The following is a 45,056-nucleotide window of genomic DNA, read 5'->3' as shown; positions in this document are numbered from 1 at the left end:
GGGCACGCCGGCCATGCCCGCCAGCGACACGCTCGCGAAAACCGACACGAGCGGTGCCAGCGACGCGCAAGGCACCACCGAGGCCGAAGTCAAGCTGCCCCCGCCCCCGCCACCCGAACCGCCAATGACGCGCTATTGGCGCGCCTATGGCGTCTGCATGCAAGGGCGCGGCTACGTAGTGCAGTGATTGGGGTGCAACAGGGTCCGGCAGCGTAGAGAAGGCGCAGCGCTTGAGCCGCGCCATGTCATCACTCGCTGCTGGTCCATTCGACGTTAGCGCCGACCGAACGCAGGTTCTCGACGAAATGCGGGTGGGCGCGGCGAATCGGCAGCGCGTTCATGATTTCCGAGCGCCCCTCAATGCTGGCTGCGACCATCAACAGCGCAATCGCCACCCGGATGATGTACGGACTCTCCACCCGTGCAGGACTCAGCGGCAACCCACCGAATGTGATCAGCCGATGCGGGTCCGACAGGAACACGTGCGCGCCGAACTTGGAGAGCTCGCCTGTCCAACCCATCGCACCGTCATAGACCTTGTTCCAGAACATCGCGCTGCCTTCGGCCTTCACGCCGAGGGCGATAAAGATGGGTAACAGATCCACCGGCAGATAAGGCCACGGTGCCGCCTCGACCTTGGTGAGGATGTTCTGCGTAAACGGACGGCGCACCTTCAGCGCACCGTCGCGAACCGTATGCGACCAGCCATCCCGATGTACCACGCTCACGCCGAACTTGGCGAAGGTCCGGTCGATCAGTGGAAACTGCTCCGGGGCCGTATTTTTGACCGCGATGTCGCCACCGGTGATCGCCCCGAGCGCCAGAAAAGTAGCGATTTCGTGAAAATCTTCGCTAAAGCGGAATTCCCCGCCACCCAGCTTCTCGCCGCCGGCCACGCTCAGCCGTGAAGTACCGATGCCTTCAATCGTCACGCCGAGCATGGCGAGGAAACGACAAAACTCCTGGACGTGCGGCTCCGAAGCCGCATTGACCAGCGTCGACGTACCGTGGGCCGCAGCCGCGCACAGCACGAAGTTCTCGGTGGTCGTGACCGATGCGTAGTCCAGCCAGTGATCGTTTGGCGCCATCTGTTTGTCGGCGCGCACGATCAGCGAATCGGCGGTACGCGACACCCGTGCGCCGAAACGCTCGAACACCTCGACGTGCGGATCGATTTCACGCACGCCCAGCGTGCAGCCTTTGACGTCGTTTTCCAGCCGCGCCACACCGAAACGCGCCAGCAACGGCGGCACGAGCATGATCGACGAGCGCATCTCCTCCGGCAGCTTGTGCGTAACGGGATCGAACGCGGTGGCATGGTGATGCAGTTCGAGGATACCGGTGGTGAAATTCATCGACACTTCGCTGCCGAGCATCCGGAAGATGTCCAGAATCTTCTTGACGTCGGTGATCTCCGGCACGCCGATCAGACTCAAGGGTTGATTGGTCAGCAGCGTGGCGCAAAGAATGGGCAGAACAGCGTTTTTATTGGCGGATGGCGTAATCTCGCCGCGTAGCGGGAGGCCGCCATGTACGATCAGATTCGACATGTTGGGGCGGGCAGATGGATGAGGTCGTGAGGCCGTTATCATGCCATCGCCCGGCCGGTGGAAACGTGACGAGATGTGAAAACTTCGCAAAAACACGTGACGTCATGCGTATTTCTTCGATATTGGCCCCGACGGCGCTACGACAGTCAGCGAACGAGCCGCGCTTCGATTCGCGTCATCAGGCCCCCAGTCCAGCGGCGCAGCAGAGCATCTGACACCACTAGCGGTATCGATCCGGCAATCACCTGGTACACCTTGTTGCGTTGAACCTTGGAGACCTGCGCGGGATCGAGCCAATTGTCGTTGTGCACGAGCAATAGCAGCGTTTCGAGTCCGATCAGCACCGGCCACAAACAGGCCAGCCTCAGGCGAACCGAGAAAGCGGGGATCGCGAGCGTGTAGTCGACCGCTGCGCGGAAGTGCTCCAGCGTCATGCGCACGAGTTCGAACAGCAGCGGTTGGGCCCTCAACGAACTGGACGGCGCGAGCAGGTCCTGCGGCGTCAGGCCGAACCGATCGAGCATGACGCCCGGCAGATAACAGCGGCCAATGCGCAAATCCTTGCCACAATCGCGCAGCACGTTGGTCATTTGCAGCGCCTTGCCGAATCGAACGCCACGGGCCTGCATCGTTTCAGGCGTCTCTTTGAGCGTGCCCGGCATATGGGCGTAGGTCATGCTGGTCCAGAACTCGCCGACGCAACCGGCAACCAGGTACGTATAGCGATCCAGTTCAGCGAGTTCGCGAAGCGCAACGATCTGCCCGGACTGCTCGTCGGGGAAGGTGCGTAGGTCGAATTCCATGCCCTGCGTCAGCGTCGTCACAATTCCGCGCACGGCCTCGCGATCGGATTCATCCAACTGCGACAACACGCCAAGCGCAGGCCCAAGCGACTCCAGCAGCACTTTTTCATCCGAATGCGTTTGCTGCACCGCTACTTCACCCGCCATGCGCTGCAGGAACGCGCTTTGGTTGTCAGCGCCATTGACCTGGGCGCGCAGCGCCAGCAGCAACTCAAGGCGCTGCTCAGGCGGAATCAGCGGGGTATCGGCAATCGTATCCGCGGCCCGCGCCAGCAGATACGCGAGCCCGACAGGGTCGCGCATGCCGGGAGGCAGGATACGCAGCGTGAGGTAGAAGGAACGTGAGACGCCTTTTAGCAGCGGGCCAAGCAGGAAGGCCCGGTTCGGATTCGGCATGGATGGATCAGGTCGGTATGGGACAAATTAGGCGCTGCCGAATTGTATCCTGCAAAGTGCGACCGACCTGCCACCAGCGCCTTTGCTGCCATGACGCGACAAGCACCGCCGCACAGGCCTGAAGGCCCGGCACGGCGGCAACTCGCGCATTGAGCACCTGAACGCCTGAACCCCTACGCCTTGTCCGGCTTGGCCGCCGTTTTTTCCAGGTGACCGCCGAAATCGTGCCGCATCGCCGACATCACCCGGTTGGCGTAATCGTCGTTCCCGCGTGAGCTGAAGCGCTCGAAAAGTGCGGCGCTCAACACCGGTACGGGGACGCCCTCGTCGATTGCTGCTTCGACAGTCCAACGCCCTTCGCCCGAATCGGAGACGCGCCCCGTGTACTCCTTGAGGGTGGCATCGCCCGCCAGCGAAGACGCGATCAGATCAAGCAGCCATGAGCCGATCACGCTGCCGCGCCGCCACACTTCCGAGATCTCAGGCAAGTCCAGGTCGTACTGGTAAAACTCTGGGCTGCGCAACGGCGAGGTCTCAGCGTCGATCTCTTGCGTCAGTTTGCCGGCGTTCGCGTTATGAAGGACGTTCATGCCCTCTGCGTAGGCCGCCATGATCCCGTATTCGATGCCGTTGTGAACCATCTTGACGAAGTGTCCCGCGCCTTGCGGTCCACAATGCAAGTAACCGTGATCGGCCGTGCCCGCGCCCGCGCTACGCCCGGGGGTGGGGCTCTCCGCCCCAGGACCTGGCGCCAGCGTCGAAAAGATTGGTCCGAGTCGCTCGACCACCGCTTTCTCGCCGCCAATCATCAGGCAATAGCCACGTTCGCGGCCCGCGACGCCGCCGCTCGTGCCGACATCCACATAGTGAAGCTGCTTCGCGCCCAGTTCCTTGCCGCGCCGTATATCGTCCCGGTAAAACGAGTTGCCGCCGTCGATGACGATATCGCCCGGTTCGAGCAACGGCGTCAGTTGCGCGAGCGTCTTGTCGACTACCGCGGCAGGCACCATCAACCAGACCGCACGCGGCTTGGCCAGCTTCTTGACAAAATCTTCGAGCGTAGTAGCTCCGTCGACGCCGTCCTGCTTGAGTTTCTCCACTGCCGCGGCCTGCACGTCGTAGACCACGCACGTCTGACCACCGGCAGTCAGACGACGCACCATGTCGGCGCCCATGCGCCCCAATCCAATCATGCCTAGCTGCATCTTTCACTCCTTACGTGCGATACCGGGAACGAAACGGCTACCGGTCGTTCAAGCAGTTATGAAACGCCTGGTGGCGTGGCACATCACAGTTTGGGCTGCGATATGCGAAGTTGCAAACAAGCGCACCGGTCAGACAAGTGGATCGCGACGGTCGTTCATTCCTGGCGAGCCAAGGCAGGCTCTTATGCCCACAGCGACGGCAGCCGGTGGGAAAAATCAGACTACTTGCCTTGCGTCCACAACGTGCGTCCAAAGAAAGTCAACGCTCGATCCCAGGCCTGTTGAGCCCAGACCGGATCGAACTGCGTGCGGGAAATACGGCCCGGACCCATCGCCGTCTCGTTAGCGAACCCGTGGTGCGCGAGGTAATGGTGCGATTCCAGCGCGACACCGGCATCGCGCAGCTTCGCTTCGACCGCTGCAACGGAGTCGGGCGGGAAAAACTCATCTTGCGTAGCCCACTGCGCCAGCACCGGTACCTTGATGTTCGCCGCGTTGATGTAGTCGACCGGCGGGTGGCCGTACCACACGACGCCCGCGGCAATTTCCGGAATCTGGCCCAGCGCCAGCAACGTCAGCGCGCCGCCCATGCAGTAACCGGTCACCGCAACGCGTTCTGCGTGCTGCTTCAGATACGTGACCGCGCCGTGAATGTCCTGCGAGGCTGCGTCGCCGAAATCGAGCGCATCCATCAGATGGTGCGCCTCTTCCTCCTCGACGGTCGCTTTGCCGCGATACAGGTCGGGCACGAGCGCCAGATAGCCGCACCGCGCGAGGCGGTCCGCCACACCGCGGATCTGGTCGTTCAAGCCCCACCATTCCTGAATCACCACAATGGCGGGTGCGCCCTGCGTTTTTTCCGGTTTGGCGAGATAGCCTTGCACTTCCTGGCCGTCAGGGCGACGAAAGGTGATCATTGATCCTGGTGTCGTTTTCATAAGAAGGTCCTTGGGTAAGCGGAACGCATAGCATAGCGGTTGTCGTGGCATAGCGTTGTGATGCGGCGCGCCACGACCGCGCCTAGAGCTTGCGGTTGACGAACCGGCCCGTCGCCGTCATTTGATCGAGCGAAACCACGATGCCGTCGTTCTCGACAAACTCGAATGTGGCGCCGGGCGTATCCCCGACGCGGTAGGTCCGTTTGCGGCCGGGCATCAATTGGGCGTCGGGTTGGCCGGGCGCCTGCAACCACACTGTGCCCCCGGCACGTTGCACGATCTCGACCCGAAAACCCGTCAGGCCTTCATAAGTGCCGACGAGGCGGCTCATTTCAGATGCATTTAGCACATCCGGCTGGCGCAAAAAAACCACTTCGTTTTCGACGACCTTGGTCACGAAGCGATCAATGTCGCCCTCGTGGTTGGAGAGGAAATTGATCCGCCAGCGCGAGCCCGTCTCCTCATCGGTGCTGCGGGTATCGAAGCGATCATAGTGGTAATGGGTGAGGCGCAAATCGTCGTCACGGAATTGCAGACGCAGACCCTCGGCGCCCGTTGTAACGGTAAACGTGCCATAGGCTGGGTGTGCATAGCGTCCCGTGTAGTCCTCAAGCGCATGCGACGGTTGCGTGTTCTCGACCTTGTCCACATTGCGGCTTTTGCTCGCCGTCGACATCGCTTTCCTGCCGGCGCTCACCAGATCGCGAATCCGTTGGCTCCACGGCGTCAAATCCATACCCAGCAGACGCTCATAGATCTGGAAAGAGATCACGTCCCGCAAAGAACCGCAATGGTCGCCGATCACGAACACACTCGCGCCAATGCGCTCTCTTGGCATCAGTGAGACCAATGAATGGTAAGCGCGAATTCCGCCGCCGTGCCAGGCAAGCAAATGGCCGCGATAGACATTGGTATGCCGCCCGAGTCCGTATGTGCCGTTGAGCGACTCCCACCAGTCGTGCGCTTCCGCCATGTCATTGGGCAACGGTATCGCCGGTGCCATCGTTTCACGCAATACGCTCGACGGAACGACTTGAGCATCGCCGGCCTTGCCGCCATTCATCAGCACCGCGACCCAACGCGCCATGTCGTCAAGCGTCGATACCATGCCACCCGACGGGCGCGGCGGATCGTCTCTGAGTTCCCAGCCGAGCTTGCGCATTTGCTGAGTGTCGCTGCGCGCGGTAAAGGGCTTCGCGAGGTTATCGCGATCGAGCAGATCTGCGAGCCGGAAGGACGTATCGTGCATGCCGGCAGGTACGAGAATCCGTTCGCGCACGAAATCGGTCCACGTCTGTCCGCTCAACAATTCGATGATGTGGCCAACCGCGAAGTACATCACGTTGTTGTAGATGAACCGCTCGCGCAAGCCGGCCGCTGGTTTCATGAAACGCAGGCGATCGAAAATCTCTTTCAGGCTGATCTTGGCGTTCGACGTCATCATGTCGTGACGCGTGATACCCGTTCGATGCGCCAGCAGATCGCGCAACGTGACGCTGTTCGTGAGCGCGTCGTCATAGAGTTGCAGTGTCGGCACCATTTCGCGCAGCGGACCGTCATAAGTCAGTTTGCCCTCCTCGACCAACAGCCCCGCAGCGATCGCGACGAACAGTTTGGTATTCGACGCAATCGGAAAGAGCGTTTGCGAATCGAACGGCAAGCGGTTTTCCCAATCGCGGTAGCCATAGCCCTTGGCAAGAACCGGCACACCATCAACGACCACGCTCACGCCGAAACCTGGCGCATTCCATTCCCGCAAGAGTTGCGACATGGCTTCGTCGAAACCGTCTGGTGTGTCTAGCGTTAGCAAGTACTTCTCCCGGTTTGGTGACAAGTCCGAAAGCGCCTGGTGCGAACGTGAGAATAAATCGGGGAAGCAGAGAAAGAAAGGGCGGCTATTCAACTCGCATAACCGAGTACGGCACAGCCGTGCCGTCAGCGGGATGGCGGCTGCGGATTGTTCGCTGGGTTCGTGTCGTACCTGAACAGCTTTTCGATCCCATGGTTGCCAACGAGCGCCGACAAGTCCGCTTGCAGCAGATCGGCAATCGCTTTGCCATAGACTTCTTCACCCTTCACGTAGACCGAAAACGAGCGCAGATATTTGGCTTGTTTTTCCGGATTGGCGATGGTTTGGCGGGTCCATTCGTATAGCGGAAAATTCTCGGGACCAAGACGTTCGGCCTCGCTCACGTAGTCCGCAAACGCATCGAACTGACATTTCAAGGATGCCTCGCCGTTGCGCAAAACCTCATGAAGCGCGGGATACGAGTGCGCTAACGGATCGCTGCGTAATGCCGCAGCGAGTTCATCCGATACAGTTATCCTCAACTGGAACTGCAACATGACTTCCATCTTTACCTCAATGCTGACCCGTTGACAGGTACCTGGAAACGAACGTCAACGATCGACTTCCGCGAAGTTCAGTTCCACCCCGTTGCCCACCGGGTCCAGAAAGAATAGTTGCTGCTGCCCCGTCAGCGGGACATGGTCCAGCCGATAGCGCACGTTGAGCGCCTGCAGACGCGCTTCGAATGACGGCATATCCGCGCATACGAATGCGACATGATCGAATGTATTCGTGACGTGTGCGGGGCGCTCCTCGTTGGGCGAGGCTTCCGTGAGATGCAGCACATCGCGCTCGCCGATGTAGAGCCAGTATCCGAAGTTATTGAATGGTGGCCGATCGCCTAGTCGCAAGCCGACCACCTGTACGTAGAAATCACGCAGCGTATCGAGCGTCGCGCGATTGCCGCGCAGGTTGTAATGGGCGAATCCGAGAACGGGCATGGCTCCCTCATGGGCCGTGGTGCAATATGCCTAGGGTACTCGTCAAAAAGCGGATTGGCGAATCTCGGGCCCATGCTCCCGCTGAAGTTTGCTCAGACACACGAACGTACTGCGGCTACGGTGCCGCCGAATCCACCAGCGTGGGCCATGCCTGCAAGAACGCGTCGCGCGCCCGTACTCCCGCCGGACCCTCTTCAACCTTCTCGTCCTGTATCAGACGTGCAAACACGAGTGTGCGTGAACCCTTCCTCGCCCAACCCACAAACCAGCCATATGCATGCGCCCGATCGAATGCTCCTGCGGTTCCAGGCGACCCCATGCCTGTCTTACCGTGGATATCCCAACCGTCCGGCAGCGTCGTCACTTCCGTGATGCGCTCGGTCATGTCGAATGCATGGGCGTGACCGGCAACTGCCTGTTCACGACTTTCTTCAAAAACGATACCTGCTCCAGCGACGAGATCCTCAATGACGAATCGATCCATGAGCCCATTACGCCGTTACGCTTGCCGGGGTCTCCGGACACATCCTCGTTGCCGTACTGGAACGCCGTGGCGTAGTTCTGGAAACGCTGCTGACCGAGCGATTGCGTCACCTGCTCAGAGAACCAGACCACTGAGTACTTGATCCAGCGGGCCGGGTCCGTCGGCTGACGCCAAACTTCGCCACCCCAATCCACGTAACCTGTGCGATAGGGCAAGGCAGGCGCGTGCTCGTCTTTCAGAAAGCCTGAATCGAAGCCCATCAAACTGATCGCGATTTTGAATGTCGACGCCGGCGTAACGCGCGTACTGCAATCGCCCTGCTGGACGAGCGTCTGTGAAGTGTTGGCGTCTGCGATCACCGTGCAGAGGGTTTTCGCGTGAACGCTCGTGGAAGCGAGCCCTGCCACCAGCAAACTCAGTGCAGCGTTTCGCGCAGACATCCGTCCGTCTCCTTGTATGGGCATGTCGACCACGTCGCCGTTGCATTGCGTTGTGTTGGTTGAGTGGTCATTGACGAGGTCGTCAGTCTAAACGAAGGGCGTGCGAAAGCCTCGCTTGGGATGATGGCTTCAGACAATCAGCGGACGGTTCAGGCGATAAGCAGAATGCGTTGCGCAATGACTGCGGCAACGATCAATGGCAGGCTAAGGGGTGAGGCGGGGGCGAAGCTAACGAAGATACGCAGGATGCAGCCAACCCAGGCCAGCCGCATCCGCAACTGGCCTGGAAAAATACGAAATCAGGCTTGCGATGCAGCGCTGTCGCTATCCGCATCGGGCGCTGGCGTGTCGGCGCCGTCTTCTTTCTTTTCGACGAGCGATTCGAGCGCACCGGCTCCCTTGAAGCCAGCGACCGCAGCGATGCCCTTGGTCAACAAGCCTGCTTCCGGATCGACCTTCTCCGTGGCTTCGACTGCCGCCACTGCGCCTGCGATTTCACCTACCGTATCCAGAATTCCCATGGCTATCACCGTATATGTTGAACGTCGGTTGAACGACTTCGTAAATCTCAAGGAGCGCTGCAACGCTGCCGTCGCTCCTTCCAGTGGCATTTCCCAACGGCGATACTGCTTCGCAGGTCTTGTTCCGTTGTTAAGCACGTACTCGGTACATGCCGGACTGCGGGGACATCACGCGCGCTGATGGCAGATCGCCGCTCGCCATCGTCGACGACAATAGCACCGCAGAATTCGCGAGTCTGTAAAACTTTGTCAGATGCCGTTCGGTCGCGTCGAGATTACATTTGCCATTCGATTCGAGAGATCGAAAACGCGGGAATCGCAGCAATGTCGTAGCGACGACGGCCCTCCAACGCACGCGACAAATAAAAAAACCCGCCTGATTTCAGGCGGGTTTCGCAACCACAAGCATTAAGCGAACGAGCGTCAAATACCCAACGTTCGCCACACATCACGCATGCTTAGAACTTGTGACGGATACCGACCATGCCCATAGCCTGCTTGTTGTTGGAAGCGTCGTTGCCAAAGTCGCCCATCGATGCCACTGCTGCGACCACATCACCCGTCGACGCATCAATGGTGTTACCCGAAGCCTTCTGGTAACCCGCCAGCGCGTAGATGTCCGTGCGCTTGGACAGGAAGTAGTCCGCACCAAAGCTGAACTGGTTATAAGCGACCGTAACGTTGTTGCCGCTACCCTTGGTGTAGTCGTAGCCCACGCCAAGCAGCATGGCCGGCGTCACCTGGTAGTTCACGAAAGCCTGTCCGGTGTTGAACTTCGTGTTGTTCTGGTTACCGAACGACGTTGCGTAGTTGTTGTACTGCACGTTGCTATACGACACGCCAAACGTGAAGTTGCGGAACTGGTAGTCGCCTGCAGCCCGGATGATCTGCATCGAGTTCGCGGAGACGAATGCGCCGGTCGTTGCGACCGAATCGACTGCGAAGTCGGTTGCATCCGGGTTCAGACCGTCGAACGAGGCTGACGTGCCGTGATCGCTGTTGGCGTGGAAATAGCCGGCGCCCAGGCCGAACGGACCGTGGTTATACGACACGGCGGCTGCATAGGTCTGGCCGCTTCCGACGCTGCCAGGCACGCCGCCAAACGCGTACATCGCAGATGCCTGCAGGCCTGCGAAGTTCGGCGTGGTGTACTTGATCGAGTTGTTGGTGCGATAACTATTGTCGTAGTTATCCATGTCGCCAGGCGTCGCGAAGGTCGGACCAAACGCGTCGTCGTTGGTCAGCGGTTGAATCAGGTCGATCAGCGGATCGTATTGACGACCGATCGTGACAGTGCCCGTGCTCGCGCCAGAGAGGCCCACCATCGCGGTGCGGCCGAAGATTTTGCCGCCTTGGCCCTGCTTGCCGTTGTCGATGTTAAAGCCGCTTTCCAACTTGAAGATGGCCGACAGACCGCCGCCCAGATCTTCCGTGCCCTTAAAGCCGAACAGGTTCGGCGAGAGATTGCCGGCCGCCATCTGGAACGTGCCACCCGAATGGTTGGTGCCTTGCTGGTTGCTGAAATACGCAATGCTGGTATCCAACGCGCCGTACAGGGTCACGCTGCTTTGTGCATGGGCGATCGACGTCATGGCTGCGAGAGAGGCGGCGGCAAGAATTGTTTTTTTCATGATGTATTGTCCGAGTAGAGATATTGGTTTCGATTAACTACGCTGCGAGATGCCTCGCGAATCGAACACCGTGGGGGATTGGCACAATCTGGGCGTGCAAACATTAATCAGCGTTCGTGCACGGCGAGATCAGCGTCCACGGCGAAAATATATCGGACGTCTTAATGTCGAAAAATGAGTCCCCATTGAAATTCTAATTTTCAATATTGTGAAATAACGGGGATTGAGGCAGGACGGGCGTGGGGCGGTGAATGCGTGTGATACGTGCTGCGATATTTTAGCGATGTGTTGGGCGGGTGCCACAGCAAATCGGGGCACCGTGGCCCCGATCTTACACACTGACCTGCGTTTCAGTGACTTCCGTTCTCGCTATCGAGACGCGCCATCTGCGCCGCCGCATAGCGCTCTCCCGCTGCGGCTCCGTGCGGCACGGCCTGCGCGATTGCGGCGAGATCCTCCGCGCTGAGCTTTACATTCGTCGCGCCGAGCGCTTCGGTCAGCCGGTCGCGTCGGCGCGCGCCAACCAATGGCACGATATCGTCGCCTTGCGCGGCGACCCATGCAATTGCGATTTGCGCGACCGAGACACCTTTAGCGTCGGCCACCTTGCGCAGCGCCTCGACGAGCGTGAGGTTGTGATCGACATTGTCGCCCTGAAAACGCGGGCTCATCGCGCGAAAATCGCCTTTGCCTGCGGACTCTTTACGCCAGTGTCCGCTAATCAAGCCACGCGACAGCACTCCATACGCCGTAACGCCGATGCCCAACTCGCGGCATACCGGCAAAATCTCCGCTTCGATGCCACGCGAGATCAGCGAGTACTCGATCTGCAGATCGCAAACTGGATGGACCGCTGCGGCTCGACGGATCGTCGCCGCGCCCACCTCGGACAGACCCACGTGCCGCACATAGCCGGCCTTGATCATGTCTGCGATTGCGCCCACGGTGTCTTCGATCGGCACATTCGAATCGAGCCGCGCGGGACGGTAGATATCAATGTGGTCAACACCCAGGCGCTGCAGCGAATAGGCGAGGAAGTTCTTCACAGCCGCCGGGCGCCCATCGGACAAAGACCAGCCGCCCGCAGGGTCGCGCATCGCACCGAATTTCACGCTGACAATCGCGGCATCGCGGCGCGACGGAGGCGCGCTTTTCAGCGCCTCGCCAATCAGCATTTCGTTGTGGCCCGCGCCGTAGAAATCGCCGGTATCGAGCAGCGTGATACCCGCTTCGAGCGCGGCGTGAATCGTGGCGATGCTTTCGGCGCGATCGGCCGGGCCATACATGCCCGACATCCCCATGCAGCCCAGACCAAGCGCGGAAGTATGCGGACCCGTCTTACCCAATTGAACTCGCTTCATCGTGTTCCTCAGTAGATGCGCCGCCAGCGTGGCGCGTTGAGAGAAGTATCGGTCCATTTTATGCGTGCGATAATCCCCATCAATCCAGATAGCCTGTGCGGAATAGCGAACAATGCAGGACCCTGACCTTTCCGATCTGAAAGCTTTCGTCGCCGTCACCCAGGCACGGGGATTCCGGCACGCGGCGCTTACGCGAGGGGTTTCGCCTTCGTCGCTCAGCGAAGCGGTGCGCCGCCTCGAACACCAACTCGGCGTGCGCCTGCTCAACCGGACGACACGCAGCGTCACCCCCACCGAGGCGGGTCAGCGGCTCTTCGAGCGACTCGGGCCTGCCTTTGGCGAGATCGCCAGCGCGCTGGACACGGTCAACCTGTTTCGCGAAAGTCCCACGGGGACGTTGCGTCTGAACGTGCCAACTATCGCCGCGCGCGAAATCCTGCCCAAGCTGCTCTCGCGCTTTCTGACCGTCAGCCCTGGAATCACGGTGGAGATCGGCAGCAACGATACGTTTATCGATATTCTCGCGGCGGGCTTCGACGCCGGTATCCGCTACGACGAGCGACTCGAGCGGGACATGATAGCCGTGCCTATCGGCCCACGTGTCCAGCACTTCGTGGCCGCGGCCGCGCCTTCGTACCTCGCGGCGCGAGGCGTTCCGCGACATCCGCGCGAGCTGGTGAAGCATGCTTGTATCGGCCACCGGTTCGACAGCGGCGTGCTGGCAACATGGGAGTTCAAACGCGCTGCTGAAGTCGTGCGGATCGAACCAAACGGGCCGCTGATTGCATCGGTGATAGAACTGCAGCGCGGCGCGGCGATTGATGGGCTCGGCGTCGTTTACTCATTCGATGAATTTCTACGACCCGCCATCGAACAGGGCGCACTCGTGCCGATCCTCGAAGGGTGGTGGCAATCGTTCAGCGGGCCCTTCTTGTACTATCCGAGCCGCGCTCATATGCCAGGGCCGCTGCGCGCATTTGTGGACTTCGTTCTTGCGGCTAACAGCTAGCCGCTACAGCGAGTGTGCAATGTACTCGCGCAGCCATTGATGTGCCGGGTCGCGATGCGAGCGCTCATGCCAAAGCATGGCCATCTCATAGCCAGGCACCTCGACTGGCGGCTCCACAACCCGTAACGCGCCAGTATCGCGAACCAGACGCGCGGGCAGCATTGCCACGAGATCGCTGTTCGCGAGAACCGACATCAAAAACAGGAAATGCGGTACGGAGAGGACTACCCGACGGCTCAGTCCGGCCTCGGCGAGCACATCGTCAGTGATGCCGCGGAAACCCCCGCCATCGGTCGATACGATCACATGTTCGAGCGCGCAGAACTGGGCGAGAGTGGGGCGGCGCTTCAGGCGTGGATGCCCCGCACGCCCTACCAGGACATATCGCTCTTTAAACAGCACGCGCCGATGTAATGCCTCCGGTGCGCCTTCGCTCGTATGGAAAGCCAGATCAATCTCTGCGCGCTCCGCTTGCCTCGCTATCCGTGACGGCACCATCTCCAACACGGCCAGCCGGGTGCCCGGTGCGGCCGAACGCAAGCCCGCCAAGGCAGGCAGGACAATCGTCGATTCCGCGTAATCAGCAGCGGCCACACGCCATGTATGGTTAGCCTCGGCTGGATCGAACGGACTCGGTGGCGCCACCGCATGCTCCAGCGCATCCAGTGCCTGGCGCAAGGGTTCGCGCAACGCCTCCGCCCGAGCAGTGGGCCGCATGCCTCGCGGGCCTGGCAACAGTAACGGGTCTCCGAGCACATCGCGCAGTTTCGCCAGATGCACGCTGACGGACGGCTGGGAAAAGTTCAGACGTTCCGCGGCTCGCGTCACGTTGTGTTCCGAAAGCAGAACGTCGAGCGTCACCAGCAGATTAAGGTCCAGCCGCCTGAGATTATTCATGGCAATACCTGTCATATTGGATATTCATTTCCAATATACCTCAGGTGCTTCTATGCTGGTCTCATCCAACCAATGAGGTTCAGCCATGAATGTTCTTTTCGTTTACGCCCATCCCGAACCCAAATCATTGAACGGGTCGCTGAAGGATTTTTCAATCAAACATCTTGAGGACGCCGGACATGTCGTGCAGGTTTCGGATCTCTACGCGATGAACTGGAAGCCCTCGCTCGATGCCGGCGACACGCTGGCCACAAAGACCGACACGCGCTTCGATCCAGCGAAGGATTCGCAGCATGCATTTGAAAACGGCTTGCAGAGCGAAGACATTGCACGCGAGCAGGAGAAACTGCTATGGGCGGACACACTTATCCTGCAGTTTCCGCTGTGGTGGTTCTCGATGCCCGCGATCCTGAAGGGTTGGGTGGAGCGCGTCTATGCCTACGGTTTCGCGTACGGCGTGGGCGAGCACTCCGACGCCCGCTGGGGCGATCGCTACGGGGAGGGGACGTTGGCGGGAAAGCGCGCCATGCTGATCGTCACAGCGGGTGGATGGGAGTCTCACTACGGCCCGCGAGGCATCAACGGTCCGATGGATCACATCCTGTTCCCCATCCATCACGGCATACTCTATTACCCCGGCTTCGATGTATTGCCGCCATTCGTGATCTATCGGACGGGCCGCATGGACGAAGCGAGATTCTCGCAAACGTGTGACGCCCTTGGGCAACGTCTCGATACGCTTGGGAATGCCTCACCCATTCCATTTCGCCAGCAGAATGCTGGGGCCTATGCGATCCCCGAACTCGTCTTGCGGCCTGAGATCGCGCCGGATCAGTGTGGTTTCACCGCGCACGTGGCGTAAGAGTTGGGCGGCCGGGGTCGCGTCACAGACCACCTCATGTCACCACAAGCATGCCTTTCAGGCTGCGCTATCCACTTCCGCACGGGTCGGTATGGACGGCTGTGCGCCGGCGCGCGTGACGGAGATGGCGGCAGCGCGTTGCGCCAGGTTGATCGCACCGTCGAGGGGCTGACGCGCGGCCAGTTGCGCAGCAAACACGCCGATGAACGTATCGCCCGCCGCAGTGGTGTCAACGGCCTGCACTTGTGGCGCAGGGAAATGCGTGCCCTCCCCGCCTTCCAGTAACAGATAAGCGCCTTGCCCGCCGAGCGTGACGATCACGTTGCGGGTGCCGCCGCGTTGCAACTCCATCGCCGCGCGTCGCGCGCCACTTTGCGATTCGACTGGCAGGCCCGCCAGGATGGCCGCCTCCACCTCGTTCGGGACGAGGTAGTCGATCAGTGGCAGCCATTCCGCAGGCAACGGTCCCGTCGCGGGTGCCGGGTTCAGCACGGTCACCTTGCCAAGCCGCCTCGCGAGGGCGAGCGTCGCGTGGACCGAATCCCAGGGCGTTTCCAGTTGGCAGACGACGACATCGCACGCCTTGATCGCCGCTTCGTGACGCGCCACGGCTTCCGGTGTCAACTGACCGTTGCTGCCTGCGACCACCACAATGGTGTTCTGCCCGTCGTCCGATACCGTTACGATGGCGACACCAGTCGGTTGCGAAGGATCGACCTCGATACTCGCGCAGTCGATCCCTTCCGTCTCCAGATCCTTGACCCGCTGTGCGCCGTTAGCGTCTTTGCCGACGCATCCCACCATCGCCACACGCGCACCGATGCGCGCAGCGGCCACCGCCTGGTTGCCGCCCTTGCCGCCAGCAACCTGCGAGAACTCGTGTCCGCTGATCGTCTCACCAGGGCGTGGCAAGTGCGGTGAACGGGCCACCAGATCGGTATTGATGCTGCCCACCACGAGCACCCGGCCCGGCTTCACTTCTTTCGACATGTCTCTCTCCTGTCGATCAGCTGATTATTCGAATCTCCGCATTACGCAGGCCGACGCCGACTTCTATACGTATCCAGCACGACGGCTACGACAATCACCGCGCCGGTGATGATCCGCTTGGTCGGCTCAGTCGCACCAATCTGCGCGAGCCCCGCCGCCAGCACCGAAATAATCAGCACACCAAAGAAGGTGCTGGTCACCGAGCCGCGCCCGCCCATCAGACTCGTTCCTCCAATCACGACGGCGGCGATCACCTGCAATTCGATGCCCTGGCCCGCATTCGGGTCCGCCGCCTCAAGGCGCGAAATCTGGAACAACGCGGCAAGGCCCGAAAACAGGCCCATCATCGCGAACACCGCAATCTTGTATGGCTTCGGATTCACGCCCGCAAGCCGCACCGCTTCCTCATTCGTGCCGATACCAATCAGATAGCGGCCAAACACCGTGCGCGTCAACACGAACTGCGCGACGATCATCACGACGATAGCGATCAGAAACGCGGGCGAAATACCGAACGCGATCGGGTTGGACAGGAAGTCGAACGCATCCCCAATATAAGCGGTGCGCGAATTGGTCAACTGATACGCAAGACCGCGCGCCGCTTCGAGCACGCCGAGCGAGACGATGAACGACGGAATCCGCCACGCGACCGTCACCCCGCCCGTCACACAGCCCGTCAACGTGGCGCCGGCCATGCCAAGCAACGCCGCGGCCAGCGCGGGCCAATGCCACTGCAAGGCGGCCACGCTCGTGAGCGCCGCGCCGAGCGCCAGCACCGAACCCACCGACAGATCGATGCCCGCGATAATCAGCACAAAAGTCATGCCGATCGACATCACGACCAGATCCGGAATCTGGTTGGCAATCGTGCTAAAGGTATCGTAGGTGAGGAAGTGCGAACTCAGCAGCGAAAACAGAATGATCATGCCGAGGAGCGCGCCGAGCAGTCCGATGTAGTTCGAAAACCCGAGGCGCGTGCCAATCGGCTTCGCATTCTTGGGCGGCTCGTTCTGTACGGAGGGCAAACTGGATGGTGTGGTCATGCTGGGTTACTCCACTAATTTTTCGACGGGCGCTTTGCAGTCGGGTTCGATCGGCTCGTGCAGCAGCTCCTCGCGTTTCGTATATCCCGCGAACGCGGCCGCGAGCAACGCATCCTGAGTCCAGGCGCCGCGCTCGAACAGGCCTGTCATTTGCCCCGCCGACATCACGCCGATGCGGTCGCAAATCGACATCAACTCGCGCAGATCGCTCGACACGACCACCAGTGCGCGCCCTTCTCTGGCAAGCGCGCCCATCAGTGCATAGATATCGAACTTCGCGCCAACGTCGATGCCGCGCGTCGGTTCATCGAACAGCAACACCGTGCAATCGCGCGCGAGCCAGCGGCCAATCACCACTTTCTGCTGGTTGCCGCCGGACAGTTCCGACACCGGCTGCGATGGACCTGAACTGCGAATGTGCATCGCATCGATCTGCCTGCGGGCCAGCGCCGTTTCGCGTCCAGCGTCCACCACGCCATTGCTCGACACCGCGCGCAGATGGCCAAGGGAAATATTGGCCGCGATGGGCTGCGTCAACAGCAGGCCCTCGCCCTTGCGATCTTCCGTGATGAGCGCGATGCCGCTTTCCACCGCATCGGACGGCGAGTTGATCTTCACAGGCTTGAGCGCGCCGTGATGCGCGATGGACACCACTCCGGCACTGCCATGATCCGCTCCGTAGATGAGCCGCATCAACTCCGTGCGACCCGCGCCGATCAGCCCGCTAATGCCGAAGATCTCGCCAGCCTTCACTTCAAACGAGACATTGCGCACGACCGGTTCGCGCGTCATTCCCGCGACCTTGAAGACCACCTCGCCAATGCGCCGCTCACCAAGATCGATGCGCTCGCCAATGTCGCGCCCGACCATCAGCGTCACGAGACGGTCGGGGTCAAGATTAGCCATCGTATCGACATGCACGAGCCGGCCATCGCGCAGCACAGCCGCGCGTCCCGCGATCCGCTGCAATTCTTCGAGACGGTGCGAGATGTACACCAACGCGACACCGCGCGCCTTCAACCGCGCGACCTGCTCGAACAGCAGGTCCACTTCGCGGGCAGTCAGCATCGCGGTCGGCTCGTCGAGAATCAGCACGCGGCAATCGCCAATCAGATTGCGCGCGATCTCAACCATCTGTTGATGACCGATACCCAAGGTGCCCACCAGCGTGTCCGGGTCGATCGCGTCGAGCCCGACTTGCGCCATGGCGTGGCGCGCGTCCTCGCGCAACTTGGTACGGTCGATCCAGCCAAAGCCGCCGCGCTGGGGCAAACGGTTTAGAAACAGGTTCTCAGCCACCGAGAGGGTTGGCAGCAGGTTCAACTCCTGCATGACCATGCGCACGCCGAGCGCCTCGGCTTCCTTGCGGCTGCGGGGCGCATACGGCACGCCACCGAGCTTCATCGAGCCGGTGGTCGGGGTGACGAGACCGCCGACGATCTTCGACAAGGTGCTTTTGCCCGCGCCGTTCTCGCCGGTCAGCGCCAGCACCTCGCCGGCATGCAGGTCCAGCGAGATATCGAAGAGAACAGGTTCGGCATAGGTCTTGCCGATGCCTTCGACCTGCAGCACCGGCGAAGCAGCAGCGGGGGATAGATTGGGGGTAGACATGGGACCGCCAGAGTCAGGCAAGAGATCGAAGTGCGTGGCCCTGCACTAAAGCGGGCCACGCGACAAGCCGACCTTACTTGGTGACCAGATCGACTGGCGTTTCGACCACGCCCGACAGTTCCGATTGCTTCTTGTGTTCCGCGAGCGCCTTCAGCGCCACGTCGATACCGAAGACGGCCTGCTTGGCCGCGTACTGGTTGGCAGTTGCAAGCACACGGCCGTCGTCGAGCATCGGCTTGATCGCGCTGATGTCGTCATAGCCCACGACCTGGATCTTACCCGCCTTGCCAGCGGCGCGCACAGCAGACACGGCGCCAATCGCCATGTTGTCGTTACCGCACAGGAGCGCCTTGACATCCGGGTTCGCGTTGAGAATCTGGCTGGCGACGGCATTGCCCTTGTCGATTTCCCACTCGCCCGATTGCAGCGAAACCACCTTCATGCCACCCGTCGCCATGGCCTGCTTGAAGCCGGCCGTGCGTTGCTGTGCATTGGTGGTCGTCGAAACGCCTTCGATGATCGCGACGTCATCACCCGACTTCAAGCGCTTGGCGAGGTAATCGCCAACCTTCTGCGCGCCCTTGGCATTGTCCGGGCCGACGAACGGGATGTTCAGGTTCTTCGACTTGAGCACGTCAGGATCGAGCTGGTTGTCGATGTTGACCACGATAATGCCGGCGTCCACCGCCTTCTTCAGGACCGGAACGAGCGCCTTCGAATCGGCCGGTGCAATCACCAAAGCGTCGACCTTCGAAACGATCATTTCCTCAACGATCTTAATCTGGGCCGCTGTATCCGTTTCGTCCTTAATGCCGTTTGTGATCAGATCGAACTTGGCGGGGTTCTGCTTTTGATAATCCTTCGCGCCAGTTTCCATGGTCAGGAAGAACTCGTTCGCCAACGACTTCATCACCAGCGCGACTTTCGGCTTGTGAGCAGTCTGGGCGAATGCCGTGGACATGGGGAGGACTGATGCGGCGGCAAAGACAGCGCTGGCTACGATTGCGCGACGGCGCGCCGGTTGGAAAGGGCGATTCATTGTTGTGTCTCCGTATCGCTCGTTCGGTCTACGTAGTGATAGCCGCCGAGTCGTGTGATGGATCAGGACGCCACGCCTGTCTCCGGCCAAGGGTGAAACAGTCAGACTGTTTTCACCAGATGCTGGGACAAGTATGAGCACGTTCAATGCTATCCTCGCGATCCACGTTATGCTATGCCAAATTTCAAAATCGAGCGTTTCAAAAATGGAACACGTGGACTGGGACGACCTGAGGATTCTAGTAGCAATTGCGCGCGGCGGTACGATGCGTGAAGCGGCACTTGCGTGCGATCTTAGCCCGCCCACCCTCTCGCGCCGCTTGGCCGAACTGGAGCGGCGGCTGGGCGAACCGTTGATCGACCGGGTGCCGTCGGGTTGCACCGTGACGGCGTTCGGTGCGCGCGTGCTGGCCTGGGCCGAGCAGATGGAAGACCTCGCGCACCAGATCGAGCGCGCAGCGGACGTCAATGGCGGCGGCGGTCCGAATGGCACCGTGCGCATCAACGCGGTCGAATGGCCCTCGTACATCCTGCTGAAGTTGCTCGGCTCGTTCCATGAGCGTCTGCCCGGTCTCGCGATTGAAGTGCTGACCTCTCGGCGGCCGTACAGTCTCGCAAGGCGCGAAGCCGATATTGCGCTGTGGTCCGAATGCCCTGACGAGGGCGACCTCTATGTGCGACGCATCGGCAAGATCCGCTTCGGGTTGTTCGGTTCGCGCGATTACTACCTGCGTCACAAGCCGGCGATTACCCGCAAGGAGTGGGACAAGCTGTCGTTCGTCGGTTACGACGACCGGCAGCCCGATCACCCGGCCACGCAATGGCTAAAGACACTGCCGGGCGCGCCTGCCCCTTCGCTGCGAAGCAGTTATGGCATGGGTGTGTTCGATGGCGTGATGGGCGGCTCCGGCCTCGGCGTGCTGGCACAGTTGGCGGGCGATACGACCAGCGATCTGGTTTGCATCGAGCGGCACATCAAGGCGCTCGATCAGGACGTGTGGATGGTGCTACACCCGGCGCTGCGCGATAGCGAGCGCATCCGCACGGTGGCGAATCTGATTGCGGAGATTTTCAGGTAGAGGTGGTGAGGGCGTTGTCCGTAGCGGGCACTCGGATCAACCCTCTAACGGTTCGGAGCAATGGCGCAGCGACGCAGTGCGGGCTACGCGCTATTGAGGCGCCGCGGCGGCAGCGCCTCAATGAAGATTGCTTGACCTGACGCGCCGGGTTATTCGACGAACGGTTCGACCGATTTCCGGTCGCCCAACAGAAGAGCGTCGGCCACGTGCTGAAGCGGACTCACATCCACGTCGCTCGTACCATTCGAAATCAACTCGAGGAAGCGCTCGTACAGGTTCGGGTACTCACGTTCCGGGCCGATGTCCACGGTCTTGCCGTCGATCTCCAGCTGCTTGCCGCCTTGCGACAGACGCAGCGTGCCGCCCTGGGTCGTCACGTCGATCTGCCACAACTCAACCGGACCGTGACGCCAGTCGAACTCCGCGCGGATCGGCGTGCCGGCTGCATCGGTGAAATCCAGGTTTGCCGCAATCGGGTTGTGCCGGTTCGCTGGCACCAGCAGATCAGCAGCCTTCAGGAAAAACGTGTGCGGCAGGATACGCGTGATGATGGACAACGCGTTGATGCCCGGATCGAACACGCCAAGGCCGCCCGGTTGCCAGATCCAGTCCTGGTTCGGGTGCCAGCGCCGCACGTCTTCTTTCCATTGCACGTGCACCGACTTGACCTCGCGCGTGGCGAGCCACGCGCGCGCCGCTTCAACGCCAGGCGCATAGCGTGAATGCCATGTCGCGAACAAGGTGCATCCGTTCTGCTGGGCGAGTTCCGCGAGTACGCCCACTTCCGCAACGCTGGCGCCCGGTGGCTTTTCCAGCATCACATGCTTGCCGGCGGCCAGCGCGGCGCTTGCCTGCTCAAAGCGCACTTGCGGCGGCGCACACAACGAAACGGCCTGCAGCGAAGGCTCTGCCTTGAGCATGGCTTCGATGTTCGGGTAGTTGTTGATGCCGTCGACGGTTGCGTTGCGGCTCGCGCCAGCTATGAGATTGAAGCCTTTGTTGGCAGCGAGTGCTGGCAGATGCTGGTCACGGGCGATCTTTCCAACGCCCGCAATACCGATCGCAACTGGGTTTGTCATGGTTGAGCCTTCGTGGAATGCGTTGATGTGTGCGTCTTTGCGCGTCTGGTGCGTCTTGACTCGTCCTGAACCGCGCACCGTCTGTTAGCGGCGCTGGCGGTTATCGGGCCATTTACCTGCGGGTGCCAATATGTAGGACGCGTGAAGTCCTACAGGTTATGCGCGGTGACAATCGTAAAGCATGGCGCGCGCCGTTGCATCGTGATTCGTTGATGGCCAATTGGTAGGACGCCCGGCGCGCGAAGCCGAAACTCGCGGCGCGCGTGCGAGCCTCCCGTCAGGCATTCTCCCGTTCCTTGAGACGCTTGCGATGAGCCGCCACCTTGGCGCGGTTTCCGCAGATTGCCATGCTGCACCAGCGCCGCGCGTGGCCACGCGTGTGATCGGCAAACAGCAACGTGCAGGCCGGGCCCTCGCACGCTTTCACCATCGTGAAGTCCTCGTCGCAGACCAGTCGCGCAAGCGCTTCGGCAAGAGGCATCAGCAACGATTCCGCTGACTGCCAGCGCCGGTTGGCGCGAAGCTCAAAGGTCGTCGCCTCGCCCGAGACATTCGCCACGATCTGACCATGCTGGTCATCGCGCTCAAGCAATTGATTCAAAGGCTCCAACTCGCGCAGATCCTTCGCGCTCAGCGGACGCCCCTTTTTCTTCTGCACAAATCCCCTGAACCACTCGCGTAGATCGCGCGCCCGTGCCGCCACTTCGTCGAGTTCGGCGGGCGTGGAGCGCGCCCCTATAGCGTCGAGCGCAGCGCGCGGCACCATCCCTGCCTGATCCAGCCAGGCCAGCAAGCCAGCGCCATCACTGATCCATTCAACTTGCTCGTCCACCGGGGTCGCCACCGAATTCAGGAAATCCAGTCCGGGTGCGTCGGCTATGAATATCGCGGGAATCTGACGGTAGTCCATATCGTATGACGAACCTGAAGTTTGCATATACACATAGTAACCGTTAAAAAAGCTCTTGACAAGTTACACCAGTCGTTTGTAACCTACAAATACTCGCTTTACAGGTTACTGGTGGCGAGCGAAATCCAGACTTCCAGACAGTTTCGTTTTACTCAGAGGAGCGAAAAATGGCGATTGGCAATGTGAGCGTCGTGCTGGTGCACGGAGCGTGGGCAGACGGTTCAGGCTGGACCAAAATCATCGGGCAACTGAAGGAACTTGGCATCCATGCGGCTGCGGCGCCCTTGCCGTTGACCTCGCTGCAAGACGACGTGGCGGCCCTGGACAGGACGCTGGAGCGGATCGACGGACCGGTTGTCGTGGCGGGACACGCCTACGGCGGCGCGGTAATTGGCGCGACGCGCGCCGACAACGTCAAGGCGCTCGTCTACGTGGCCGCACTGGCACCGGATGAAGGCGAAACAGTCGGCGAAGTGTTCTATCGTGGAGAAGCACATCCCCAGGCACCGAAGCTGGCGCCCGACGAGCATGGCCTGATCTGGTTGCCCGAGGAGGCTTTCGGGGCAGCGATCGCCCAGGACGCGACAGCACAGGAATTGACCCTGCTTGCCGCAGTGCAACGTCCCATTTCGGTCGCGTGTATCGGTGAAGCGGTGGGGCGCCCGCTCTGGAAGGATCGTCCAAGCTGGTTCCTGATCGCCGAGCAGGACCGGATGATCAGCGCCGACACCCAACATTTCATGGCGCAACGGATGAATGCCCATGTGGATGCGTACCCGGTCGATCACACACCGATGATCACGTCGCCAGACGCCGTGACCAAGGTGATCGTCGAAGCAGTCCAATCAATCTCAGCCCAGTAAGGAAACAGTCATGTCCTCTATCGCTTATCGTCACGCTGATGTCGACGGCCTCAAGGTGTTTTATCGTGAAGCGGGCGCCTCGAACGCACCTAAGCTGCTGCTGCTGCACGGCTTCCCCAGTTCGAGTCATATGTTTCGTGACCTGATTCCGAAGCTCGCCCAGCGTTTCCATATTGTGGCGCCCGACCTGCCAGGATTCGGTCAAACGGACATGCCCCCTCGCGACGCATTTGCCTATACGTTCGAGAACATCGCGAAGGTGATCGGGCGATTCACGGAGGTGGTTGGTTTAGATCGTTTCGCGATGTACGTCTTCGACTACGGTGCGCCGACGGGCTTCCGGCTTGCGCTCAACCATCCCGAACGCATCACGGCGATCATCTCGCAGAACGGCAACGCATACGAAGAAGGTTTGAGCGAGGGCTGGAACCCGATCCGCGCCTATTGGAAAGATCCGTCCGCCGCGAACCGCGAAGCACTTCGCGCAATGCTGACCCATGAAACGACCGTGTGGCAATACACGCATGGCGTATCCGACACGACCCTCGTCTCCCCCGATGGCTACTCGCTCGACGAGTTCTACATGAGCCGACCAGGCGCGGATGAGGTACAGCTCGACCTGTTCCGCGACTATCGAAACAACGTCGCCTTGTATCCGGCGTTTCAGGAGTATTTCCGCACTCATCAGCCACCTTTTCTGGCCGTGTGGGGCAAGAACGATCCGTTCTTTCTGCCCCCAGGCGCCGAGGCATTCAAGCGCGACCTGCCCAATGCGGTCGTGCAATTTCTCGATACGGGCCACTTCGCGCTGGAAACCCATGCCGCCGAAATCGCCACAGCTATTTCCGGTTTCCTGCCGGGCTAGTGGACCCGGCACGACGTGTTGAACCCTTCCATCTACCAGTCAAGGAGAAGTGAGATGTCCAGCAAAGTAGCTATCGTCACCGGTGCGAGTCAGGGGATCGGGCGTTCGACCGCCATCAGGCTGGCGCGGGATTTCGCGTCGATCGTGCTGGTTGCGCGCAATCGGGAGAAGCTCGAAGAGACCGCTGCCGAGGTCAAGAAGGTGGGCGCCGCAACGCTCACCATCGGTCTCGATCTGTCTGAACCCGACGCCGCTCAGAAAGTTGTCGACCAGACGGTCTCCGCTTTCGGCCGGATCGATGCATTGCTAAATATTGCGGGTGCCGTGCCGCAGATTGACGTGTTCGACATGACCGATGACGAATGGGATCGCGGCCTCGCCTTGAAGCTGCACGGCGCGCGCCGCCTGACGATCGCGGCTTGGCCCGAATTGAAGAAGGCATCCGGTTCGGTGGTGCTGATGTCGGGCAACTCGGCGCTGTTTCCCAAAGCGCCGTACGCAGCAGTGGGAACCATCAACGCGGCGATCGTCGCGTTAGCGAAGGCCTTCTCGGATCGCGGCATCGCGGACGGCGTGCAGGTCAACAGCGTGTTGCCCGGTGCGGTGATGACGGGCCGACGTCAATCGTATCTTGAGCACTGGGCACCGCTGCACAACATGACGGTTGAAGAGGCGACGGCCATGTTTCCGCAGGAAGCGGGGATCGCCCGCTATGGCAACCCTGAGGAAATTGCCGAGTTGATGGCGTTCGTCGTGTCACCTGGCGCGCATTGGATGACAGGCTCGACCTTGAGGATGGACGGTGGGGAGGCCAAGTCGATTTGAAGCAGACATTCAATAAGCATCGCCTATGAACTAGAGCGAAAATTCCGCCACCATTCGATCCTTTTGTTTTAAGCTTGCCTGCGCTATCTCGGCATCGATAATAAAAACACCTCGGGACAACGATGATCGAATTCAACGGACTATCCAAGCAGTACGGCAGGTTCAACGCGGTCGACCAGTTGAACCTGCGCGTCGCACCTGGCGAACTATTTGGCTTCCTCGGTCCCAACGGCGCCGGCAAGACCACCACGATGCGCATGATGATGGGTCTGCTGGTGCCGACCAGCGGCTCGGTGCATATCGACGGTTACGATTGCCATGCGGACGGCGTCGAAGTGAAACGCCGCATCGGCTACCTGCCCGACAATCCGATCTTCTACGACTACTTGCGCGGTCACGAAATCCTGCAGTTCGTCGCACAGATGCATGGCTTTTCGCGTACTCAAGCCAAAGCGCGCACTGAACGCCTGTTGGCCGAACTCGGCCTTGATGATGCCGGCGATGAATTCGCCGTGAACTACTCGATGGGCATGAAAAAGAAGCTCGCTTTCGCGTGCGCTTTGATTCATCAGCCACGCGTGCTGATTCTTGACGAACCCATCAACGGTCTCGATCCGCGTGCGGCGCGCGAGGTCAACGAGCGCCTGCTGCAATGCGTGACGCAAGGTGTGACGGTATTCGTCTCCACCCATCTGCTGGATATGGCCGAGCGGTTGTGCAGCCGGGTGGGCATCATTCACCACGGCAAACTGGTGGCCACCGGCACGCTTGACGAGATCCGCGCCGCCATCGCCACCAACGGCTCGCTCGAAGATGTGTTTCTCAGCCTCACGAACGACGCCTCAGCCACTGACTCAACGCTGGCCCACACCTCCTGATCATGCCATTCAACGACGCGCTGCGCGGCACTCGTGTGCTGGCCGGCCTGCGTTTGCGCAGGCTATGGAATATGGTGTCCGCCACCCATCTGTGGGGGATGGGCAAGGTCAATCGTCAACGCGGTTCGCGGCGCGGCGCCGCGCCCGCCAAAGCGGGGATTGGCTGGCTTGTCATGCTATGCGTGACCGCGCTGATGGTGTGCTCGTTCGGCAGCAGCACGCGGGCGTTTCTAGTCGTGCTGCATTGTCAGGACGACCCACTATGTGCCGGGAGCCCGCCCACGCTCAATGTGATGCTTGCCGCCATCCTGCACATCACGCCATTCAGCGACCTGATGACGCGCGGCATGACGATGCTGACCGCGCTGCTATGGCTCTTCAGCGTGCTCTATCCTTTCGCGCTGACGGCGCGGTCCGGTCCCGACTGGGATTTCGAATGGATCGCCACCTTGCCGATGACGAGAATGTCGCAGTTGTGCGCGCGCATTGGTGAACGAGCCATTGCCAATCCCACGCCGTGGTTCGCTTTCATCATCATTGGTGCGATCGTTGCCTGGTATGCCAAGGCGGGCTGGCTAACGCCGCTCTACGTGCTGCTGACCGCGGCGCCATTGGTCTTGCTAGTCGCTTCGATGTGGACCGTTCTCGATCTCGGGTTGCACATCTTGCTAGCCCCTGCCGTCCTGCGCAATTTTCAGGCGATGCTTGGGCTCGCGCTTTCACTGGTCCTTTGTCTGGTGATATCCCTTGGCACACCGAGCGGCAGTCACCTCGCGCTGCTGCTGGCCGAGCGCACACCCGAGTGGACCGTCTGGACGCCGCCGGGTTTAGCGGTGCAGATATTGCGTGCCCCGTTTAGCCTCAATGCATTTGGCTTATACGGTCTCCTGCTGACCGAGGCTGGCCTGATCACACTGGTCTGCGTCGCCTTTCTGCGCTTTCAACTTCGCAAGGGGCTCGTCGTGCACGGCACGCGCGAAAGCGGCCGCTCCGCACGAAGCCGCCATGCCATTCCACAGCGTGGCACTCATCATGCTACGCAGACCGAAAGGACGTGGCTGTCGCCCGGGAAAATGCGCGAGTTGACCTTGCTGTTGCGCGACCGTCGCCATCTGGTGCAATGCCTGGGACTGCCACTGGTGATGGTCATGGGGCAGTTCCTGCTCAACGGTAAACTAGCGGCAAGATTCGCCAGCGACCCGTCTCTGGCCGCGACCACCGCATTCGCGATAGGCGCCTACACGTTGACGTTGTCCGCGCTCTCCATGCTGGCAACCGAAGGCGAGAAACTCTGGCTTCTCTATACGTTCCCGCGCCCGATCATCCGTGTGCTGGGCGAGAAAGCGATGTTCTATACGCTCGTCGCACTGCCCTATCCTGTCCTGCTTCTCGCTTACTCCGCAACCGTTTCGCATGCCGCGCCTTGGCACTTTGCGACCGAATTCGTGCTGGCCTTGTTCGGCCTGCCTGTCTACGCGGTCATTGCCATGTCGCTTGGCGTGATATCTGGTCTCTCGCCCGGCACCACGCAGCGCCAGCCGAGTGGGCGCTATGTGTACCTGTTCATGCTGCTCTCCGGGTTCTACGCGTATGCGTTGCTCTCGCACGCCTGGTGGCAACACCTGTCCATCCCGATTCTGTGCAGCGCGCTCGCCTTCGCGCTTTGGCAAAAAGCCAATGACAGGATGCCTTATCTGCTCGACCCGAGCTCCGTTCCGCCATCGCGCGTCTCGCTGGCTGACGGGCTTATCGCCGCCATGATCTTCTTCGTCCTGCAGTTTCTCGCGGCCCATCTGTTGAAGGGGGTGGTGCATGGCGATGCGACCACGCGAATCGTGTTGGCTTATATCTGCGCCGGGGCACTCACCTACCTTCTGATGTGCAGCACGTTCTGGACGCTCAAGACCCGTCAGGTTCCCAGTATCCTGGGTCCGCGCACCGTTGCGTCAGTGCTGACCGGCGCGGGAGTGGGTTTGGTCTGTGCTGCCGTGGGCCTGCTCTACCTGTGGTGTGCAAAGCACTACGGCTTCCAGCCCAGCGTCACCCAGACGTGGACTTTGGCACCAATCGCGCGCGTCGCAATCGTGGTGCTTTCGGTATTTGCCGCGCCCGTATTCGAGGAGTTCGTATTCCGTGGACTAATCTTCGGAGGCCTGCGCCGGTCGCTCGGAGTCGCTCTGTCGGCGCTTGGCAGTGCCGCGTTGTTTGCCATCGTTCATCCGCCGTTTTCGATGCTGCCGGTCTTCGTTCTTGGCCTCGGTACGGCCTGGGCTTACGAGCGTCGGAAAATCCCGGTAGCGCCGATGATGACTCACGCCGTCTACAACGCCGTGGTCGTCGGGTATCAACTCTTTCTCCTGAATAGCTGACAGCACGAGCGGGATGCCAGATGCCAGGTATCCCGCTTGTGCTATGTTCATCAGCTGATAGGCCGACACGGCACGCCGGCCGGAGTGACTCCACTGCAACCCCGACCCGGTGATCAGCGATGACTCAGCCGAGCCTTTCCTCGCGAAGACCGCGCTCCAACTGGTTGCTGCGCGTGTTATGCGGGCTGATCGCGATCGTCGTGATTCTGATGCTTGCGGGCTGGCTGACGTTACGCGCGAGCCTCCCGCGACTCGACGGTACACACGCCGCGCCGCTGCTGTCGGCGCCCGTGACGATCGACCGCGATGCACTCGGTGTGCCGACATTGCGCGGCAGCAATCGCCTTGACGTCGCCTATGCCACCGGCTACGTCCACGCACAGGATCGGTTCTTCCAGATGGACTTGCTGCGTCGTGTGGCGGCAGGTGAGATGTCTGCGCTGATCGGCCCCGCCGCGCTGCCGCTAGATCGTCGCAACCGGCCCAACCGGTTTCGCGAGCGGGCGCATCAATTGATCGAAGGACTTCCTGGCGATCAGCGGCAGTTACTGGAACGCTATGCGGCCGGCGTCAATGACGGACTTGCATCGCTCGCGTCGCGGCCGTTCGAGTACTGGGTGCTGCGTACACGTCCGACCGCATGGCGTCCCGAGGATACGTTGCTCGTGGTCTATGCGATGTACTTCGATCTCCAGTCGTTCGAGACGGTGCGGATACTTTCGCGCGCGGCGCTGCATGAGCGCGTGCCGGCCGATCTGTTCGCGTTCCTGGTGCCATCGACAAGCCATTGGGACGCACCCTTCGATGTCGCGTCATCACCCGCCGTTGAGCCACCTGCACCACCCGCCGCACGCCCGGACTGGCTGCGCATGTCGAAGTCTGCGAGCCTCACTAATCCCGCTGCACGAAGCGAAATAGACGCGCTGACCGCGGCCAGTTCGATGATCGGCAGCAACGGCTGGGCGGTCGATGCCGCGCACAGTGCACACGGCGGCGCGCTCCTCGCGAGCGATATGCACCTTGGCCTGTCGCTGCCCAACACATGGTACCGGCTGTCGCTGGTCTGGCCCGGCGCGGGAGGGACCGCGCATCACGTCACCGGGGTCAGCCTGCCCGGCGCACCGCTCGTGATCGCCGGCAGCAACGGCCAGATTGCGTGGGGCTTCACCAATAGCTACGGACGCTACATCGATCTGATCGAGCTGCAGCGCAATCCCGCCGATCCCTTGCAATACCGCGTGCCGGGCGGCGGATGCAAAACGGCCACCGTCCATCATGAGCGCATTGACATCAAAGGCGGTGCTCCTGTTGACCTGCCGGTTGTCGACACGCAATGGGGCCCGCAAATCGTCGTCGGCTCGCATGCGTACGCGTTGCGCTGGGTCGCGCATGATTCGCAGGCCGTCAATCTGAATCTGCAACAGCTGGAAGACAGCGCGAGCGTCGAGGATGCTTTGCATGTGGCACAAATCAGCGGAATACCGACGCAGAACTTCATGGTCGCGGACGCACGCGGCAAGATTGGCTGGACGCTCGCAGGACCGCTGCCACGCCGTGATCTTGCCGCAACGGCTACCAATGGTGCCGCCGAAGACCTACCCTTCGATTCGAGCACGTACCAGGGCTGGCAAGGCTATCTGTCACCCGATGCGTATCCGTCGCGGATCGATCCACCGCTCGGACGCGTGTGGACTGCGAACAACCGCACGTTGCCGGCATCCGAAGCCGCAGTGCTGGGCGACGCGGGCGCGGACATTGGTGCTCGCGCGTCGCAGATTCGCGATGATCTGCTGGCGCTGCCGCGTGCCAGCGAGCGCGACATGCTCGCGGTCCAGACCGACGACCGCGCGCTGTGGATCAACAGTTGGCGCCGCATTGCACTCGACGCGCTGGACGAGGACGCGGTGCGCGATCACCCGCAGCGCGCGGAATTCCGCAGGCTCCTGCTGGCGTGGAATGGACGCGCGGACGCCGATGCGGTCGGCTACCGGCTACTGCGTGCCTTCTACTTCTCGCTGTATGACGCGTGGTTCGGCAAGCTCGACGCGGATTTCGCGGCGGACTATGCCAAGGGCGCAAAGACGTCGCCCGTACCCTCGCCGCTTGAGTTCCGCGAAGCGAGTTCCCGCTATGACGCGGTGATGGAAACGCTCGCGATCCATCATGCATGGGTGCCGGACGGGGTCGCCGACTGGCGCGCGTTCATGCTCGAGCGCATCGATCATGCAATCGGTTCACTGCCCCCCGGCGTGACGCTCGTCGACGCGACCTGGGGCGCGCGCAACCGCGCGGCGATCGAGCATCCACTTGCGCGGATCGTACCCGCATGGCTGCCGTGGCTGCGAGGCTGGCTGGGCGCACCACGCGACCCGCTTCCCGGGGACATCAACATGCCGCGCGTGCAGACGCCGTCGTTCGGTGCCTCGGAGCGGATGGTCGTATCACCGGGCCGCGAGCAGGAAGGCATCTTTGAAATGCCAGGTGGCGAGTCGGGACATCCGTTGTCGCCATATTTTCTGGCGGGTCACGAGGCGTGGGTGGATGCTGAGGCGACGCCGTTTCTGCCTGGCGTCGCCGTGCATCAGCTTGAACTGGTGCCGCAATCGCAATCGCACTGAGCGGCGCGTTCGCTGTGGCACTGTCGCATGCCGGGATGGCTCTTCATTTCACAAAGGCAATACTGACAGGAGCAGGCACGTCAGCAGATTGCCTAGTGTCCGACACCATGCCGGATGCCGGGTCAATGCTGAACTCATGGACAGTACCGCTCTGTTGATTGGCGACCAGCAGCCATTTTCCCGATGAATCGATGGCGAATCCCCACGGTTTGTTACCGTCCGAAGAGGTACGCTGAACCAGTGACAGTTCACCCGAGTCGGGGTTGACGCGATACACGACTATCGCATTCTCGCCGCGGTTTTCGACGTAGAGAAAACGCCCGTCATGACTGACCGCAACTTCGGCGCCGCTTTTTATGCCCTTAAATCCGTCGCTGCTTGTCTGCACGGCTCGCACCTGTGTCAAACGCCCTTGCGATGCGTCCCAACGCAGCACCATGATCTCTGCTGTCAGTTCGTTGAGCAGATAAACGAATTGCCCGTTCAGACCGAACGCAGCATGCCGGGGACCACTGCCAGGCGGCAGAGCGAAAGAATGCGGATCGGGGCCGCCGTCCGGGGTCAACTCATGCGTCGCCGGGTCGAAGCCATAGACGAACACGCGGTCAGCGCCGAGATCGGGAACGAGGGCGTAGCGCTCCGAAGGATCGACCGTGGCGCTATGCGCATGCGCGCTTGCCTGGCGCTTGTTCGGTCCCGAGCCGGTCTCCTGGATCATGGACACGAAGGGTCCGAGGCTTCCATTGCGATTTACCGCGATACTCGATACCGATCCGCTGTTGTAATTCGCCGCGAGCAGCGTCATTGAGTGCATGTCCAATGACAGATTCGTGGTGCCGTTCCCTTTTGTCGCGACCCGATTCACTTTGGTCAGCGCGCCAGTCTCGCGATTCACCGCATAGGCCGTCACACTGCCTTCTTTCGCGCTTTCGTCGTCGACCGCATAGAGAATTGGCAGTTCGGGGTGCGCCAAGACCCATGTGGGTCTCAGTCCCTCGGCAACCGGGCCGATCATGGTCAGCTTGCCTGTGGACGTATCGATGCGCAGCGCGTGAATCTGGCTGCCTTGCGTGCCCACGTAAACGAGTTCCGTTTGGGGATTTTTTGGTAACGTGGCCGCGCCGCTGCCAGGGCTGTAAATGACCGCTGACAGCATCAGCAGCACAATTGCCACCACCATTCCGTACCGCGTCAATATGAATCTCTCGAAGAGCTGCGTCATAGTCGGGAAACTGAAAAGCCAGATGGGGTGAGATGAGTGACCACTGCTTGCCGCGCAATAGCTATCGTCTTTAAGCACGCAATCGTCCAATGCTCCCTTCGCCAGCTCACCATCGTACAAGTTCGACGAAAACGACCCGCCGTTATGGCCCCGGCGAAGGGGAGGTGAACAGCTTGGCTAAGCGTAGTCGATCCGGCAACCCGCGTCCCTGTACAAAATCCCCATTCGCTTGTGCTTTTTTATTTCTATTTCGTCGGGCATATGGCCCATCCAACGATCATCACAATCGCAACGCCACCTATTGCGACAGAGCCTTGCGATTAGGCTGTTGTCGAGCCGCGATGCGAAACTGGCTCGGCGCTTGACCCACTTCCCGGCGGAAGAAACGCGTAAAGTACGCGGCGTCCGCAAAGCCAAGCGAAAAAGCAATCTGTTCCACCGACATGTCGCCGAAAATGAGGCTGCGCTTCGCCTCGGTGATAATCCGCGCATGAATCATTTTCGTAGGACTTTGCTCTGACGCTGAGGCACAGGCTGCACGTAGTTGTACCAGAGACACCGCCATCATTGACGCATAGTCTTGCAGTTGCAGATTCTCCCGGAAATGCTCGTCAATCAACTTGCGGAAACGGTCTACCTGGCGAATGTCGTTGCGGGTTGCGCTTTCGTTCGCACTCTGGTCCGAATGTGTTTCACGAACCAGCATCAGCAGAAGGCTCGTAATTAGCGCTTCCGTGCCGACCACGTGACCCACCGCGTCGGACTCGACTTCGTGCTTAAGGCTTTTGATCAGGTTGCAAAACTCGATGCCTGCCTCAGCGGAATAGGACAGCGGAATCATCCGCGGTGACGTCCAGAGCTGGATGAATTCGTGAAGTTTGGCGTTGACTTGCGTCAGATACGACACCTCGATCGTCACGACCCATCTGTCTACGTCGAGTTCGTAGTCGAGCCCATGGACGCATTCAGTAGGTAGCAGGAGGACACATGGACCTTCGAACGGAACACTGGATCCCTCGAGATTCATCACGCCGCGACCGCTGCGAACGAATATCACCTGACCATACTCGGGATGCGCGTGCGGCTCGGTGCGCCAGCGGCCCCGCTCAGTAACGTGCCCGACATGCACAAACCAGTTGTTTTTTTCGGGGCGGTCAACGTACAGACGCACCTTCGGAACGGTTGTGTGTTTCGCTTTGGCGACCGATTTGGGCGGGTGCTTTGCCTCGGCACTATGTGTCATAACGTCTCCTTGGCGGCCGAATTGATTTCGCTATCGGCCGTCATTGAAATTCCGGCCTTACGCAGAGGATTCGAGCAGGGGCAACCGGTACACGACATCTTGACGAGTCGCGTTGTTCACCATCGCGGAGATGCGGATACCGTGGGCTTTCGTGCGGATCAAGTGTGTGGAGTCACGAGCGCAACGCTGGTCGACGCATCCTGCCTCGACACCCGCTTGCGGCCAGGCTTCCCGATGTACCTGGGCCTCGCGAGTCGCAACAACGGTTTGATACGTCAGCATGGTTCGTCATCCAGAATTGGCTTACAACGCCTCGAGGTTCGTCGTTTCGATCGTCGAGGTGACAACTCTGCACCCACTCAACACTAACAGGCTCGGGCCCTGATGAAACCGTCTCTACGTGAGTTAGCCTACGTTGAAAACGGATTTGGACTCACGTTCGACTCACTCGCGAGTCGGGTCAGCGGAAGTTGCAAGCGAGGAGGGTAATTACCAATGGCCAATCAACCGCAAAGGGCCGTGCAGATCTTTTGACAGGGTCGCTGAAGCACTATTCAGCGTATTCCCTCATTCGGACCACCAGAGGACCGCCCCGCATCGCACGCCATGATAACCCGCTCGAGGGGTCACGGAAACAGATGAAATTTTTCCATACATTTCCGTGTGGCGTAACCTGCGATTTACCCCAAGAATCAGGCCGGTCGTGTGGCGTCGGCGCAGGCAGGATCAGAATTTGTGCACGAAGCCAATAATGACGCCGCGCGTGTCAGCACCAGGCGCGACTGTGAGACCCGAATAAGCCGTGCCGTTGAGGGAGAAGTCCGCCTTATTCCGGTTCTGGATAAACGCGGCGGCAGCGTATAACTCCGTGGCATGGGAACGGAAGTATTCGTTAATCAAGCCCACATCCTGCGCGTTGTTTCCCGCGCCCGTCCGGTCATGTGCATAACCGTACATTAGTTCGTATGCCTTATTTTTATAAAAATGGGGTGACTTCGAGACGCTGAACAGCATGAAGACGATCGCTCCGAATACTGGCGAGATCGAGGTCTCAAGCCAGTACCTACCCGTCCCCATTAGGGTATGAAACAGACGGGGCGCAATCTTGACCAGGCGCGTCGGCGCTAGCCCGTGTTTTTAGATGAGGCAGTATTCGTCATTCGTCAGCCGGCGAAGCTGGCCGACGCGATGGACGGCAGGAACTGCGCATCCACGCCATCGATGGGCGTCGATCCGTCAGCCACTGGAAGCGGTGTGTCGTTGAGATAACAGTATTGGATACCCGGGCGCAAGTCCCTACACAAAAATTACATTCACTGGCACTTTTCGTTTCGGGGTTTGTAGAAGCTCGTTCACCGCCAAGGACGCGGTATGCACAGCTTGCCGTCGTCGAATTCGTGCGATATGGTTCACGCGAGGACAGCGCCAAAAATCGTTCTGCTTACGACCGAAATTTCAACAACAGGCCTTCAGCAAAGCGATTCCGTCGATCCTCGCCAAGGAGACTTCATGAGACACGGTGCGATGACAAAATATCAACGCTACTCGAACAACACGGTGGCACTGACCACGGTTCCGAAGGTCCGCTTGTATGTCGAGCGTCCCGAAGAAGAAGAAAAATGGTTCGTGAATATCGGGCATGTCACCGAGCGGGGCCGCTGGCGCACCGCGCCTCACGCACATCCCGAGTACGGCCAGGTGATATTCGTTCGCAGCGGTCGCGGCGTGATGAATCTCGAGGGATCCAGTGTCCTGTTCGAGGGCCCTTGTGTCTTGCTGCTACCCACCGAATGCGTTCACGGACTTGACTACGAGATCGACGTGGACAGATGGGTCGTGACCATCGAAGTGTCGTATCTGACGCAAGTCAACGCCAAACTCCACGAATTTATCCAGCTCTGGGCACTGCCCCGGATGATTTCACTTTCTACATCCAGCGGAGCCGCAGTGGCGCTCTTCAGCGTGATCACGAAGCTGGCGGATGAGCTCGAATCCAAAAAGGTCGGTCATGTCGTGGGGACCGAAGCGCTGCTTACCTCGCTTTTTCTGATGCTGGCTCGCGGGACGAGTCTGGATCAGCTCGACAACGACGGCGCGACACGCAACGAGGTGCGTCTGGCAGACCGGTTTCGTGAGCTAATCGACCAGCACTACCGGCAAAACCTGCCGCTACAGGACTATGCGTCAATGATGGCGGTGTCACTGGTGCAACTGCGTGCGGCCTGCGCGGCCACCACCGGACAAAGCCCCACCAAGATGATCCACGCGCGCATCATCACCGAAGCCAAACGCAACCTCATTTTCGGCGAAATGTCCGTCGAACAGATCGCTTTTGGACTCGGCTTCTCGGATGCCGCATACTTCACGCGTTTCTTCCGAAAAGAAGTCGGTCAGGCTCCAAGCCAGTTTCGGGTCACCGCCAGAGACCAGCCGCAACGTATGAAGTAAGCCACTAAGCGGCGAAGCGTCTTCGCGTTGTCCGGATTGCCGGTGAAGACTCCGCTTCTGGCTTCATTACAATCACTTTCTCACATCAACTCGTAATGCCTGCGGCAGCGGGCGCATGAACACGCACGCCCGATTCGAGCCCGCTCGTCGTACTCGCCGCGTAGCCCACTCCGGCAGCAATCTGCCGCAGACGCCCCTCATACGTGCTCAATGAGCGGGTTCCGTCTACACCCCTCCAGGCTCCAAGGCTGCTGCAACAAAAAATGCAAGTGAATCTAGTTTTTGTGTAAAGGCACACAGCCGCCCTTCCAATACTATCCACTTCACCGCTACAGAAAGTTCTGCGTTGAATTACTCAGCCAGGTGCCGATGGTGCGGCCGGATCGGGAGTCGGATGCCACCCGCCCCAGATACAAAACATAGATCCACTTTGGACGGAGACGTGAACAACATGTTCAACCCGGCGCATCGCGCCAAGCCTGGCAATGCCCTAGCTTTTTGTTGCGATGGGACGTCAACCGGCCTTTGATAGTTTCGCCCCGAGCATCTGGCTCTCTGTTCATCCTGAAGAAGATCGAACAGCAGTGGGGCAGATAAAAAACCATATGGAAGGAGACATGCAAAATATTTCATTCGCTTTGCGCAAACCGCTTCTCGCCGCGGCCATCTTCTGCTGTTTGAGCGAATTCGCCCACGCGGAGGAGATCCTCACCGCACCTAGTGCGTCCGCTCCGCCCCAGACCCAGCAGACGCAACAGCAGCAAAAACAGCAGCAACAAAGTCAGCAGAATCCTCCGGGGAATCTGAAGAACGGTGCGGCGCCGCTCAGCGCCCCCGATTTGAAATCGGCGGAGCAATTCGGCGCACCGCCGGTGTCGTGGAACGATACATATATCGGCTACCGCTATGGCAGCGACTTCCACTACCCTGGTGTGCCCGACAAGGTCGCACAGAACATTGGCTATCTCTCGACGATTGGCGGCTTCAAGTACGGTAGCTACGCGTTCAACGTGGATTACCTGGTGTCGAACTCCGCCAACCCGGAAGCGGGCGGCCCATCCAACGGTGGGGCACAGGAGGTCTATAGCATCGGTCGAGTCGAGTTGAGTGCCGGCAAGGTTCTGGGCCGCTATATGGGCTACGGTTTCATCCGCGACTTCGGTTTTACCGGTGGCTATGAGTTCGGCGTCAAGAACGATGCGTACGGCGAACGCGCCCGGATGCTGGTGTTCGGCCCGACCATCGAGTTTTCCGTACCACGCGGCTTCTGGAACATCACAGCCGGTGTACGTACCGAAAGCAACCACAACGGCATTACTGGCGTAGACGTGCATTTCAATCCCGCGTGGCACGTCGAAAGTTCGTGGCTCGTGCCGTTCCAGGTCGGACCGTTGCCCCTCGTCTTTAAGGGCTTCGCCAGCATGACCGGTCCCAAAGGCAGGGACGGTTTCGGCGTGGAGACCACCACGGAGTTTCTCGCTCGCGGCTCGCTGCTGGCGGATTTGGGCTCGTTTGCCGGCCATCCGCGTGTGGTTTATGCGGGCATAGGTTACGAGTACTGGCATCACATGTATGGATCGCCGACTAGCGAAACGGTTAGCACCATTACGTCAGCACCGATGTTCGTCGCTGAGGTTCATTTCTAATCATCAGTCGTCGGCAACACTTTGATTGGCGACCCGTGAAACGGGTCGCCAATCGTCGTTTCAGAGAGACACCTTGATGTCGCATTTCCTCCATGAAAAACCCGGTTCTTGAGATTTCATCTTTCCGATACTTCTTTCTGAGCCGTATCGCAATGACCATGTCCAACCAGATGCTCATGGTGATCGTTGCCTGGCAGATGTACGACATCACGCACAGCGCCTACGATCTCGGCATGGTCGGGTTAGCGCAAAGTGTTCCTGCATTGGCGCTCTGTCTGGTGGTGGGCCAGGTCGCGGACCGCTATGATCGCCGTCGCATTCTGATCGGATGTCTGCTCGCACAGTTCGGGGTCGCAATACTCCTGATTGCAGGCACTCTGGGTGGCTGGCTTGGACGGGAAGTGATCCTGATCGCTTCGCTTGGATTGGGCACTGCCAAAGCCTTCCAGTTGCCGACCCAGCAAGCCCTTCTACCGACACTTGTGCCGCAGGCCGTTTTCGTGGGGACTCGGGCTGTTGAGATCCGCGCCCGCGGTTGGCGCGTTGATCGTTTCGCTGTACCTGGCGCGTTATCCGATCCAGCACCGGGTGGGCAAATTGATGTTCGGTTCAGTGGCCTTGTACGGTCTTGCGACTCTGGTGTTCGCACTCTCCCATTCGTTTCTGTTGTCACTTGCTGCGCTGAGCCTGACCGGTGCATTCGATATGGTCAGCGTCGTGGTGCGGCAGTCGCTGGTTCAGCTTGAGACACCCAACGAAATGCGCGGACGGGTCAGCGCTGTCAATTCAATCTTTATTGGCGCATCGAATCAACTAGGTGAGTTCGAGTCGGGTTTAACAGCCGGTTGGCTAGGCGCGGTTCCTTCTGTTTTGATTGGTGGGGCCGGCACGATGTTAATCGTCGCGCTATGGATGAAACTGTTCCCTTCGCTGGCGCAACGAAAGAAGCTGACAGCCTGCTAGTCCGGTTTCGCGCTTCACGTCACGGCGCCCGATGTTCAAAAGATTTGTCGACCTTCCCTTTGGAGTAGCAATGCAGATTCAGGATTACTCGGCCGCGCAGATTAACACCAGCGTTACGGCAGCTGCGAACGTAGCCGATCAATGGGCTCAATCGTCCGCTCAAACCCGTGCAACGCTGTTGCGCGGGCTAGGCGACGTGCTCGTGACACATCGTGAGACGCTGGTCCGTCTCGCCGATGAAGAGACCTCACTTGGGGCCGCGAGGCTGAACGGCGAACTGGACCGCACCATGTTTCAACTGCGCGGATTTGCGGATCATGTCGAGGCCGGTCATGCCTTTGCTTTCTCCGACGACGCAGCCATTGCGGGTGCGCCGCCCGTCGGGCGCCCCCATCTGAGCCGGGTACGCATTCCGCTTGGACCCGTTGCGATGTTCTCGGCGAGCAATTTCCCGCTTGCGTTCTCCGTGCTCGGTGGCGATACCGCATCTGCTCTCGCCGCAGGGTGTCCAGTGGTGGTGAAGGCCCATCCTGGGCATCCACGGTTGTCGCGTGAGGTTTTCAAACTCGCGCAATCGGTGTTGGCGCAACAGGGATTGCCGGACGGTCTGCTCGGCATGGTGGAAGGTGCAGGCATCGACGTAGGCGTCGAACTTGTCCGCCATCCTGAGATCGCAGCCGTTGCCTTTACGGGATCGTTCAAGGGCGGCAGCGCATTGTGGGCACAAGCCAATGCACGGCGTCGCCCGATTCCGTTCTATGGCGAACTCGGTTCAATCAACCCGATTGTCGCGCTGCCCTCCGCGCTAAGCGCGCAGGCAGAAGAACTGGCGCAGGCGCTGGCGGCATCTATCGAATTCGGAAGCGGACAGATCTGCACCAGCCCTGGCCTCGTTGTGCTGTTCGAGGGTGCGGACGCCGACCGGTTCGAAACTGCGCTCCGCGACGCGTTAAAGGACAAGAAGACGCACGCGATGCTCACGCCAGGCATGAAGCGCAATTTCGACGCAGGCGTCGCGCGTTTGATCGGTACGCGTGGCGTACAAGCGGTTCTTGCGGGAGAAGCCACCGGTGACGATCATGCGCCGCCGCGTCCAGTACTCGCACGAACCAGCGCAAAGAACTTCGTGGCGGAGCATGCGTTGCACGAAGAAGTTTTCGGTCCGGCGTGTCTTCTCGTGCGCGTCGGTTCGGCCGATGAGGTCGTGGACGTTCTGACCGCTGTCGGTGGCAGCCTTACCGTCACGTTGTGGGGCGCGGAAAACGGCACTGACGACGTGCGCCGTATCACGCGCCGTGCCACGCAGATCGCCGGCCGCGTTCTTTTCGGCGGGGTCCCTACGGGTGTTGCCGTGACCGGCAGTCAGAACCACGGCGGACCGTGGCCCGCGTCGACCCAGCCGTTCACGACCTCCGTCGGCTATGCTGCGATGGATCGGTTCCTTCGACCCGTGGCGCTCCAGAGCGCGCCCGCGTGGCTGGCGGAGTGTGCCGGTCAGCCTTGCTGACAAGATCGGGCAAGCAAAAGTCGCGGCCTTCGGGTCGCGCCGAACGAACAGTTGAGCCACAATCTGGCATGTCTGGCCAGAGCTTGAGTCGGAACAGAAAGAGAGAAATGAATGGAGTCCAATCGGTTGAAGCGATCAACGGCTGAGAATCCGTGGTCCATTCTCGTGCTGCTCGCGCTTGGGCTTCTGATTTCTTTCGTCGACCGCACGAGCCTGTCGGCTGCACTGGCCGACAAACACTTCGTCCATGAATTTGCGCTGTCGAGCGTCGAGCGCGGCTGGCTCAACTCAGCTGTCTTCTGGTCGTATGGTTTGGTGCAGATGCCGATGGGCTGGCTGGTCGATCGCTATGGCGTGAAATGGCCCTACACGATCTGTTTCCTGCTCTGGTGCGTGGCAGCGGCCGCCACCGGCCTCGTGACCACGCTCTCGGCGCTGATCGTCATGCGCCTGCTGATCGGCCTGGCAGAAGCCGTCGTGATCCCGGCGACCTATCGTTACCTCGCCGACCACTTCGAGGAGACCCAGAAAGGCACCGCCCTCGGCATCTTTTCGATTGGCGGCAAGATGGGTCCGGCGCTCGGCGCGCCGATCGCGGCCTGGATGATCGTCGCGTATTCATGGAAGCTGATGTTCATTGCAACCGGCCTCGTCGGACTGATCTGGCTGGTGCCATGGCTGCTGATGGTCAGGAACGACTACCCGTCCAAAGAACAACTTGCGGCAGCGATACACCGGGCCTCCTCGGTCCCGCTCAAGAATCTCTTGTCCAGCCCGGTTGTCTGGGGCGGCATGATCAATAACTTCTGCTACAGCTATTTCGCTTTCTACTGCATGACATGGATGCCGGCGTATCTGGTCGAGCAGCGTGGCCTGTCGCTCGAGAAATCCGGCCTCTATACTTTTTTCAGTTTTGTCGGCATTGCGATTGTCGCGGCACTCGCGGGATGGGCCGCTGACAGAATCATTGCCCGCGGCAACGACGCCGTCGTCGTGCGTAAGGCATTCATCGTTACCGGTTTCATCGGCGGAACCACTGTTCTGCTCGGTGCCTATTCGCCATCGCCCGACATGGCATTGTTCTGGAATGTCATCTCGCTCTCGCTGCTGGGGCTTGTGACCGCCAACAATCTTGCGCTGGTCAAGCTGACCCTGATCCCCAAGCAGGCGGTTGGACTGAATACCGGACTGCAGCAGGTTGCCACCAGTCTTGCGGGCGGGGTATCGGCCAGCCTTTCGGGATGGCTGCTCCATCTCGGCGGCAGCTACACGCTGCCCATGATGGCGATCTTTGTTTTCCTGCTGACAGGCGCCACAAGTACGGTGGTTTTGCTCCAACGTAAATGGGCGCCGAAAGTCAACGAGGTGGTTCACGAGCCCAGAGAAGTGTCGGTTGGGTGAGTGAGTGAAGCCGTCGTACCGCGCCCAGCGTTATCACCTGACTAGGACCTGCATTCCATCTATGACCCAATCCACTGATCAGTTTCTACCGCTAGTCCGCCCTGACATCGACGAGGAGACAATTTCAGGCGTCGCCGATGTCCTTCGCTCCGGCTGGATCACGACGGGCCCGCAAAACCAGAAGTTCGAAGCCGCACTGTCGGCGCTCTTCGGCGGCCGTCCGGTGCGCACCTTCAACTCCGGCACAGCGACGCTCGAGATCGGCCTGCGCATAGCAGGCGTCGGTCCTGGAGATGAGGTGATCACGACGCCCGCAACATGGGTCGCAACGAGCCACGTGATTCTCGAAGTGGGCGCGACACCGGTGTTCGTCGATATCGATCCAATTACCCGCAATATCGATCTCGACCTGCTCGAAAAAGCCGTCACGCCGCGCACGAAGGCACTGATGCCCGTCTACCTGGCCGGCGCACCTGTCGATATGGATGCGCTATACGCGATAGCGAAGGCGCACGGTCTGCGAGTGATCGAAGACGCCGCGCAGGCACTCGGCTCGACGTGGCGCGGCAAGCGAATCGGCGCGTTTGGCGATCTTGTCTCGTTCAGCTTTCATCCGAACAAGAATCTGACGTCCATCGAAGGTGGCGCGCTGGTGCTGATCAATGACGATGAAGCGCGACTCGCGCAACAGTACCGGCTGCTGGGCGTCACGCGCACTGGCTACGACGGCATGGACTGCGACCTGCTGGGCGGCAAGTTCAACATGACCGATCTTGCAGCGCGCGTCGGTCTCGGACAGTTGCCGCATCTGGAACGCGTCACGCAGCAGCACCGCAAACTTGCGCGTGCCTACTTCGACGGTTTTGAGGGCGGCGCGGCGGTCAAGCTCGGCATCGGCCTGCCCGTGCGGGATTTCGAGCACACGAACTGGCACATGTTTCAGATCACGCTGCCGCTCGAACGCCTGTCGATCGAACGCGCGGAATTCATGGAGCAGTTGAAGCAGCGTGGCATCGGATCGGGCGTTCATTACCCGGCGATTCATCTGTTCTCGCTGTATCGCAAGCTCGGCTTCAAGGCTGGGATGTTCCCGCATGCGGAGCGCTTCGGCGCGACCACAGTCACTTTGCCGCTCTTCACGCAGATGACAACGGACGACGCCGCTCGCGTGTGCCGTGCCGTTGACGAAATCTGCACGCAGTTCGCCAAGTGATCTTGTTTCGTTTGCAAAGAGGCGGTCCGCGTCACTAAACGGCCGCGTTGCCTCGACACCGCCACATGCAAAAAAGGCGCTGTGCTTTCGCACAGCGCCTTTTTTTGTCCCGCAGCTACGACACCGTTACTGGTTAGGAACGTACGTCGGCATCGCCTCTTCCCATAGCGTATCCGTGATCGCATGCTGATCGCTTCCGTCAGCATTCATCACCCAGTTCTGGCCATCAGGCTGGAAGCTGTTGTCGTACAGCGCAAGTTCATCCCTGAAGCCATACACGCCCGAGCTGTACGCGATGCGACCATCGTAGGTCCAAACAGCGTGCCCCTGGTTCGCCCCTGGCGTCGTCAGACGGGTGAGGTCTGTGCCATCCGGTTTGATTGTGTACACGTCATAGTGGAACTTGTTCGGATCGGTCGGGTTCACTTCCTTGCGCGTGAACACAATCTTGCTGCCATCCGGCGACCAGCCCGGCAGATTGTCCGGATCGGTCGTCAGATCGGTGGTCTGGCGCGTATCCAGATCCAGAATACGCAGGCCTTGCACCTTCGGACTCCACACGCGGTAGACAATCTTCTTCCCGTCCGGCGAGTAGCTCGGGAAACCCGCGTTGATCGAACCGTCGGTCAGGAATTCCGGATGGCCGTCCATGCTGCCGTCCGTCTTGATACGCGCGATCCGGCCCGGGCCCATGCCACGCGTGAAGAACCAGTCGCCCACGCCGAAGGCCACCCACTCGCGATCCGGGGACCAGGTCGGCTGGAACGCACCCGCCAGACCCTTCTTGATCATGTCCAGATCGAGGCCACTGGTAGCCGGATCGTAAATGCGCTTATAGCCGCTGAAGTCCGGATTCATGATGGCGATGGACGAGCCCATCGCCTTCTCCGTGTACACCAGCTGCTTGCGATCTGCGGAGAGTTGCGGGAACACGTCGATGTACCGGTAATTCCACGCAGGATCGAAGCTGAACAGCGGCGTGCCGTTGGCGCGCGCCGGACGCATCGTGATCTTTTCATAGACCATCTTGCTACCGTCCGCCGAATAGCGCGGTGAGCGAATACCCGTGTCGGCCGTTGAGCGGAACGTGCCCGCTGTCGTGTAGACACCTTCGGTCTGGCCACCCTTGACGTGATAGGCGACGTCGGTATCACTCAGATACTGAGGAAACACCTTGAAGCCGGGGGTCGATGTCAGGGCCGTCTCGTGACCCGTGGCGACATCCACCGACACGATTTGTGAGCTGACGCTGTTGATTCCCTCGGGACGATGCGCGCCCCAGGTCGACTCAACCGGCGTTTCATAGAAAGCGACGTGCTTGCCGTCCGGCGACCAGGTTGGGGAACCGTCGTCAAAGCCGGGCTTGCTGGCGATTTTCTTCCATCCAGTGCCATTGGGCCGGATGATATAGATGCTGCTTTCCTGCGTGCGCTCCCAGCCTACCGGCAGGTTGTGGCCGCGCCAGTCGGAGCCGGTGTCGGAAGAAAGGGCAAGCCACTTGCCGTCCGGGGACCACGACGGTCTGAAGTAGCTATGCGGTTTGCTCGGGTCGAATTTCAGCGCACCGGTCACGTTCTTCAGCGCACCCGTCGCAATGTTCAGCGTCCAGATGTTGGTGGTGCCGAATTCGTTCGCACCCCTGCGCGATGAAACGAAGGCAATGATGTTCGGATTCGTCGGCGAAAAAACGGCGGCGTCCGATACCGCGATGTGATCGGTCAGCTTCTTCAGGTCCGTACCATCCACCTTGACGCGGTAGAGACTCGACTGGCCGAGGCCGGAGCGCTCCGAGGTGAATACGATCCACTGCCCGTCTTTAGAGAACGAAGCGTGATAATCGAAACCGTCGGTTGGAAGCAACCTGTGTTCATCCGTACCGTCTGCGTTGGCGACATACAACTCGGACGTCACGGGGCCCACACGGTTGAGCAGCAAGGTACCGTTGGTCGCCGCACCTGCGCCGGCTGAAATGAAAATCCATGTGCCACCAATGGCTGTACAAGCCAAGAGCTTCTTCAATGATGAAGTTAGATACACAGCAACATGCCTCCGTTAATTATGCATAGTTGAGCGGTGTGAGGCCGCTCAACGGTCTCCTGCGTCGCTATTTTAGTCAACGCGTGGTGTTTTCCTTGCTTACTGCACCTGCTAGTGCGTTAGCACTTCTTACACGGTCAATCAGCCCAGGCTACCCGTGACATCGTCGAACAGTTCGTCAACCGAGAGGCGATGCGGAATGATCTTCTGGTCAAGCGCCCAGTCGATCGCCAGTTGCAGACCCTTGCGGTTCGCCTCCAGCCCAATCGGCGGGAACACGGCCGGCACGCCTTCGGCGAGCACGCGGCTCTCGACGACCAT

Annotated in this window: 37 protein-coding genes and 4 pseudogenes; 16 read left to right on the top strand and 25 right to left on the bottom strand. The window is 60.3% G+C overall.

Annotation, left to right across the window (positions count from 1 at the left end; all coding sequences use genetic code 11):
* Positions 1-187 (top strand): annotated as a pseudogene (locus tag WCA85_RS11480) (hypothetical protein); the annotation flags it as partial.
* Positions 188-248: 61 nt separating this feature from the next.
* On the opposite strand, the gene WCA85_RS11475 reads toward WCA85_RS11480, so the two are convergent.
* From WCA85_RS11475 to WCA85_RS11425, 11 genes and pseudogenes are all read right to left on the bottom strand, one after another.
* A complete protein-coding gene (locus WCA85_RS11475; protein WP_424063910.1) occupies positions 249-1,550 on the bottom strand; it encodes a UDP-N-acetylglucosamine 1-carboxyvinyltransferase in 1,302 nt (433 codons plus the stop codon).
* A gap of 146 nt (positions 1,551-1,696) precedes the next feature.
* Positions 1,697-2,749, bottom strand: a complete 1,053-nt coding sequence (locus WCA85_RS11470; protein WP_424063909.1) for a phytoene/squalene synthase family protein — start codon at positions 2,747-2,749, stop codon at positions 1,697-1,699.
* Positions 2,750-2,922: 173 nt separating this feature from the next.
* Positions 2,923-3,954, bottom strand: coding sequence for a phosphogluconate dehydrogenase (NAD(+)-dependent, decarboxylating) (gnd, locus tag WCA85_RS11465; protein ID WP_424063907.1), 1,032 nt, complete (start codon positions 3,952-3,954; stop codon positions 2,923-2,925).
* A 221-nt stretch (positions 3,955-4,175) separates the two neighbouring features.
* Positions 4,176-4,892, bottom strand: coding sequence for a dienelactone hydrolase family protein (locus WCA85_RS11460; RefSeq protein ID WP_424063905.1), 717 nt, complete (start codon positions 4,890-4,892; stop codon positions 4,176-4,178).
* An 82-nt stretch (positions 4,893-4,974) separates the two neighbouring features.
* On the bottom strand, positions 4,975-6,702 hold the full coding sequence (locus WCA85_RS11455) for a serine hydrolase (RefSeq protein WP_424063904.1): 1,728 nt from the start codon (positions 6,700-6,702) through the stop codon (positions 4,975-4,977).
* 125 nt (positions 6,703-6,827) lie between these two features.
* Positions 6,828-7,247, bottom strand: a complete 420-nt coding sequence (locus WCA85_RS11450; protein WP_424063902.1) for a hypothetical protein — start codon at positions 7,245-7,247, stop codon at positions 6,828-6,830.
* Between the two features lie 45 nt (positions 7,248-7,292).
* On the bottom strand, positions 7,293-7,682 hold the full coding sequence (locus WCA85_RS11445; protein WP_424063901.1) for a VOC family protein: 390 nt from the start codon (positions 7,680-7,682) through the stop codon (positions 7,293-7,295).
* A 115-nt stretch (positions 7,683-7,797) separates the two neighbouring features.
* A pseudogene (blaOXA, locus tag WCA85_RS11440) lies at positions 7,798-8,606 on the bottom strand (class D beta-lactamase).
* Positions 8,607-8,905: 299 nt separating this feature from the next.
* Positions 8,906-9,127 (bottom strand): hypothetical protein, encoded by a 222-nt coding sequence (locus WCA85_RS11435; protein WP_424063899.1) that lies wholly within the window; start codon positions 9,125-9,127, stop codon positions 8,906-8,908.
* Between the two features lie 458 nt (positions 9,128-9,585).
* Positions 9,586-10,758, bottom strand: coding sequence for a porin (locus WCA85_RS11430; protein WP_424063897.1), 1,173 nt, complete (start codon positions 10,756-10,758; stop codon positions 9,586-9,588).
* Positions 10,759-11,108: 350 nt separating this feature from the next.
* Positions 11,109-12,119, bottom strand: a complete 1,011-nt coding sequence (locus WCA85_RS11425; protein ID WP_424063895.1) for an aldo/keto reductase — start codon at positions 12,117-12,119, stop codon at positions 11,109-11,111.
* A 112-nt stretch (positions 12,120-12,231) separates the two neighbouring features.
* Here WCA85_RS11425 and WCA85_RS11420 point away from each other — a divergent pair, with 112 nt between their 5' ends.
* Positions 12,232-13,128, top strand: coding sequence for a LysR family transcriptional regulator (locus tag WCA85_RS11420; protein WP_424063893.1), 897 nt, complete (start codon positions 12,232-12,234; stop codon positions 13,126-13,128).
* A 3-nt stretch (positions 13,129-13,131) separates the two neighbouring features.
* Here the strand turns inward: WCA85_RS11420 and WCA85_RS11415 are convergent, their stop codons facing one another.
* Positions 13,132-14,040, bottom strand: coding sequence for a LysR family transcriptional regulator (locus WCA85_RS11415; RefSeq protein ID WP_424063891.1), 909 nt, complete (start codon positions 14,038-14,040; stop codon positions 13,132-13,134).
* Between the two features lie 70 nt (positions 14,041-14,110).
* On the opposite strand from WCA85_RS11415, the gene WCA85_RS11410 reads away from it, so the two are divergent.
* Positions 14,111-14,887, top strand: a complete 777-nt coding sequence (locus WCA85_RS11410; protein ID WP_424063889.1) for an NAD(P)H-dependent oxidoreductase — start codon at positions 14,111-14,113, stop codon at positions 14,885-14,887.
* Positions 14,888-14,944: 57 nt separating this feature from the next.
* On the opposite strand, the gene rbsK is transcribed toward WCA85_RS11410, so the two are convergent.
* The 4 genes from rbsK to WCA85_RS11390 all read right to left on the bottom strand — a co-directional run bounded on the left by rbsK (position 14,945) and on the right by WCA85_RS11390 (position 19,570).
* Positions 14,945-15,877 carry a ribokinase gene (gene rbsK / locus WCA85_RS11405; protein WP_424063887.1) on the bottom strand — a complete coding sequence of 311 codons (933 nt, stop codon included), beginning with the start codon at positions 15,875-15,877 and terminating at the stop codon, positions 14,945-14,947.
* Positions 15,878-15,918: 41 nt separating this feature from the next.
* Complete coding sequence (locus WCA85_RS11400; protein ID WP_424063885.1) at positions 15,919-16,920, bottom strand: ABC transporter permease; 1,002 nt, start codon at positions 16,918-16,920, stop codon at positions 15,919-15,921.
* A gap of 6 nt (positions 16,921-16,926) precedes the next feature.
* Positions 16,927-18,531, bottom strand: a complete 1,605-nt coding sequence (locus WCA85_RS11395; RefSeq protein ID WP_424063883.1) for a sugar ABC transporter ATP-binding protein — start codon at positions 18,529-18,531, stop codon at positions 16,927-16,929.
* 73 nt (positions 18,532-18,604) lie between these two features.
* Positions 18,605-19,570, bottom strand: a complete 966-nt coding sequence (locus tag WCA85_RS11390) for a sugar ABC transporter substrate-binding protein (protein WP_424063882.1) — start codon at positions 19,568-19,570, stop codon at positions 18,605-18,607.
* A 205-nt stretch (positions 19,571-19,775) separates the two neighbouring features.
* Between WCA85_RS11390 and WCA85_RS11385 the strand changes: the two genes are divergently transcribed.
* Positions 19,776-20,648, top strand: coding sequence for a LysR family transcriptional regulator (locus WCA85_RS11385; protein ID WP_424063880.1), 873 nt, complete (start codon positions 19,776-19,778; stop codon positions 20,646-20,648).
* 149 nt (positions 20,649-20,797) lie between these two features.
* On the opposite strand, the gene WCA85_RS11380 is transcribed toward WCA85_RS11385, so the two are convergent.
* Both WCA85_RS11380 and WCA85_RS11375 read right to left on the bottom strand, forming a co-directional pair.
* The gene (locus WCA85_RS11380) at positions 20,798-21,727 is read right to left on the bottom strand and encodes a Gfo/Idh/MocA family protein (protein WP_424063878.1); all 930 of its coding nucleotides are present in this window, start codon (positions 21,725-21,727) and stop codon (positions 20,798-20,800) included.
* A gap of 277 nt (positions 21,728-22,004) precedes the next feature.
* Positions 22,005-22,637, bottom strand: a complete 633-nt coding sequence (locus WCA85_RS11375) for a CGNR zinc finger domain-containing protein (protein WP_424063912.1) — start codon at positions 22,635-22,637, stop codon at positions 22,005-22,007.
* A 167-nt stretch (positions 22,638-22,804) separates the two neighbouring features.
* Between WCA85_RS11375 and WCA85_RS11370 the strand changes: the two genes are divergently transcribed.
* From WCA85_RS11370 to WCA85_RS11345, 6 genes are all read left to right on the top strand, one after another.
* On the top strand, positions 22,805-23,500 hold the full coding sequence (locus WCA85_RS11370) for an alpha/beta fold hydrolase (RefSeq protein WP_424063876.1): 696 nt from the start codon (positions 22,805-22,807) through the stop codon (positions 23,498-23,500).
* Positions 23,501-23,510: 10 nt separating this feature from the next.
* Positions 23,511-24,365 (top strand): alpha/beta fold hydrolase, encoded by an 855-nt coding sequence (locus tag WCA85_RS11365; RefSeq protein ID WP_424063874.1) that lies wholly within the window; start codon positions 23,511-23,513, stop codon positions 24,363-24,365.
* 54 nt (positions 24,366-24,419) lie between these two features.
* The gene (locus WCA85_RS11360; RefSeq protein ID WP_424063873.1) at positions 24,420-25,190 is read left to right on the top strand and encodes an SDR family oxidoreductase; all 771 of its coding nucleotides are present in this window, start codon (positions 24,420-24,422) and stop codon (positions 25,188-25,190) included.
* A 122-nt stretch (positions 25,191-25,312) separates the two neighbouring features.
* Positions 25,313-26,068, top strand: a complete 756-nt coding sequence (locus WCA85_RS11355) for an ABC transporter ATP-binding protein (RefSeq protein WP_424063872.1) — start codon at positions 25,313-25,315, stop codon at positions 26,066-26,068.
* 2 nt (positions 26,069-26,070) lie between these two features.
* A complete protein-coding gene (locus WCA85_RS11350; protein WP_424063870.1) occupies positions 26,071-28,437 on the top strand; it encodes a lysostaphin resistance A-like protein in 2,367 nt (788 codons plus the stop codon).
* Between the two features lie 119 nt (positions 28,438-28,556).
* Positions 28,557-31,055 carry a penicillin acylase family protein gene (locus WCA85_RS11345; protein WP_424063868.1) on the top strand — a complete coding sequence of 833 codons (2,499 nt, stop codon included), beginning with the start codon at positions 28,557-28,559 and terminating at the stop codon, positions 31,053-31,055.
* A 43-nt stretch (positions 31,056-31,098) separates the two neighbouring features.
* Here the strand turns inward: WCA85_RS11345 and WCA85_RS11340 are convergent, their stop codons facing one another.
* The 4 genes from WCA85_RS11340 to WCA85_RS11325 form a co-directional block, all read right to left on the bottom strand.
* Positions 31,099-32,250 (bottom strand): lactonase family protein, encoded by a 1,152-nt coding sequence (locus tag WCA85_RS11340; RefSeq protein ID WP_424063866.1) that lies wholly within the window; start codon positions 32,248-32,250, stop codon positions 31,099-31,101.
* Positions 32,251-32,575: 325 nt separating this feature from the next.
* The gene (locus tag WCA85_RS11335) at positions 32,576-33,520 is read right to left on the bottom strand and encodes a helix-turn-helix domain-containing protein (RefSeq protein ID WP_424063864.1); all 945 of its coding nucleotides are present in this window, start codon (positions 33,518-33,520) and stop codon (positions 32,576-32,578) included.
* 57 nt (positions 33,521-33,577) lie between these two features.
* On the bottom strand, positions 33,578-33,802 hold the full coding sequence (locus tag WCA85_RS11330) for a hypothetical protein (RefSeq protein ID WP_424063863.1): 225 nt from the start codon (positions 33,800-33,802) through the stop codon (positions 33,578-33,580).
* Positions 33,803-34,246: 444 nt separating this feature from the next.
* Complete coding sequence (locus WCA85_RS11325; RefSeq protein WP_424063861.1) at positions 34,247-34,534, bottom strand: hypothetical protein; 288 nt, start codon at positions 34,532-34,534, stop codon at positions 34,247-34,249.
* Between the two features lie 510 nt (positions 34,535-35,044).
* Here WCA85_RS11325 and WCA85_RS11320 point away from each other — a divergent pair.
* A complete protein-coding gene (locus tag WCA85_RS11320) occupies positions 35,045-35,968 on the top strand; it encodes a helix-turn-helix domain-containing protein (RefSeq protein WP_424063860.1) in 924 nt (307 codons plus the stop codon).
* Between the two features lie 85 nt (positions 35,969-36,053).
* Here WCA85_RS11320 and WCA85_RS11315 read toward each other — a convergent pair whose 3' ends face one another.
* Complete coding sequence (locus WCA85_RS11315; RefSeq protein WP_424063858.1) at positions 36,054-36,179, bottom strand: hypothetical protein; 126 nt, start codon at positions 36,177-36,179, stop codon at positions 36,054-36,056.
* Between the two features lie 406 nt (positions 36,180-36,585).
* On the opposite strand from WCA85_RS11315, the gene WCA85_RS11310 reads away from it, so the two are divergent.
* From WCA85_RS11310 to WCA85_RS11290, 5 genes and pseudogenes are all read left to right on the top strand, one after another.
* On the top strand, positions 36,586-37,614 hold the full coding sequence (locus WCA85_RS11310; protein WP_424063856.1) for a hypothetical protein: 1,029 nt from the start codon (positions 36,586-36,588) through the stop codon (positions 37,612-37,614).
* A 92-nt stretch (positions 37,615-37,706) separates the two neighbouring features.
* A pseudogene (locus WCA85_RS11305) lies at positions 37,707-38,577 on the top strand (MFS transporter).
* 70 nt (positions 38,578-38,647) lie between these two features.
* A complete protein-coding gene (locus tag WCA85_RS11300) occupies positions 38,648-40,084 on the top strand; it encodes an aldehyde dehydrogenase (NADP(+)) (RefSeq protein ID WP_424063855.1) in 1,437 nt (478 codons plus the stop codon).
* A 111-nt stretch (positions 40,085-40,195) separates the two neighbouring features.
* A complete protein-coding gene (locus WCA85_RS11295) occupies positions 40,196-41,485 on the top strand; it encodes an MFS transporter (protein ID WP_424063853.1) in 1,290 nt (429 codons plus the stop codon).
* 61 nt (positions 41,486-41,546) lie between these two features.
* Entirely contained in the window at positions 41,547-42,698 is a 1,152-nt protein-coding gene (locus WCA85_RS11290; RefSeq protein WP_424063851.1) for a DegT/DnrJ/EryC1/StrS family aminotransferase, read from the top strand.
* Between the two features lie 126 nt (positions 42,699-42,824).
* On the opposite strand, the gene WCA85_RS11285 is transcribed toward WCA85_RS11290, so the two are convergent.
* Together WCA85_RS11285 and WCA85_RS11280 are read right to left on the bottom strand one after the other, a co-directional pair.
* A complete protein-coding gene (locus tag WCA85_RS11285; RefSeq protein ID WP_424063849.1) occupies positions 42,825-44,705 on the bottom strand; it encodes a hypothetical protein in 1,881 nt (626 codons plus the stop codon).
* Positions 44,706-44,876: 171 nt separating this feature from the next.
* Positions 44,877-45,056 (bottom strand): annotated as a pseudogene (locus WCA85_RS11280) (phosphate ABC transporter substrate-binding protein); the annotation flags it as partial.

The sequence above is a fragment of the Paraburkholderia sp. genome (assembly GCF_049581445.1).
Lineage (GTDB): Bacteria > Pseudomonadota > Gammaproteobacteria > Burkholderiales > Burkholderiaceae > Paraburkholderia.
Note: the sequence above shows the minus strand (reverse complement) of the source record. Positions and strands in the feature narration are given on the sequence as shown.

What these genes read in the sequence shown, in the direction of transcription:
- WCA85_RS11410 (WP_424063889.1), top strand. Translation starts at nt 14,111, where the DNA reads ATGAATGTTCTTTTCGTTTACGCCCATCCCGAACCCAAATCATTGAAC.
- WCA85_RS11365 (WP_424063874.1), top strand. Translation starts at nt 23,511, where the DNA reads ATGTCCTCTATCGCTTATCGTCACGCTGATGTCGACGGCCTCAAGGTG.
- WCA85_RS11375 (WP_424063912.1), bottom strand. Translation starts at nt 22,637, where the DNA reads ATGGACTACCGTCAGATTCCCGCGATATTCATAGCCGACGCACCCGGA.
- WCA85_RS11350 (WP_424063870.1), top strand. Translation starts at nt 26,071, where the DNA reads ATGCCATTCAACGACGCGCTGCGCGGCACTCGTGTGCTGGCCGGCCTG.
- WCA85_RS11325 (WP_424063861.1), bottom strand. Translation starts at nt 34,534, where the DNA reads ATGCTGTTCAGCGTCTCGAAGTCACCCCATTTTTATAAAAATAAGGCA.
- WCA85_RS11475 (WP_424063910.1), bottom strand. Translation starts at nt 1,550, where the DNA reads ATGTCGAATCTGATCGTACATGGCGGCCTCCCGCTACGCGGCGAGATT.
- WCA85_RS11425 (WP_424063895.1), bottom strand. Translation starts at nt 12,119, where the DNA reads ATGAAGCGAGTTCAATTGGGTAAGACGGGTCCGCATACTTCCGCGCTT.
- WCA85_RS11300 (WP_424063855.1), top strand. Translation starts at nt 38,648, where the DNA reads ATGCAGATTCAGGATTACTCGGCCGCGCAGATTAACACCAGCGTTACG.
- WCA85_RS11330 (WP_424063863.1), bottom strand. Translation starts at nt 33,802, where the DNA reads ATGCTGACGTATCAAACCGTTGTTGCGACTCGCGAGGCCCAGGTACAT.
- WCA85_RS11395 (WP_424063883.1), bottom strand. Translation starts at nt 18,531, where the DNA reads ATGTCTACCCCCAATCTATCCCCCGCTGCTGCTTCGCCGGTGCTGCAG.
- WCA85_RS11445 (WP_424063901.1), bottom strand. Translation starts at nt 7,682, where the DNA reads ATGCCCGTTCTCGGATTCGCCCATTACAACCTGCGCGGCAATCGCGCG.
- WCA85_RS11290 (WP_424063851.1), top strand. Translation starts at nt 41,547, where the DNA reads ATGACCCAATCCACTGATCAGTTTCTACCGCTAGTCCGCCCTGACATC.
- WCA85_RS11400 (WP_424063885.1), bottom strand. Translation starts at nt 16,920, where the DNA reads ATGACCACACCATCCAGTTTGCCCTCCGTACAGAACGAGCCGCCCAAG.
- WCA85_RS11360 (WP_424063873.1), top strand. Translation starts at nt 24,420, where the DNA reads ATGTCCAGCAAAGTAGCTATCGTCACCGGTGCGAGTCAGGGGATCGGG.
- WCA85_RS11430 (WP_424063897.1), bottom strand. Translation starts at nt 10,758, where the DNA reads ATGAAAAAAACAATTCTTGCCGCCGCCTCTCTCGCAGCCATGACGTCG.
- WCA85_RS11415 (WP_424063891.1), bottom strand. Translation starts at nt 14,040, where the DNA reads ATGACAGGTATTGCCATGAATAATCTCAGGCGGCTGGACCTTAATCTG.
- WCA85_RS11380 (WP_424063878.1), bottom strand. Translation starts at nt 21,727, where the DNA reads ATGACAAACCCAGTTGCGATCGGTATTGCGGGCGTTGGAAAGATCGCC.
- WCA85_RS11320 (WP_424063860.1), top strand. Translation starts at nt 35,045, where the DNA reads ATGACAAAATATCAACGCTACTCGAACAACACGGTGGCACTGACCACG.
- WCA85_RS11345 (WP_424063868.1), top strand. Translation starts at nt 28,557, where the DNA reads ATGACTCAGCCGAGCCTTTCCTCGCGAAGACCGCGCTCCAACTGGTTG.
- WCA85_RS11370 (WP_424063876.1), top strand. Translation starts at nt 22,805, where the DNA reads ATGGCGATTGGCAATGTGAGCGTCGTGCTGGTGCACGGAGCGTGGGCA.
- WCA85_RS11335 (WP_424063864.1), bottom strand. Translation starts at nt 33,520, where the DNA reads ATGACACATAGTGCCGAGGCAAAGCACCCGCCCAAATCGGTCGCCAAA.
- WCA85_RS11460 (WP_424063905.1), bottom strand. Translation starts at nt 4,892, where the DNA reads ATGAAAACGACACCAGGATCAATGATCACCTTTCGTCGCCCTGACGGC.
- gnd (WP_424063907.1), bottom strand. Translation starts at nt 3,954, where the DNA reads ATGCAGCTAGGCATGATTGGATTGGGGCGCATGGGCGCCGACATGGTG.
- WCA85_RS11470 (WP_424063909.1), bottom strand. Translation starts at nt 2,749, where the DNA reads ATGCCGAATCCGAACCGGGCCTTCCTGCTTGGCCCGCTGCTAAAAGGC.
- WCA85_RS11420 (WP_424063893.1), top strand. Translation starts at nt 12,232, where the DNA reads ATGCAGGACCCTGACCTTTCCGATCTGAAAGCTTTCGTCGCCGTCACC.
- WCA85_RS11450 (WP_424063902.1), bottom strand. Translation starts at nt 7,247, where the DNA reads ATGGAAGTCATGTTGCAGTTCCAGTTGAGGATAACTGTATCGGATGAA.
- WCA85_RS11310 (WP_424063856.1), top strand. Translation starts at nt 36,586, where the DNA reads ATGCAAAATATTTCATTCGCTTTGCGCAAACCGCTTCTCGCCGCGGCC.
- WCA85_RS11385 (WP_424063880.1), top strand. Translation starts at nt 19,776, where the DNA reads ATGGAACACGTGGACTGGGACGACCTGAGGATTCTAGTAGCAATTGCG.
- WCA85_RS11435 (WP_424063899.1), bottom strand. Translation starts at nt 9,127, where the DNA reads ATGGGAATTCTGGATACGGTAGGTGAAATCGCAGGCGCAGTGGCGGCA.
- rbsK (WP_424063887.1), bottom strand. Translation starts at nt 15,877, where the DNA reads ATGTCGAAAGAAGTGAAGCCGGGCCGGGTGCTCGTGGTGGGCAGCATC.
- WCA85_RS11295 (WP_424063853.1), top strand. Translation starts at nt 40,196, where the DNA reads ATGGAGTCCAATCGGTTGAAGCGATCAACGGCTGAGAATCCGTGGTCC.
- WCA85_RS11355 (WP_424063872.1), top strand. Translation starts at nt 25,313, where the DNA reads ATGATCGAATTCAACGGACTATCCAAGCAGTACGGCAGGTTCAACGCG.
- WCA85_RS11390 (WP_424063882.1), bottom strand. Translation starts at nt 19,570, where the DNA reads ATGAATCGCCCTTTCCAACCGGCGCGCCGTCGCGCAATCGTAGCCAGC.